At 53.0% G+C, this 57322-nt stretch carries 53 protein-coding genes and 9 pseudogenes (2 of these 62 running past the window's edge); 36 read left to right on the top strand and 26 right to left on the bottom strand.

Annotation, left to right across the window (positions count from 1 at the left end; all coding sequences use genetic code 11):
• The 5 genes and pseudogenes from ACXLHR_RS18685 to repC all read left to right on the top strand — a co-directional run.
• A pseudogene (locus tag ACXLHR_RS18685) lies at positions 1–27 on the top strand (DUF736 family protein) (its annotated part extends 282 nt beyond the left edge of the window); the annotation flags it as partial.
• 159 nt (positions 28–186) lie between these two features.
• Positions 187–475: pseudogene (locus ACXLHR_RS18690) on the top strand (DUF2493 domain-containing protein); the annotation flags it as partial.
• Positions 476–858: 383 nt separating this feature from the next.
• Positions 859–2061 carry a plasmid partitioning protein RepA gene (gene repA, locus ACXLHR_RS18695; RefSeq protein WP_458792979.1) on the top strand — a complete coding sequence of 401 codons (1203 nt, stop codon included), beginning with the start codon at positions 859–861 and terminating at the stop codon, positions 2059–2061.
• Positions 2061–3038, top strand: coding sequence for a plasmid partitioning protein RepB (gene repB / locus ACXLHR_RS18700; RefSeq protein WP_458792980.1), 978 nt, complete (start codon positions 2061–2063; stop codon positions 3036–3038). The genes repA and repB overlap by 1 nt, the downstream gene beginning before the upstream one ends.
• Before the next feature lie 225 nt (positions 3039–3263).
• Positions 3264–4358, top strand: a complete 1095-nt coding sequence (gene repC / locus ACXLHR_RS18705) for a plasmid replication protein RepC (RefSeq protein WP_458792981.1) — start codon at positions 3264–3266, stop codon at positions 4356–4358.
• Between the two features lie 1045 nt (positions 4359–5403).
• Here repC and ACXLHR_RS18710 read toward each other — a convergent pair.
• Both ACXLHR_RS18710 and ACXLHR_RS18715 read right to left on the bottom strand, forming a co-directional pair.
• Positions 5404–5742: a hypothetical protein gene (locus tag ACXLHR_RS18710; RefSeq protein WP_458792982.1), complete on the bottom strand. Its 339-nt coding sequence runs from the start codon at positions 5740–5742 to the stop codon at positions 5404–5406.
• On the bottom strand, positions 5735–6466 hold the full coding sequence (locus tag ACXLHR_RS18715) for an AAA family ATPase (protein WP_458792983.1): 732 nt from the start codon (positions 6464–6466) through the stop codon (positions 5735–5737). The genes ACXLHR_RS18710 and ACXLHR_RS18715 overlap by 8 nt, the downstream gene beginning before the upstream one ends.
• Positions 6467–6993: 527 nt before the next feature.
• Between ACXLHR_RS18715 and ACXLHR_RS18720 the strand changes: the two genes are divergently transcribed.
• From ACXLHR_RS18720 to ACXLHR_RS18740, 5 genes and pseudogenes are all read left to right on the top strand, one after another.
• Positions 6994–7557: a helix-turn-helix domain-containing protein gene (locus tag ACXLHR_RS18720; RefSeq protein ID WP_458792679.1), complete on the top strand. Its 564-nt coding sequence runs from the start codon at positions 6994–6996 to the stop codon at positions 7555–7557.
• Complete coding sequence (locus ACXLHR_RS18725) at positions 7550–9646, top strand: relaxase/mobilization nuclease domain-containing protein (protein ID WP_458792680.1); 2097 nt, start codon at positions 7550–7552, stop codon at positions 9644–9646. The genes ACXLHR_RS18720 and ACXLHR_RS18725 overlap by 8 nt, the downstream gene beginning before the upstream one ends.
• Entirely contained in the window at positions 9646–11550 is a 1905-nt protein-coding gene (locus ACXLHR_RS18730) for a type IV secretory system conjugative DNA transfer family protein (protein ID WP_458792984.1), read from the top strand. The genes ACXLHR_RS18725 and ACXLHR_RS18730 overlap by 1 nt, the downstream gene beginning before the upstream one ends.
• A 137-nt stretch (positions 11551–11687) precedes the next feature.
• Complete coding sequence (locus ACXLHR_RS18735) at positions 11688–12104, top strand: transposase (protein WP_458793066.1); 417 nt, start codon at positions 11688–11690, stop codon at positions 12102–12104.
• Positions 12008–12310: pseudogene (locus ACXLHR_RS18740) on the top strand (integrase core domain-containing protein); the annotation flags it as partial. The gene ACXLHR_RS18735 and the pseudogene ACXLHR_RS18740, both read left to right, overlap by 97 nt.
• Positions 12311–12428: 118 nt before the next feature.
• Here ACXLHR_RS18740 and ACXLHR_RS18745 read toward each other — a convergent pair.
• Genes ACXLHR_RS18745 through ACXLHR_RS18760 form a run of 4 tightly spaced genes read right to left on the bottom strand, consistent with a single transcriptional unit; the run spans position 12429 to position 16146 of the window.
• Positions 12429–13703: a TRAP transporter large permease gene (locus ACXLHR_RS18745; RefSeq protein ID WP_458792985.1), complete on the bottom strand. Its 1275-nt coding sequence runs from the start codon at positions 13701–13703 to the stop codon at positions 12429–12431.
• The gene (locus tag ACXLHR_RS18750) at positions 13700–14206 is read right to left on the bottom strand and encodes a TRAP transporter small permease (RefSeq protein WP_458792986.1); all 507 of its coding nucleotides are present in this window, start codon (positions 14204–14206) and stop codon (positions 13700–13702) included. Before ACXLHR_RS18750 ends, ACXLHR_RS18745 begins: the two co-directional genes overlap by 4 nt.
• Positions 14207–14230: 24 nt before the next feature.
• Positions 14231–15235: a TRAP transporter substrate-binding protein DctP gene (gene dctP / locus ACXLHR_RS18755; RefSeq protein WP_458792987.1), complete on the bottom strand. Its 1005-nt coding sequence runs from the start codon at positions 15233–15235 to the stop codon at positions 14231–14233.
• Entirely contained in the window at positions 15232–16146 is a 915-nt protein-coding gene (locus ACXLHR_RS18760; RefSeq protein WP_458792988.1) for a PfkB family carbohydrate kinase, read from the bottom strand. Before ACXLHR_RS18760 ends, dctP begins: the two co-directional genes overlap by 4 nt.
• A 92-nt stretch (positions 16147–16238) precedes the next feature.
• Here ACXLHR_RS18760 and ACXLHR_RS18765 point away from each other — a divergent pair, with 92 nt between their 5' ends.
• The 3 genes from ACXLHR_RS18765 to ACXLHR_RS18775 all read left to right on the top strand — a co-directional run bounded on the left by ACXLHR_RS18765 (position 16239) and on the right by ACXLHR_RS18775 (position 19423).
• Positions 16239–17246 carry an SIS domain-containing protein gene (locus ACXLHR_RS18765; protein ID WP_458792989.1) on the top strand — a complete coding sequence of 336 codons (1008 nt, stop codon included), beginning with the start codon at positions 16239–16241 and terminating at the stop codon, positions 17244–17246.
• 10 nt (positions 17247–17256) lie between these two features.
• Complete coding sequence (locus ACXLHR_RS18770) at positions 17257–18198, top strand: ornithine cyclodeaminase family protein (RefSeq protein ID WP_458792990.1); 942 nt, start codon at positions 17257–17259, stop codon at positions 18196–18198.
• Between the two features lie 67 nt (positions 18199–18265).
• The gene (locus tag ACXLHR_RS18775) at positions 18266–19423 is read left to right on the top strand and encodes a LacI family DNA-binding transcriptional regulator (protein ID WP_458792991.1); all 1158 of its coding nucleotides are present in this window, start codon (positions 18266–18268) and stop codon (positions 19421–19423) included.
• 253 nt (positions 19424–19676) lie between these two features.
• Here ACXLHR_RS18775 and ACXLHR_RS18780 read toward each other — a convergent pair whose 3' ends face one another.
• Positions 19677–20783 (bottom strand): Hint domain-containing protein, encoded by a 1107-nt coding sequence (locus ACXLHR_RS18780; RefSeq protein ID WP_458792992.1) that lies wholly within the window; start codon positions 20781–20783, stop codon positions 19677–19679.
• Positions 20784–21266: 483 nt separating this feature from the next.
• The gene (locus ACXLHR_RS18785; RefSeq protein WP_458792993.1) at positions 21267–22250 is read right to left on the bottom strand and encodes an NAD(P)H-quinone oxidoreductase; all 984 of its coding nucleotides are present in this window, start codon (positions 22248–22250) and stop codon (positions 21267–21269) included.
• A 181-nt stretch (positions 22251–22431) separates the two neighbouring features.
• Between ACXLHR_RS18785 and ACXLHR_RS18790 the strand changes: the two genes are divergently transcribed.
• The 11 genes and pseudogenes from ACXLHR_RS18790 to ACXLHR_RS18840 all read left to right on the top strand — a co-directional run bounded on the left by ACXLHR_RS18790 (position 22432) and on the right by ACXLHR_RS18840 (position 33099).
• Positions 22432–24420 (top strand): alpha-ketoacid dehydrogenase subunit alpha/beta, encoded by a 1989-nt coding sequence (locus tag ACXLHR_RS18790; RefSeq protein WP_458792994.1) that lies wholly within the window; start codon positions 22432–22434, stop codon positions 24418–24420.
• Positions 24421–24430: 10 nt separating this feature from the next.
• A complete protein-coding gene (locus ACXLHR_RS18795; protein WP_458793067.1) occupies positions 24431–25216 on the top strand; it encodes an SDR family oxidoreductase in 786 nt (261 codons plus the stop codon).
• A 31-nt stretch (positions 25217–25247) separates the two neighbouring features.
• A complete protein-coding gene (locus ACXLHR_RS18800) occupies positions 25248–26225 on the top strand; it encodes an ABC transporter substrate-binding protein (RefSeq protein ID WP_458792995.1) in 978 nt (325 codons plus the stop codon).
• A gap of 63 nt (positions 26226–26288) precedes the next feature.
• Positions 26289–27101, top strand: coding sequence for an ABC transporter permease (locus ACXLHR_RS18805; RefSeq protein WP_458792996.1), 813 nt, complete (start codon positions 26289–26291; stop codon positions 27099–27101).
• On the top strand, positions 27101–27880 hold the full coding sequence (locus tag ACXLHR_RS18810; RefSeq protein ID WP_458792997.1) for an ABC transporter ATP-binding protein: 780 nt from the start codon (positions 27101–27103) through the stop codon (positions 27878–27880). Before ACXLHR_RS18805 ends, ACXLHR_RS18810 begins: the two co-directional genes overlap by 1 nt.
• Before the next feature lie 30 nt (positions 27881–27910).
• Entirely contained in the window at positions 27911–29272 is a 1362-nt protein-coding gene (locus tag ACXLHR_RS18815; protein ID WP_458792998.1) for a Rieske 2Fe-2S domain-containing protein, read from the top strand.
• Positions 29273–29276: 4 nt separating this feature from the next.
• Positions 29277–30047, top strand: a complete 771-nt coding sequence (locus tag ACXLHR_RS18820; RefSeq protein ID WP_458792999.1) for an HpcH/HpaI aldolase family protein — start codon at positions 29277–29279, stop codon at positions 30045–30047.
• An 8-nt stretch (positions 30048–30055) separates the two neighbouring features.
• A complete protein-coding gene (locus ACXLHR_RS18825; protein ID WP_458793000.1) occupies positions 30056–30475 on the top strand; it encodes a nuclear transport factor 2 family protein in 420 nt (139 codons plus the stop codon).
• A 10-nt stretch (positions 30476–30485) separates the two neighbouring features.
• Positions 30486–31448: a PDR/VanB family oxidoreductase gene (locus tag ACXLHR_RS18830; protein ID WP_458793001.1), complete on the top strand. Its 963-nt coding sequence runs from the start codon at positions 30486–30488 to the stop codon at positions 31446–31448.
• Positions 31449–31477: 29 nt separating this feature from the next.
• Entirely contained in the window at positions 31478–32260 is a 783-nt protein-coding gene (locus ACXLHR_RS18835) for an IclR family transcriptional regulator (protein WP_458793002.1), read from the top strand.
• Between the two features lie 128 nt (positions 32261–32388).
• Positions 32389–33099, top strand: a pseudogene (locus ACXLHR_RS18840) (IS6 family transposase).
• Between the two features lie 101 nt (positions 33100–33200).
• Here ACXLHR_RS18840 and ACXLHR_RS18845 read toward each other — a convergent pair.
• Positions 33201–33782 (bottom strand): phospholipase D-like domain-containing protein, encoded by a 582-nt coding sequence (locus ACXLHR_RS18845; protein WP_458793003.1) that lies wholly within the window; start codon positions 33780–33782, stop codon positions 33201–33203.
• Here ACXLHR_RS18845 and ACXLHR_RS18850 point away from each other — a divergent pair.
• Positions 33698–34641: pseudogene (locus ACXLHR_RS18850) on the top strand (IS3 family transposase); the annotation flags it as partial. The gene ACXLHR_RS18845 and the pseudogene ACXLHR_RS18850 overlap by 85 nt on opposite strands.
• A gap of 108 nt (positions 34642–34749) precedes the next feature.
• On the opposite strand, the pseudogene ACXLHR_RS18855 reads toward ACXLHR_RS18850, so the two are convergent.
• The 3 genes and pseudogenes from ACXLHR_RS18855 to ACXLHR_RS18865 all read right to left on the bottom strand — a co-directional run.
• A pseudogene (locus tag ACXLHR_RS18855) lies at positions 34750–35133 on the bottom strand (integrase core domain-containing protein); the annotation flags it as partial.
• 126 nt (positions 35134–35259) lie between these two features.
• On the bottom strand, positions 35260–36198 hold the full coding sequence (locus ACXLHR_RS18860; protein WP_458789636.1) for an IS110 family RNA-guided transposase: 939 nt from the start codon (positions 36196–36198) through the stop codon (positions 35260–35262).
• 203 nt (positions 36199–36401) lie between these two features.
• Positions 36402–37325: pseudogene (locus ACXLHR_RS18865) on the bottom strand (IS3 family transposase); the annotation flags it as partial.
• Positions 37326–37406: 81 nt separating this feature from the next.
• Between ACXLHR_RS18865 and ACXLHR_RS18870 the strand changes: the two are divergent.
• Positions 37407–37605: pseudogene (locus tag ACXLHR_RS18870) on the top strand (IS3 family transposase); the annotation flags it as partial.
• 114 nt (positions 37606–37719) lie between these two features.
• On the opposite strand, the gene ACXLHR_RS18875 reads toward ACXLHR_RS18870, so the two are convergent.
• The 8 genes from ACXLHR_RS18875 to ACXLHR_RS18910 form a co-directional block, all read right to left on the bottom strand.
• Complete coding sequence (locus ACXLHR_RS18875) at positions 37720–38514, bottom strand: HAD-IIA family hydrolase (RefSeq protein WP_458793004.1); 795 nt, start codon at positions 38512–38514, stop codon at positions 37720–37722.
• Positions 38511–39413: an ABC transporter permease gene (locus tag ACXLHR_RS18880; protein WP_458793005.1), complete on the bottom strand. Its 903-nt coding sequence runs from the start codon at positions 39411–39413 to the stop codon at positions 38511–38513. Before ACXLHR_RS18880 ends, ACXLHR_RS18875 begins: the two co-directional genes overlap by 4 nt.
• Positions 39410–40351, bottom strand: a complete 942-nt coding sequence (locus ACXLHR_RS18885; RefSeq protein ID WP_458793068.1) for an ABC transporter permease — start codon at positions 40349–40351, stop codon at positions 39410–39412. Before ACXLHR_RS18885 ends, ACXLHR_RS18880 begins: the two co-directional genes overlap by 4 nt.
• On the bottom strand, positions 40348–41781 hold the full coding sequence (locus tag ACXLHR_RS18890; RefSeq protein ID WP_458793006.1) for an alkaline phosphatase family protein: 1434 nt from the start codon (positions 41779–41781) through the stop codon (positions 40348–40350). Before ACXLHR_RS18890 ends, ACXLHR_RS18885 begins: the two co-directional genes overlap by 4 nt.
• The gene (locus ACXLHR_RS18895; RefSeq protein ID WP_458793007.1) at positions 41781–42515 is read right to left on the bottom strand and encodes a glycerophosphodiester phosphodiesterase; all 735 of its coding nucleotides are present in this window, start codon (positions 42513–42515) and stop codon (positions 41781–41783) included. Before ACXLHR_RS18895 ends, ACXLHR_RS18890 begins: the two co-directional genes overlap by 1 nt.
• A 21-nt stretch (positions 42516–42536) precedes the next feature.
• Positions 42537–43373, bottom strand: coding sequence for an ATP-binding cassette domain-containing protein (locus tag ACXLHR_RS18900; protein ID WP_458793008.1), 837 nt, complete (start codon positions 43371–43373; stop codon positions 42537–42539).
• Complete coding sequence (locus tag ACXLHR_RS18905) at positions 43373–44308, bottom strand: ABC transporter ATP-binding protein (protein ID WP_458793009.1); 936 nt, start codon at positions 44306–44308, stop codon at positions 43373–43375. The genes ACXLHR_RS18900 and ACXLHR_RS18905 overlap by 1 nt, the downstream gene beginning before the upstream one ends.
• A 116-nt stretch (positions 44309–44424) precedes the next feature.
• Positions 44425–46005, bottom strand: a complete 1581-nt coding sequence (locus ACXLHR_RS18910) for an ABC transporter substrate-binding protein (RefSeq protein WP_458793010.1) — start codon at positions 46003–46005, stop codon at positions 44425–44427.
• 131 nt (positions 46006–46136) lie between these two features.
• Here ACXLHR_RS18910 and ACXLHR_RS18915 point away from each other — a divergent pair, with 131 nt between their 5' ends.
• The 10 genes and pseudogenes from ACXLHR_RS18915 to ACXLHR_RS18960 all read left to right on the top strand — a co-directional run bounded on the left by ACXLHR_RS18915 (position 46137) and on the right by ACXLHR_RS18960 (position 52606).
• A complete protein-coding gene (locus ACXLHR_RS18915; RefSeq protein WP_458793069.1) occupies positions 46137–46415 on the top strand; it encodes a thermonuclease family protein in 279 nt (92 codons plus the stop codon).
• Positions 46403–46660, top strand: a pseudogene (locus tag ACXLHR_RS18920) (transposase domain-containing protein); the annotation flags it as partial. The gene ACXLHR_RS18915 and the pseudogene ACXLHR_RS18920, both read left to right, overlap by 13 nt.
• A gap of 201 nt (positions 46661–46861) precedes the next feature.
• Entirely contained in the window at positions 46862–47386 is a 525-nt protein-coding gene (locus ACXLHR_RS18925) for a GNAT family N-acetyltransferase (RefSeq protein WP_458793011.1), read from the top strand.
• A 104-nt stretch (positions 47387–47490) separates the two neighbouring features.
• A complete protein-coding gene (locus ACXLHR_RS18930; RefSeq protein ID WP_458793012.1) occupies positions 47491–47727 on the top strand; it encodes a type II toxin-antitoxin system CcdA family antitoxin in 237 nt (78 codons plus the stop codon).
• Positions 47727–48026 carry a CcdB family protein gene (locus ACXLHR_RS18935; RefSeq protein ID WP_458793013.1) on the top strand — a complete coding sequence of 100 codons (300 nt, stop codon included), beginning with the start codon at positions 47727–47729 and terminating at the stop codon, positions 48024–48026. The genes ACXLHR_RS18930 and ACXLHR_RS18935 overlap by 1 nt, the downstream gene beginning before the upstream one ends.
• A gap of 140 nt (positions 48027–48166) precedes the next feature.
• On the top strand, positions 48167–48769 hold the full coding sequence (locus ACXLHR_RS18940; protein ID WP_458793014.1) for a GntR family transcriptional regulator: 603 nt from the start codon (positions 48167–48169) through the stop codon (positions 48767–48769).
• Positions 48770–48857: 88 nt separating this feature from the next.
• Entirely contained in the window at positions 48858–49448 is a 591-nt protein-coding gene (locus ACXLHR_RS18945) for a biotin transporter BioY (RefSeq protein WP_458793015.1), read from the top strand.
• Positions 49445–49861: a DUF1284 domain-containing protein gene (locus ACXLHR_RS18950; protein WP_458793016.1), complete on the top strand. Its 417-nt coding sequence runs from the start codon at positions 49445–49447 to the stop codon at positions 49859–49861. The genes ACXLHR_RS18945 and ACXLHR_RS18950 overlap by 4 nt, the downstream gene beginning before the upstream one ends.
• 228 nt (positions 49862–50089) lie before the next feature.
• The gene (locus ACXLHR_RS18955) at positions 50090–50467 is read left to right on the top strand and encodes a hypothetical protein (protein WP_458793017.1); all 378 of its coding nucleotides are present in this window, start codon (positions 50090–50092) and stop codon (positions 50465–50467) included.
• A 282-nt stretch (positions 50468–50749) separates the two neighbouring features.
• On the top strand, positions 50750–52606 hold the full coding sequence (locus ACXLHR_RS18960; RefSeq protein WP_458793018.1) for a sensor histidine kinase: 1857 nt from the start codon (positions 50750–50752) through the stop codon (positions 52604–52606).
• Between the two features lie 21 nt (positions 52607–52627).
• Here the strand turns inward: ACXLHR_RS18960 and ACXLHR_RS18965 are convergent, their stop codons facing one another.
• The 6 genes from ACXLHR_RS18965 to ACXLHR_RS18990 all read right to left on the bottom strand — a co-directional run.
• Positions 52628–52936, bottom strand: coding sequence for a hypothetical protein (locus tag ACXLHR_RS18965; RefSeq protein WP_458793019.1), 309 nt, complete (start codon positions 52934–52936; stop codon positions 52628–52630).
• Between the two features lie 71 nt (positions 52937–53007).
• Entirely contained in the window at positions 53008–54618 is a 1611-nt protein-coding gene (locus tag ACXLHR_RS18970) for a GMC family oxidoreductase (RefSeq protein ID WP_458793020.1), read from the bottom strand.
• A gap of 46 nt (positions 54619–54664) precedes the next feature.
• Positions 54665–56206: an FGGY-family carbohydrate kinase gene (locus tag ACXLHR_RS18975; RefSeq protein WP_458793021.1), complete on the bottom strand. Its 1542-nt coding sequence runs from the start codon at positions 56204–56206 to the stop codon at positions 54665–54667.
• Positions 56172–57014: a class I fructose-bisphosphate aldolase gene (locus ACXLHR_RS18980; RefSeq protein WP_458793022.1), complete on the bottom strand. Its 843-nt coding sequence runs from the start codon at positions 57012–57014 to the stop codon at positions 56172–56174. The genes ACXLHR_RS18975 and ACXLHR_RS18980 overlap by 35 nt, the downstream gene beginning before the upstream one ends.
• Entirely contained in the window at positions 57005–57265 is a 261-nt protein-coding gene (locus ACXLHR_RS18985) for a hypothetical protein (protein WP_458793070.1), read from the bottom strand. Before ACXLHR_RS18985 ends, ACXLHR_RS18980 begins: the two co-directional genes overlap by 10 nt.
• Positions 57253–57322: the final stretch of a glycerol-3-phosphate dehydrogenase/oxidase gene (locus ACXLHR_RS18990; protein WP_458793023.1), read on the bottom strand. 1367 nt of this gene lie beyond the right edge of the window; 70 of the gene's 1437 nt are visible here — the last part of the coding sequence; its start codon lies beyond the right edge, outside the window — the gene reads right to left on this strand; its stop codon occupies positions 57253–57255. Before ACXLHR_RS18990 ends, ACXLHR_RS18985 begins: the two co-directional genes overlap by 13 nt.

Raw genomic sequence — 57322 nt, forward strand, 5'->3', positions numbered from 1 at the left:
CAGGATGACATGTCCCTGCAAGCCATCACCAAACGGATACTGGGCCAGCTCCATGGCAACGCCGTTCGGTTTTGGTCTGTGTCAGATCCCGCTTATGCCATCGTCGGCGAAGGTCTGGAGAACATTCTGTCAGCTGGCACAGACCCTCCAGAGCTCAACCTCGCTTCCTGTCTGAAAGTCGGGCCTGTCCTTGACGCCACGCATCAATAATATCCTAACATGATTTTACTGCACGGTGGCACACCAAAGGTGCTGAGATGATTGCAGCACGCTGGACCGATACACGCGGCTTAACACAGGTGATCTCCAAGCCAGACTGGAATAACCACGGCAAGCAGCACCCTTCAAGCGCAACGACAAGATTTTGGAAATTTTACCTCATGGACTGATCGCAACACTTGAGTCGGGTATTACCGAAAATCTCGTCGACAAGGCGCGTAAGCTGGGTATTGGCGTCAAAAGGATTGGGGTATAGTTCAATGAGAGGCGGGCATTAATTCGGCCGCTCATCTCCATCCCATCAAAAAAAGACTGTAAAATTTGGATTGCCGAGCCAACGAAAGCTCTACGATTCGACATGTTGGTCTCATGGCTATCTATTGGGCTTAGGAATACAAACACCACAACATCTTGCAAAACGCTGCGTGAAGCGAAATATTTTATTCATTATCAGACTGTTAACGCCAAAATTCTGCCTTCTACCTTCAAGTTCCGACCGCTCATGACGTAACTTAACGTCAAAAAAAATGTTGCCTGGAGATAAGTTGCGTGTCATGAGTTCAATTGTCGCAAGTTGACGTAAATCACGCCGTTTAGCGACGAAACACAGATGACCCACTAAGAGGTCGTGAGGGCAGCATGAATTCAAACGCAAATATTGCGCAAACCAGCACTATCGCAGCCTCTATTGCGTCAAACGCTGCGCGCCTATCTGAGGCGCTCAACAACCATATGCGCAATAGCTTCCAGCCCGATAGCAGAAAAGCGTTGCGTAAGTTCCATCCTTCCGAAGTTTCGGAACTTACAGGCATCAGCATGTCCAACCTCAGGACACGCCATCAGGAAGGAGATTTCCCTGATGTAGAGACTGATTCCAGAGGCCGTAGACTCTACACCGCGCAAGAGATTGACCAAATTCGCCATGTGATGGCGAAGACAGGTCGAAATGGTGAGAGTTATCTTCCCGGACGTCGCGAAAACGATGCCCTTCAAGTTATTTCCATCGTCAACTTCAAAGGCGGATCAAGCAAAACGACCAGTGCCATCCACTTGGCCCAACGGTACGCCTTGCGGGGCTATAGGGTTCTTGCTATCGACATGGATCCACAAGCCAGCTTGACAACAATGTTCGGCTACCGCCCTGAGATTGAATTTGCTGAGAGCGGCACAGTCTATGACGCGCTCAAATACGAAGACCCGGTTCCGTTGAGCCAAGTCATCCGGAAAACCTATTTTCACAATCTTGACCTCGCTCCGGCGGGCCTCTTGCTGTCCGAGTATGAGACCGAAACGGCCTATGCGCTTCAGCACAAGATTGACCCGCCGTTTACGCAGCGCCTTGCAATCGCCCTCGACGAAGTTGAGGCTGATTATGATCTGGTCATCATCGATTGTCCGCCACAGCTTGGTTTTACAACGATGACCGCTCTGCTGGCTTCAACAGGTCTTTTGATCACTGTCGTTCCCAGCATGTTAGATGTGGCCTCTATGGCCCAATTCCTTGAAATGGCTGGGGAAACGGTTCAAACCCTTGAAGAGGCGGCCGGGCCTATCGACTGGAACTTCCTTAAGTTCTTAATTTCCCGATACGAGCCAACGGACGTGCCTCAATCACAGATGGCTGGTTTTTTGCGGTCTATTCTCCTCGATCAGGTTCTAACCACACCGATGCTCAAATCCACTGCGATTTCCGACGCTGGAATGACGCAGCAAACCATCTATGAGTTGGATCCTTCGCAAGTTGTAAAGAAGACACTAACTCGCATATTAGAGTCTGTTAATGGCGTCGCGGACGAGTTCGAAAAAACAATCCAGCAAGCTTGGAGAAGGGAAACTGACTGATGGCCCGTAGAAACCTATTCCAGCCACCTCCCCCGCCTGATGCGGAGAGCACTGCGGCACCGTCTAGCGAGCATAAGACGCGTTTTCCAAATACTGGTGCAATGAGCGGCGTGAAGTCTACTTTGAAAGATGTTGCAAGCAACGCGGTGCGGGAAATCTCTGTTGATGTCATCGAAGAGAACGGCCCCAAGGACCGCCTCTCGTTCACCGATGCGGATGTCGTAACGCTCGCTGAGAGCATCAAGGCGCACGGCCAGCAAGTACCGATTATGGTGCGTCCCATCGCGGACAAACCCGGACACTACAAAATCGTTTATGGTCGCCGCAGATTGCGGGCCTTGCGATCGCTCGGCATCCCCGCAAAGGCACTTGTCAGATCCCTTTCTGACGAAGAGGCTATTCTCGCCCAGGGGCAAGAGAACACCCAACGTTTGGACCCCAGCTTTATTGAAAAAGCGCTCTTCGCGGCTGAGCTGGCCACAAGTGGCTACGAGCAGGCCATTATTCTTGATGCCCTCGCTGTGGACAAGCCAATGCTATCCCGCATGACCAAAGTTGCACGATCCATTCCAAAGTCAGTCATTGAGCAGATCGGTTCCGCTCATGGCATTGGACGGAGACGTTGGGAGGATCTCGCGGACCAGTCGCGCAACGATAGCGTCAATCTTGAACAGATCACCGCAAAGCTTGAACTTGCTCGCGCCAAGACCTCAGAAGATCGCTTTGTATTAATCAGCGACGCCATAATCCAGACGCTGATCTCTAAAGCGACTGACAAGCCAACCGCCTCCCCTACCCTGTCCATCAAACACCCCGATGGAACGGCTTTGGCTGAGATGAAGGAAACGGCGCGCGCCTTGACATTCAAGCTTTCAAAGTCCGAGGCCCCAGAATTTGCTCAGTGGGTGCGTAACAACGCAGAAGCTGAGCTTACGCGTCTCTATGAGGCGTGGCAGTCAGAGCAAAAACCTGACTGATACGATCGAGTAGTAACACTTAAAAAAGGAGCACGACCAACAGCCAAAAAAGAAAGAGCCCCCCAAGGTATTCCTAGGAGAGCCCAATCTGTTCTTTGCACTTTCAGATTTACCAGCTTTTCCGCGCCAGTCAACAACAACCGATTCGGTTGTCGATGATTTGCGGCCTTTTTTCTGATTTTCAGAGATATTGGTGCCTTTCACATTAGGTTGTCGTGAAAAAACATGGCATTTACAAAAGCAACTGCACCCAACGGGCTGCGGACCAGTGAAATATTGTCCGCGGACAATTCCATTCCAGAGCGTCACATCGTCGTAGCAACACTTCGCAATGCGGCTCCACGCCTAGGCCTAACCGCATCAGTAATCTCGACACTTGATGCAATGCTTTCGTGCCTCGCACCCAAGCGAAATCACCACACAGTGTTTGCATCCAACGCAACACTTACGTTTCGACGCAATGGCATTTCGGACCGGACGATCAGACGTCACGCTGCAACATTGCAGGAAATTGGGTTGCTCATTCGTCGCGACAGTCCAAATCGGAAGCGTTTCACCAAACACAACAGCCACGAGGGCAAAGCTTTACGATTTGGCTTCGACCTATCGCCACTATTTATCCACCTCCATGAAATCGCCGCTATGGCCGCCGAAGTTCTTAGAGAACGTGAACGGATCGACTACCTCCGAGCCAAAATTCGCGCCGCAGCCAATGCAAGCCTAGTGCACAACCCTAACGATGAGATTGCAATAAACACCTTCCGCATCCTTCGTCGTAAATTGTCACTTCAAGACTGTGAACGCATTCTCTCAGAGCTACCAATCGCTGAAGTTGAAGCCGAGGCAACAGATGATCAAGCAGCTATTCTACCAACAACTATGACCGCCAGTGACGGTCAATTTGTCCGGCACCTTCATAAGTCAAATAAAGAACATATTGATAAAGAAAGGATCGATATAAAAAAAGAAACGTCCAGCACAAATTCAGAAAAACCGATCACAGTTCAAGAATTGCTAACGGCATGCCCAGAAGCAAGCCAATTTTCGCTCAGAAGGATCGAGACAATTCATGATGTCATAGCTCACGCTAGAACGCTTGCACCAATGATAGGTATCTCAAACCAAAGCTATGAAGCCGCACACGAGCGGCTTGGCGGTCTAAGGGCTGCAGCAACAGTATGGGCAATTATGCAATTCCATGACAAAATTATAGCGGTCGGCGCATACTTTCACTCAATCACTACAGGCACAAAGAGCGATGGATTTAGTCCCGAAAGATTAGTGCGCCGTCTTGCAGCGACTCATAGTTTTGCGGCGTGAATGGCAAATTGTCCGCGGACAATTTGCTACCAGCGAGATCAAGGAGCTGGCTTTCATGAAAATACTGGCTCCCAGAATCTCGCCGAGTTTAAAGTCCAGCGGTCTTCGTAAGGCTGACCCAAAACCGATCTTGGCAACATACAGCCATTGTTCAAATCATACATAGGGCAAGTTTGTTCCGAAGATCCACGGCCTATTTCGACCTCGCGACAACAGGTCTTCGGATTCAGTGTGAGTGAGACACCGCCGCCATCGTTGTCATCGATGATCTCAATCCAGCCGCCTAAGTCTAGCGTATCATCTTTATGGACATTGAGACTCACAAGCTCCGAACGTAGTACCAGCACGCATATCCAAGCAGCAGAACCGCTCGACATCCCAAGCCGCGCAGGTCGAAGGGCAGGGTGGCCACCATTGCGAGGATGTCATCGCGCAGGATTGTTTTCTCTTGATCTCAGCCTTGATCGTGTCGACGTGACGGCTTTGCGATCGATGAAAAATCTGTGTTGCGTGTAGTTCAATCCCAGACAAACGGCTCCAAATTACGCCGGCCGAGGAGACAAATATCTTGACAAATAACCGCGAGATATCAACCTCAAAGGTGGGAAGAGTCGATGCCTCGTTGAGGGACGCGGCTCACTCGCTGTTCTCGTGAGGCAAGGGTGCGATTGTCTAGTCTGAAGGTTGTTTATGATTACGTTTTGACCACATTGGCTGCGCACGATGAAGAATTCAGATCCTGTTTGGGCATCTAAAAGCTGAGCGGCAACTCTGCGCGCGTGCTAAGCGTCAGATTACGATCGCACGCCGCACCATCCGCGCAAAGAGCGAGGTCGCAATGGAGCAAGCTCTTAGCGGCCCCTTTGTTGCCTTCACAGATGCCTACCAGTCGTTGTTAGACGCTTGCCTTTTCTGGCAGGTCGCTCTGAATACCTGCACAGCTAACTCGCTGCCAAAAAGAAAAAGGCAAGTTTGGCCTGAGTATCTGCAAGTAAGGACAAAACGACACATGCCTTGCGCTTCGCGCAAAACCCTTCGGGCCAGATCAACTTACATCTTTTTTATGTTTTTTCAGATGTTCAGTAAGGAGTTTGCTAATTTCGCGATCATAGGCGTTCATAAAGTCGAGCAAGATTTTTGTCGGGCTTGCCACGTCCATTCCTGCGAGGTGATTGATCCGATCAACCTCACCCGTCACCCTTTCAAACATTTCAGAGTCGCGATTTAGGGAGAAGCGAACCTGCGGATATCGCTTTTTTGACGGTTCTTGCACAACAATTTCGGAATTTGTTGGAGCTGTCTCTTTCGCACCTTCTGGTTTGGGGGCGCCTTGCATTGCGGTGCTTACCTGTCGTGCTGCGCCAGGATCAATTTTTCTAGGCATTGATTATCTCCGTCAAGTTACCTGTAAGTTGGTCAATCAACTCTTTTGAACGCTCAGCCTGCTTGATCGACATACCAAGCGGTTTCATGTGTTTCTTGCCCGACTTATTGTCGAACATCGCCATGAGTTGGTTTGGGGTGACACCAGTTTTCATCCAATCTGCTATCACTGGATTTCGCGGAAGTCCCGCCCTTACGAAAAATGTCTCCGCCAAAGTCTGCAATGCGACAGTGCGTTCGTTGCTGATAAACGAATTCTCTTTGACGTAGAGCAAGCAGAAATTGTTGAAGCCTTCTTGCTCGGCGTTCATGGACTCTAGCCCCGCCAAAAGTAATTCATGGGTCCGGTGCACGCCCCTGATATCTGGATCAGTGAGCATGAACGGAATGAATACCACGTCGCTCGTGATCAGCGCTGCGGTTAAACCTGTCGTGGCGTTGCCGGGTGTATCGGCAATGACAAAATCAACGTCTTTGCATTGCTCTAGGATCGCGTCATGCGCATCCGTCAATTCCATGTCTTTCAGGTCGAGATACCTGACGGAGAGCTGATTGTTTTTTTCAGCAGCGGCCAGGGCCCAGCTTTCCGCCGTACCTTGTTCGTCAAGTTCAAGGATCAAAACCGATTTGCCTTGTTCAAGCAGGCCGGCCGCCAGCGCTGCTGCATGCGTGCTTTTTGTTGCCCCGCCTTTGAGATTGGCAAACGTAATGAGTTTCGTCTCCATCTTTCACCGCCCCTTTCTTTTTTCACTCTCCCCAACCCATTCTAGGATCCAGGACCGTGGATAACGGATTGAACCATAAGGATTAAGGATTGTGACTTATGGCTAGAGGATTCAGGCTAAAGGATCAAGTCTTACGGATTATGGATTGATCCTCAATCCTTATGGCTTTTACCTTCGGGATACAGGATTAATCCTCGTTTTTGATTTGGCCCCTTGTAAGCGCCTGAAGGGGCCTTTGTGGGCCGCAGGTCGCCTCATGGGCCACGGAAGCGCTCAACGCGCTGTAGCCCTCCTCTGGGGCGCTGCGAAGGATATTGAGGGCCGCATGGGCGGCCCATTCTTCAATACCTTACACCCTCAGCTCTGCGATCTTCGGGAAGAAAATTGACAAACACTCCTCTATTCGAGGTGGCCGTTCCTTTTCGACGCTTGCAGCATCGACGTATTGCGAAAGAGGGCACCTCGGAGTACCGTTTGAGTTGCAGGATATGTGTAATGTATACCAAACTTGCATTTTGGAGACATGTTTGAGCGCTTTTGAACGTAATAATCAGATTAAAACCCTCCTTTCGCAGGGCGTTTCCGCTGCGCGGATCGCCGAAGAGGTTGGCGTAGCGCACTCCACGGTTCATCGGATTAAGAACAAATTCGGGCCCAGAAAAGGGAACCGCGCGGCTTACAAGACGGTCAGTGCCAAGCTCACAGACCAAGAATGTGCTGTGCTGGATGGTCTGGTTAAGGCGGGAATTGCGGCTAATCGGTCGGCATTGCTACGGAAAATGACAAGAGCGATAGCTGGTTTTTACGATCCATCGCCTGATGAAGAACAATTTCTGCGCAAGGCGGATCGCGACTTATCGGGTTTGAGTACAAATTTTAACCAATTAACCACCGCGCTAAACACATCGGTCAAGCGTATGGGGCATGCAAGTCCCACCCCAGCCCAGATCGAAAGGGTTAGGGAAGCCAACGACGACGTGAAGCAGATCAGAAAAGTGATCGGCATGATGTTGAATAATATGCAGGTGAAAAGCGCATCGTTGAAAGACAGGATTGCGACGAAACAGGACGAGGACGCCGACGATGAGTAGGCAAAATAGTGCGATTGATCGGTTAATAGGGCGGATTTTTGATCGTGGCCCGGACGAGCAGAAGGGTGGGTCGATTGCCGGACGAAAGGGCAGGGGGGCCCGAGCAAGCGCGTCGAAGGTGTCGACAAGCCGCATGTCGCGTGTTGGCGCAAGGCACGGGCAGGCCATTTTCAAGCTCATCACAAGTGGCGGAACGACCTCGCGGAGCGGATTGAAAGGTCAATTAAACTACATCTGTCGCGACGATAAGGCCGCGCGAATAATTGATCCAAGCGACAATATTCAATCAAGCGCGTTGGTTACAAACAAGCAGTTGGACCGCATCACCAAAGATTGGGAGTTGGATTGGTGGAAAGGTACGCGAAACGGGCAAACGTCCCACATGATCCTTAGCTTTCCGCGTGGTATATCTATTGATGACGTCACAAGTATTACCCGCGACCTGTGCGAAGAAAAATTCAACAGCGGTGATGCCCGTTTTAAGTATCTAGCGGCAGTACACGATGATCAAGAAAACCACCCCCATGCCCATATCGTGGTGAACCGTCGCGCCAGTGATAACAGCCTTTTTCACATGCGGCCAAACACCGAGCATAGCTACGAAGGGTTCCGTGAGGCGATGGCTGCGCACGCCGGGCGAAGAGGTATACACCTTGATCCCACATCGCGATTTGAGCGTGGCATTACCGATAAACAGCCAACCCGTACAGAGCAGCGCGTCGCGCAGAAAGAGGGCCGTGCCCCGCAACAGCGCGCCCGAACTGGAGCGGATTTACAGTTTGCCAAAGATCAGATCAGCCTCGCGAGGGTTGGTTATGAGGCAATGGCGGTTGTGGCTGTGAACGCAGACTGCGCGCGCCTTGAACGCGCATTTACCGAAATAGCGCGCACTCTTGAAACCTACAAAGGAGACTTTGAAATGCCCGAATTAAGTGCGGACGAATTAGAAAAATTTGACCAATATACGTCGTTATTGAACGACTCTCTGCATAAAACTCAGGCATTGCTTGAAACGAAGTCGCCCGCTGAGCGTGTGCCGCTGGAAGTCCGCCTGACCAAAACAATGGCGGCTTTCACAGCTCTGAACCCCAACGCTAACTATGCCAAAACCCTGCACGATGAACCCAAAGCCAATTCCATCTACATGCACGCATTTGCTGGCGATGGTGTGCGATGGGATCACGCGCAGAACAACATCGAGACGCTCTGCAATGAGTATGGTTTGGACGCTAAGGCCGTCGTGGCACGCTTAGAGACAGGGGCTAATAGCCAGTATCTTGAGCATATGTGGATACAGGATGATTTGCGGCGTGTTGCGAAAGCGACCGATCTCAATCTTGAAAACCCATCCGAGCGCCATGAAGCCGTAAGTCACCTTACGAATGCTTATCAAGACATAAGGCAAGACCTTGTTGCGCGACACGTATTGCGACCCGTTCCGGAGCTGGAACCCGACTACTTTGATGGAACCGGTCAGCCCCAGGTCACACAAGCTGAGCGAAACGAGATTGAAGACAGTTTCCGTAGGGTGGACTTCAACTACGGATATGCCGACGATAGTGCTGCGCGCGAAGCAGGCAAACAGTCGGTTCAGGACGCTGGGGAACGCTTCACGGAGTTTGCCAGTCGATCCCACGGCCACACGGTTTTTGTATCGGAATTGTGGGACAAATCTACCGACGTTATGCGACCACCAGTAGGTTACTTGCCAGTTGGCGCGCGTGAGAGAGAGCAGCCCAAGGAGTTGGAACGGGCAGGGGGCGACCTTGCAGCGTGGGAGGATCGTAGCGCTGATGCCTATAGCCTGACTGTCGGTTTCGACGAACACCAAGACATCATTCGGCTACTCAAGCAGACCATGACCGACCAGCAGTACAATCGTTTCCGTGAGGGAGACCTGTCGGCTATAGAACACGTCACCGACAATAAGGTATTTGCGCGTCAGCTCATGGCCGAGGTCGAAGTGAACGATCGCGCGCACGGCTACGAAATGACAGCTGAAGCCGAACTGCGTATGATCGAAAACCGGGAGGTTTTGGCCGCGAACTTTGAGAGCGACCATAACCGCGACCGTGGAAATGAGAGGTAATGACGATGCCGAGACAACTCTCATCAGGAATGTTCTTCGCACTTGGCGGCCTCACCGTGGCCTACATATTCGCAACGCGATGGCTCGACTATCAGCTCTTTGCAACGATCGGATATGACTATCTTGTAACCCACCTGTTTGAACTGCAACGCCTTAATGGAGAGCTCTTCACCCAAGTTTGTATGATATTTCTCGTTATGGCACTCGGCGGCTTTGCGTTTGGAGCCAACTCTGCGTCCGAAGGCTTGACCAAAGAAGGCAAGTCAAGTTGGCAGTCGAAAACCCAAATGCGGCGAAACAAACTCCTGGGGACGCCGGGAACCGGCTTTATCCTCGCAAAAACGTCGTCACCGCGTAAATCCGGGCGCTTCATCACATCTGACAAACACCCAAACTGTCTTATCGTCGCCCCGACAGGCGCAGGTAAGGGTATTGGTTTTGTGTATCCCAATTTGCTGACTTTTGAGGGGTCGACGGTCACGCTCGATATCAAAGGTGAAAACTATGAAACCACCGCGCGATGGAGAGCGGCGATGGGCGATAAGGTGTTCAAGTTTGCACCCGCACAATTCGGCGAATGTTCGCACCGCTACAACCCGCTAGAACGTATTGGAAAGCTGAACGACTACGCGCAAATCAATTTTGAACTCCGTAAAATCGCCAAGCTCTTTCTTCAGGCCGACGGGGCAGGGGAGTGGTTAAATGGTGCAATTCAGCTGTTCGTCGCAATGGGCGGGATCGCTTACGAACGGAACACTTTTACGCTTGGCGGAATTTATAGCGTTTTGGCCGAAGGCGACAAAGATCTACCTACCCACATTGCAGACTTACAAAAGAACGCCAAGCAACCCGCTTTGCAAAAAGAACTTGCTGCACTCGCCAAACTAGAAGCGCGCACACTCTCATCCTACTTGTCCGTCTTGAGCAATGCCGGTTTTGACGAATGGTCGAACTCCCATATTTCCGACATGACCTCTAAAAGCGATTTCAGCTTCGCCGATATTCGCCGAAAGAAAATGTCGATCTATTTTGTCGTAGCAGATGGCGATCTTGGCCCAATGGCTGGTTTGGTTCGGCTATTTTTTAACGAGTTGGTGGCAACGATCCAATCACATAAGCCGGGCAAGGATGAACCTTATCCCGTGATGATCATTCTTGATGAATTTCACCTGCTAGGTAAAATGTCGAAGGTCGCGGATGCAATGACTACCATTCGCGGTTTCAACGGTCGTATCGCGATAATTACGCAAACCATACCCAAGCTGGACGCGATATATTCGTATGAAGAACGGTTATCTATTCAAGGTGGCGCGGGTCTGAAGCTCTACATGACACCATCAGAAGAGATGACCATTGAAGACCTATCTAACGCTTGTGGCATGACGACCAAACGGACGATCACAAAGACGCGGGCTACTGGCCTCGGCGAACGCACATCAATATCCGAAAAAACCGATGAACGGCCTTTATTGCCACCAGACGAAGCGCGCCGGCTACCGGAAGATGTAAGCATTATCATCGTCAAAGGGGCGCAGCCTTTGAAGGTGAAATCAATCCGTCATTTTGAGGACGCTCATTTCAAAGAGATACTTGCCAAACAGGCTCTCTTGAGTTGGGATTTGGTCGACGGTTCCGATCAACGTCGCCGCCTCAATGAACTTGAAAACATCGTAACCAAAGCAAGTAAAATTACGGCGCGGCGCGAGGGGCGTACAGACGTTGATCTAACCTCGATCCGGAAGATGGCGGCAGATCTTATGGCGATAGACGACCAAGCGCGTAAACTGGCTGATACGCAAGAGGTCAAGCCTAAGACGAAAGTGAAGAAGAAGTCGATAAATCCCGCACAGAAGAAACTTGATTTGGGGGAGCAACTCATTCCGCCTAACGACGAAGCTGCGTGACAGGGGCGTTTGCGGTAAGGGCGAAATGAACTGCCCCCAGTTTGCCGGAGGCTCCAAAGTAAGTATGGATGGAGGCTATGGAAAAGAGTAACAGCGACAACAGATTTTCGACTGAGGTGCGCGCACGCGCGTTTCGGATGATTTTGGAACATGAACACGAGTATGCTAATCAATCTGCAGCGATAATGGCCATTGCGCCAAAGATCGGATGTGGCAGAGACACGCTGCGGCGTTGGGTTAAGCAATCGGATATCGATAACGACCGCAAAGATGGGCAGACCTCCGATGAACGCGCCCAGATCAAGGCGATGGAAGGCGAGATCCGAGAACTACGTCAGGCAAACGAGATTGAGATTTTCCGCAAGGCCTCAGAGTATTTTGCGCAGGCGGAGCTCGCCTGCCTGTTTTTGTCATCTACGCCTAATAATTTGGGGTGTTGCGACGACCGGTTGAAACCGCCCAATATTTGTCCATTCGCTATACCGAGCGATTGGCTTTGGCAGGGATCGAGCCCTCCGTCCGCAGCGTCGGTGATTCCTATGACAATGTCTTAGCCGAAACCATCAATGGCCTCTACAAAGCAGAAGTAATCCACCGCCTTGGCCCATGGAAAAGAATGGCTGCAGTCGAGTGGGAAACGCTCAAATGGGTCGACTGGTTTAACTATCGCCGGCTGCTTGACCCAATCGGATACATTCCACCCGTAGAAGCAGAAGAGAGGTACTATGCACAGCTCAACACGTTAAATATGGTCGCATGACATGAAGTAATCAGCCTCCGGCAAGCAAGGGGCGGTTCACATGCCGTGAACCCTTCAGGACCGTTTTGTGTAACAACCCTGTTCCATAAGAAAAACAAAAAACTCAAAATGCTTCGACCTAAAAGAGCAAATTGGGGAGAAATGTGACCAAGGCTGGTACAAATGTCAAAAGAAGTAGGACGGCGATCAGCGCAGCGAGGAACGGCAGAAATTCGCGGGTGAATTCTTCGATGGAGCATTTGGTGATCGAGCAAACGGTATAAAGCACCGTACCTACTGGCGGGGTAATGGATCCGATCGTTGTATTGAACACCAGAACGATACCGAAGTGGACCGGATCAATCCCCAACTTGCGGGTCACTTCGAGCAAGATCGGCACGAGGATTACCATCAGTGCAAGGCCCTCCAGCATCGTTCCTAGAACCAGCAGCATGATGTTGAGGATTAGCAGTACGACATATTTGTTGTCGGAAATCTCAAGCAGCGCCGTCAGTAAGGTCTGCGGCACCTGTTCGAGCGCCAAAACCAATGAAAACACAGAGGCAGCCGCGACGATGAAAAGCACGTTGGCTGTCGTCAAAGCGGATTCCCGCAACAGGTCATATACTTCTGAAACGTGAAATCCGCGATATACGAAGAGACCAATCACGAATGCATAGAGCGCGGCGATGGCCCCCAGTTCCGTTGGGGTGAACCAGCCCCCGCGCAGGCCCACGATCAACAAGACAGGCATCGCGAGCGCCCAGAGCGCGGAGCGCGCGCGCGTGACTATTTGACGGGCCGGCAGCCGGACCTCACGTTCCGGGCGGTAGCCGCGCCGTTTGGCCACGATACGGACCGTCAGCAACAGGGCGGCGGTGATGATAAACGCAGGGATAATGCCGCCGATAAATAGCTTTCCGATAGAGGTTTCGGTGAGCAAGCCATAGACGATCAGCCCGATTGACGGCGGCATTATGGGCGCGATGGCGCCGGATGCTGCGGAAACGACCGAGGCAAATCCATTTGAATAACCGCGCTCTCGCATGATCGGGGCGATGGTTCGGGCGTCAATGGCGGCGTCTGCGTTGGAAGACCCGGACATTGCCCCCAGAAACAGCGAATTCATGACGGCGACTTGTGCCAACCCGCCGTGCCAATGGCCTACAAGCCCATCGGCAAAATCATACAAACGCTTGGCGATGCCGCCACGAGCCATTGCGGCACCAGCGACAATGAAGAATGGCACCGCTAGAAGTGGAAAGCTCTCCAGCGAAGACGACATGCGCTGCGCGACGGTGCTGGCCATCATCGGGTTGAATGAAAAATACACCACGGATGCACCAAGGATCACAAATGCAATTGGCACCCCGACCAGCAGGAACAAGACAAAGGCGATGCCGGATAATATCATTTACAGCGCTCCCGCCATAGAGTCGCGAGATGCAGGATTTGCACCACAATGATGGCGGCCATGGCAGATCCCAAGCCTGCCGAAACGATCCATTTCGGCCAGCCCAATGCAAGAAAGGTTGTGAATCGTGCCGTGGAAACCTGCGCCATGGCAGCCCGCACCACTTCGAATGAGATGCCAATGACCAGCAAGTGACCAAGGGTAATCGCGGCAATGTGTAACTTTGGCGGCAGGCGGGACACAAAGTAGTCGACGCCAAACATCTGCCGGTCCAGAGCCGCTCCGACAATCCCGAAGAAAACGACGCCAGCAAAGCAGACGATGGCCAATTCGTTAGCCTGTTGAAGACCTTCGCGGAACACAGTGCGCGAGATGACATTGGCACTTACAACAACAAGCACGACTCCCAACAGGATCGTCGGGATCACTTCGCCGATAAAGCGGAGCAGGAATATCAGGGCACGGTTGATGGTGATCTCCTCCCGGGTTGGACGCTCCGGCACGTAATTGCACCGGAGCGTTTGGTTTTAGCTCCCCGATGCCGAGGCGCGTATCTGATCATACAAACCGTTAGGCAGGTCATTGAAATACCCGGCCGTGGCAGCACGATATGCATCAAGATCGGGATCGTGGAACGTGACTCCGGCAGCTTCAAACTCTGCACGAATCTCGGCCTCTTGCGCGATGGATTGCTCAGTCAATTGCTGGCCCCCACGACGGAATTCTTCAAGCATGATTGCCCGATCATTCTCTGACAGCGCCTGAAACGCAGTTTCGGAAGTGACCCAGCCGAGGAACAAGTTGAAATGACCGGTGAGTGTGATTTCCTTGACCACTTCATACCAGCGGTTTGCCCGCAACCCTGTCAGCGGGCTTTCGCTTGCGGAGACAACGCCTTGGGACAGTGCGGAATAGGCTTCCGCGGCTTCAACCGTTGTTGCGACCACACCCATAGGTTCGAATGTGTCGAGCCATGTTTTCAGCGGCGGGACGCGCATCTTTACGCCGTCGAGGTCGCTTGGCTGCACATAGGGTTGTGTGCCGATCATGTGGCGCGCGCCGTCGAACCAGTTCAGGGCGAGGACGCGCAGACCGGCGGTTTGTGCCAATTTGTCGTAAAAGTCGGACATCAGTCCGGAATTGGCGAGCCGCTCGGCTTCGACCGCGTCGGCTACGACAAAGGGTCCTTCGACGGCCGCAAGTTCCGGAACGCCGAATTGCGACAGGTTGCTGGCCGATGTGTAGGCAATAGTCGGCTGCCCCTGACTTGCTTGTTCAATGGTATCGGTGGTTGTGCCGAGTTGCGCGCTCGGGAACATCTGGAATGAGACCCGACCGCCTGTCCTTTCCGTGATCCGGTTGCCTGTTTCTTCTGCCAGAATGTTGGACAGTGCTGTCGGGGCGTTCACGGATGCGATCCGGAAGTTAGCCGCGTCCTGAGCAAACGCTTGCGTGGCCGATAGCCCGAGCGGCGCGCCGGCCAGCATCGCCAGTGCCTGTCTGCGACTGAATGCGTTAAGTGTGTGTGTCATGTTTTCTCCTCCATTGATGTCTGGTTTTGCGTGGCGCGTGCCGCCTCCTCTGCGGCGCGGGCGTGAAACTCCCAAATCGAAAGCGCGTGTGACTCGTCGATGTCAATCGGGGCGGGGTGACCAAAGCCCCCATGCTGACCACACGTCTGCGCCGCCATAATTGCGGCGGCCTGCATCAGGGCGGTCGGGTCTTCGTTGCGTAAAAGGCCGGTCAGGACCCGCGCGATGAAGCTGTCGCCAGCGCCAAGTGTATCGACCACATCCACGGGCACCGGCGCGACCGAGACGTGGATGTCCGGTCCGGACAGGATTGCTCCGTCGCCGCCGCGCGTGACAAGGCACCACTGCGCCCCCGCCGTTCGGGCATGTTGACGCAGAGTTACGATTTCGTTGCTTGTAAGATCGCCGCCGGAAAAACTGGCCAGATAGCACATGGGCGCGAAGCGGGCGATATAATCGGGCTGTGCATGGTTCGCAAAATCGTATGACAGTTTTGTACGGGACGCAAAGTCGGGCAGATGCGTTTCGAGGTGGGAAGAGCGTCCGGTGTGGACGGCGTCCGCGTGCGCGATACACGCCAAGTCTGCCGGATTCGGGGCGATGATCGACACGCCTGGGTCTGCGCGCAAAAATTCCCGTTCCCCGTTGTTGTGCCCGATGACGCAGAAAGCGGTGCGCCCTTCGACACGGCGCAGTCGCGTGATATCGACGTCTTCGTGCCGAAGTGCGGCGCGCATGTGACGGCCCGCAGCGTCGTCGGACATGGCGCCGATATAAACCGCGTCTGCCCCTGACCGTCGTGCAAAAACAGCGGCGTTCAACGCATTTCCACCGGGATACATCGTGCCCCGTGCTTCGTAACAGTCCACATCATTGTCGCCAAACGCAACGATACGCGGGGTGGTTGCCATTATCTCGTTCATATGAGAACGTTCTCATGATTCTCACGCCTCTGTCAAGCGATCAGCGGCAAGTCCTAATCCAAGCAAACGGAGACCATCAGATGGTTACGAAATCCTCACCTCATCCCGACGTCGCATCCGCCCTTGCCGCGCTGCAAGGCCGTGAAACAGATCATGTTTTCTTTGTTGCCTGCGGTGGATCGCTGTCGATCATGTATCCCGCCAAGTTCATGCTGGATCAGGCCTCTGCGAGCCTGCCGTCGGACCTGTATAATGCGGCGGAATTCACCCATCGCGCACCGAAACGCCTTACCTCTGATTCGCTGGTGATTTTGTGTTCGATGACCGGAACAACCAAAGAAACGGTCGCGGCAGCAGCGTTCGCGCGCGAAGCTGGAGCACTGACGATTTCCCTGACTGTCGAGCCAGAGAGTCCTTTGGCAAAGGCGAGCGATCATGTCGTTTCTTTTGAGGCGCCATACACAACCGGTATTCCGATCGACGCGAAAAACAGCAACTACGCGCGCATTTACCAGATCGTTCAGGGTCTTGCGGCGCGCTATGACGGTGTTGATCGGATGTCTGCGCTGATGGACAGCCTTAACGCATTGCAGGGCGTGATCGACAATGCCCAGACTGTTTTCGCGCCGCGGTTTGATGAGTATGCACCGCATTTCGCCAAACAGGACGTCGTTTACACCATGGCCAGCGGTGCGAGTTACGGCGCCGCGTATTCCTATGCGATCTGTGTCCTTATGGAGATGCAATGGATCAACAGTCACCCGATCCACGCCAACGAATTCTTTCATGGTGCGTTTGAAGTGCTGGACGAAGAGCGGTGCTATATTTTGATGAAGGGCCTTGACGACACGCGCCCGCTGGAAGAGCGCGCCGAAGAGTTTTTGCTGCGGTTCGGGCGAAAAGAAAATATTTTGGTCGTCGACGCGGCCGAGGTCGATTTTACGGGTGTTGCTGAAGAATTCCGCGGCGCATTCGCGCCACTGATGTTCTTTGATACGCTTTGGAAATTCGCTTACCGTCTTGCCGGTTTGCGTGACCACAAGATGATGGAAGCGCGGCGTTATATGAAAAAGCTCAACGATTATTAGGGAGTATGGTATGAAATTTGCTGATGCCGATACTGTTCACCGCGCGCTTGACTATCCGTTTCTGATTGACGCGCTTTATGCGGCACACCGCGATGCGCCGCCGCAGGCTGAGCATATTGTCAGTGCCGAGCCGGGAGCGGGCGGAAACCAGTTTGTTACGCTTGTTGGGTGGAAAGCGGGAACAGGGATTGCCGTGAAGATGGTCGGCGTGTTCCCCGGCAACCTGTCGATAGACCCGCCACAGGCGTCGGTTCAGGGGTTGGTCGCACTGTTTGATCCCAAGACCGGTGGCCCGCGGATGGTGGCAGATGGCGAGGCCATGACATTCCGCAAGACTGCAGCTGATTCCGGGCTTGGGTCACGCCTCCTTGCCCGGGAAGATTGTGAGACGTTGTTGATCGTTGGCGCGGGCGGGCTGGCACCGCATATGCTGCAAGCCCATGTCGCGGCTCGCCCGTCGATTCGCAAGGTGCGGATCTGGAACCGGACCGCCGAACGGGCCTTCGCTCTGGCCACTACGGACGGATTGCCGCCCCTCGATATCGCGGCAACCGACGATCTTGATGCAGCCGTTGCCGAGGCAGATATCATTTCCTGCGTTACTATGGCGCGGGAGCCACTGATCAAGGGTGCCCTTTTGAAACCGGGGGCGCACCTCGATCTGGTTGGAGCCTATATGCTGGATATGCGCGAAGCCGACGATGATGCAATGCGACGCGGAACTGTCTTTGTGGATTGTCGCGACGGCATGAAAGGCACCGGAGAATTGTCGCGTCCGGTCGCCGCCGGAATCTTGGACTGGGACGACATTCAAGCCGATTTTTACCAACTTTGCAAGGGAACGCACCAGGGGCGAATATCTGAAGACCAAATAACCGTTTGCAAAAACGTCGGGGGCGGGCATCTTGATTTGTTTACCGCTGTGGCGCTGGATCAGCGGCTTACAGGGTGACAAAAAACGAAATGTCTGCGAATGACCTGATTTAAAGGTCTGCCGATGACCCCGAAGCAGGATGCGCATGAAGTCCAACAAAGTAACGATCGTAGATGTCGCCCGCCTCGCCAAAGTCAGCACCGCCACGGCGGGGCGAGTTCTGGGGCGTTATGGGTATGCCGGTGGCGAAACCAAAGAACGGGTTCTGAAAGTAGCACAAGAACTTGGGTATCGCCCGAACGAGCTCGCGCGCGGACTGATTACTGGTCGGACCCGCACGATCGGGGTGATTGCAGGGGATATTTCCAGCCCGTTCTATGCGAGTGTACTTCGGGGTATTTCCGATGTCATAGAGGGGCAGGGGCTTGGGCTGCTTATTACCAACAGCGACGAAACGCTTTCACGAGAAATCTCGGCGGCCAAGCTGCTGAGTGAAAAGCAAATCGACGGCCTGATTGTCGCTCCCTGCGATGTAACATCGGCCAGCCACCTTCATGACGTAGTCGCGGCCGGCATTCCTGTAGTGCTGGTTGACCGTAAGGTCAGAAATTTGAATGTCGATTCCGTGGCTGTTGAAAACGTCGACAGCTCGCGAGACGCGGTCGCCCGCTTGCTTGCAGCAGGTCATCTACGTATCGGAATTGTTGTGGAATATGCGGGGGCGCTCGATCGCCAGATCAGTGACATACTCGCATATCCCGGCAATAAGGACGGACCTGACCCTTCTCCGATGTCGACCGGCAAACTTCGATTACGTGGCTATCTGGAGGCCCACAAGGCTGCTGGCGTGGTCGTCGACCCCGGACTGATCATCTCGGTGACCAAACACTCTGCCCAAGCTGCCTGCGATGCGGTCGTGGACAATTGGGCGCGTAAAGAACGCCCTACGGCGGTGTTTTGCGCGGATGGGCTGATGTCGGCGGGCACCATGCTGGCGATTGCGTCGCTCCACCGTCGTGTGCCTGAAGATCTCTCCATTATCGGATTCGACGATCTGGACTGGATGCGGTTTGTGGGAACGGGCATTGACGCGGTGGCCCAGCCCCGCAAACTCATCGGTCGCGCGGCGGCGCGTTTGCTTTTGGCACGGATCGGAGGAGCAACAGGATATCCCAGAAACATGCTGCTGTCACCGAAGTACCGGCAACGCAATTCGATCAAACTGGTAGGAGAAAACGCTGAAAGCCGTGCGCAAGCCGAAGATAGCAATGCCGGAGGTGTTGGGCCGGGACTGTTGCATTAGTAATTGCTTGTCCTAGAGGGCTTTATGCCGCTCTGTATCCGTTCAGACCTTTGGCGAAGGTGATGGTTGATCTTACTCGTTTACGGCGCTCAAAGACCAAGCGTTAGACGACCCAACCACCGGCACAACTCAGCATTCTAAAGTGCTGAGCTGTGGCTCTTATTTCGTGCTAAAGCTGGGATCTTTGTAGGACAAGCGTTCCGGGTTCGTTGATTGTAACAAATTTAGTGTAAATCAGACCCTGCAAAAAATGTTAGATGGCACGTCTCATGAGGATTGCTTCTTTGAATTTTAGGCTGGTCCGCGCTGCAGGTCCATATCCCTTAAAACCTATTGTTTCCAAATGGGGAAAAAGCGTTAAGATTTCGTTTTGTACGTCCTTTGATAAGGCTCGTGCGCCCATCGCTCCAGGATGAAAGCTCTCACTTGGGGCCCCTTCGGCGAAGATGATTTCATGATTGTCAAAGAGAATGTGGAAATAATCTACAAAGCCACCCTCAACCCGGAATATATCGCGGTCATTGATCAAGGATTTAGCTGTGGTCAATACCTCGCATTCCCCCAAAAAAAGCTCGGCCCGCCAGCCGGTCAACAACATTCTATGTTGCGGCGAAACCATCAGATCACGTTGGTTGCCCAAGACACCCTTGCGGATCATAATAGGCGCCAGCGCACCAACAGCAGGGTGTCGAGCCGAACCAATCCATCGGATTGGCAAAAAACCGTGATCAAGCGTACGCACGAGATCGCCCGCGGATAACGTTTCTATAGGCCTTTCTCCTGATGCTGTTGCGATCAAGGTCCCTTTCGTAAAACAGACAACTACGCTCGTACCCAAATTGAAATCGCCGTTACCATCTTCGATGGATGGCGCTGGATCAATCGTCCCATCTCCATCCAAATCGATATCGGTGTGATGTTCGAACTTTGTGTTGCCGTTTGCGTTTGCGATGCCACTATCTGGCGATACAAAGATGGAGTTCAACGACGGGGCCCCGCTATCACTGGACACCAGAACATTAGCATTAAAACGTATATAATTATCGCCAAGCCCATCAATCGAACTTTGGATATTCGCTGTTTGCCCTGGGTTCTGTGGACCATAAGTGTAAAGGGGAGTCCCAGCTGTGAACGCTGCGGCATCCGTATAAACTGTGATGCCTATGAAACCGCTATTACCGTCGATCTCGCCATTGCCGTTGAGCTTGTCAACTTCAAACACAACAACCGAACCGTCAGGAAAAACTTGTTGCCCGCCACTGACCAATATGAAGCCGGCATTGTCCTGCCCACCGTTGCTGTTGGAGTTAACATTGGCGTTGTTCAGGATGTCTTCGCCAAATGCTATGAAGGTCGTCATTGTAAGTCGCCCTATAGTGATAATCTATGACAAGACTATAGGCGATTTGCAGAGCACGTAAAAGGCATCTGTTTGTTGTCGCCCTGCCTCTAAAACGAAACCTGACGACAAGTCACGTATTCGTGGTTATGGGTCAAGTCGTTGGGTAGCTCGGTCTAACTCAATCGTAACATGCCCGTCCCAAAAACGCCTCTTTCCACTTCTCCATAGGAAAGCAGGGTCAGCAGACCCCTCACTATCCCACTGTATGCCAATTCAATCTTATCGGAAAAATGGCGATAGGATTAGGATTACGAGCCTTTCTTGGTAACATCTGAGCTACGCTAAGTTTGTCTTACACAAATCAGGTAATGATCAGTGGCATGCCGTAGCCTCAAGCTTTTTCAGCTTGGTCAATGCCCCAATTACCCAAATTGAGGTCATTGATACCAAAACTATTCTATTCCGCGGTACCTTCACTACGAATATGAACCGACAGCATAGTTATTCTGACACCGTCAGAACGATGCTTCCGATGTGTTGCCCCCCGTCGATGCGGGAATGGGCATCACGGACCTGAGCCAGCGTAAATGTTGAATCGATAATCGGGATGGCCTTTCGCTCTGCGAGCAACGGCAGAACATTCGTCTTCAGTGCGGCCGCCAACTCGGCCTTCATAGCAACTGGCCGAGCCCGCAGTGTGGAGCCGATCATCGTCAGACGTTTGACCAGAATTGGTCGCAGGTCGAATTTTCCTTTTGAACCGGACATGAACGCGATTTGTGCGATACGTCCGTCAACTGCAACCGCTTCAAAGTTGCGTTGGATATAGTCAGCACCCACCATATCCAGAATCACATCGACTCCCTTGCCGTTTGTCATCTCGAGCGTAGCAGTAACAAAATCTTCTATCTTGTAGTTAACCACTTTGTCCGCGCCGATCTTTACTGCAGCTTCTGCTTTTTCAGCCGACCCGACAGTCGTGATGACATTCGCGCCTAGACATTTCGCGAGTTGAATTGCAGTTGCACCGATCCCCGACGTGCCGCCATGGATGAGTATTGTTTCACCAGCTTTCAAGCGCGCGCGTTCAAATACGTTACTCCATACAGTGAAATACGTCTCCGGAAAAGCGGCGCCTTCAACCATAGTCATGGAGTCGGGCATCGCTAAAGCGTTGGATTCGTCGACGACAGCATATTCGGCATAGGCACCACCCGCGACCAATGCCATCACGCGTTCACCCTCTTTGAACCGCGTAACCTCCGCGCCAACTGTATCAACGACGCCGGCCAATTCCAAACCCAGTATGTCAGTGATGCCTGCGGGTGGCGGATAGTTACCTTGTCGTTGCACGACGTCGGGGCGGTTGACGCCGGCGGCGTGAACCTTGACGCGAATCTCTGTCGCGGAAGGTGTAGGAACGGGGCGATCAACCACATCCAGAACCTCAGGTCCGCCCGCACTGTTTGCTATAACTGCTTTCATTGGTCTCTCCTTTAGTTGGCTGCACGCTTGGAAAAATGTCGTAAAACCAAAATATTACCTTCCCTTACGACACCTCTTGATCGGTGATTTACAGTAAAGTGCGGCAAGTGTTCCAAAATATCTTGCCATAAATATCACTATATGATATATTTGTCAAATAGTGATAAGTAGGAGGCACCAGATGCTCAAAACAAATGACGACACCGATTTTGCTTATGCGGCCTACCGCAACATGTCATTCATTCGTGGAATTGAGCAAATTTGCATGGATTTTAGCGACGGATCACCCCCCCTTGCAATGGGGTCAATTCATCTATGTGCGGGCCAGGAAGCGATTCCTGTAGGCACTGCCGCCGCGCTGCAACCCGAAGACAGAATTTCCGCAACTTACCGTGGTCACGGATGGGCAATTGAATCCGGTGTGCCCGCGTTCGAAGTGCTCAGCGAAATCGCCCACAAGGCAACCGGTGTGAACGGCGGTCGCTCCGGTTCAGCCCTAATGATTGCGCCGGAATATCGTTTTATCGGCGAAAACTCGATTGTAGGCGCGGGCTACCCTATTGCTACTGGCGTCGCCATGGCGCAGAAGCTTCAGAAGACGGGCGGCATCTCGGTCGTAAGCATCGGTGACGGTGCGATGAACCAAGGTGCGGTTCACGAAGCGATGACATTCGCTGCCCTTCGTAAGCTTCCGGTTCTGTTTATTTGTGAAAATAATGGATGGGCCGAAATGACTGCCTCTGCCGAGGTTGCCCCAGTTCCGCGTCAGGCCAGCCGTGCCCGCGCCTATGGCATTCAGTCCGCAACAATCGACGGGAACGACCCGATTGCCGTGCGCGACAGCGTTGCTGTTGCACGGGACTCTATTGTTGCAGGCAATGGTCCTGTCTTTCTTGAGTTCAACACCGTGCGACTTTGGGGTCATTACAACAACGATTTGCAGCATTATCGTTCAAAAGAAGAGTGGAACGCTGCACAGGAAAAAGACCCGATCGTGAGTTTCCGCGAACGTATCATCAAAGATGGTCTGGCTGACGTTGACACTCTTGATCGTATTGACGCCGATTTGAAGGGCGAATTTGAAACATTGAAGAATGAAGTGATTGCCGCACCAAACCCCGATCCGGCAACCGCCTATGAACATATCATCGGCGATGCCCCAAAGGTCGGAATAGAGCCGAGAAAATCCGAAGATACCACTGAAACAACCTACGGTAAGGCTGTCACCGAAGCTCTACGGATCGAACTTGAAAACCGCCCCGAACTGCTGGTTTACGGTGAAGATGTCGGTTTTGGCGGCGGAATTTTTGGTTGCACGCGCAATTTGCAAAAGAACTTTGGCGAAGAGCGAGTGTTTGACACACCGATTTCCGAAAGTGCCATTTTAGGGTCAGCCCTTGGCGCATCAATGATGGGCATGCGGCCTGTTGTCGAAATCATGTGGGCCGACTTTATGTTGGTGGCGTTGGATCAAGTCATCAACCAAATGGCGAATCTGCGGTATTTGACGCGCGGCACCTGCACCGCCCCCTTGGTTATCCGTACACAACACGGAGTAACGCCCGGATCGTGCGCACAACACAGCCAAAGTCTTGAGGCATTGTTATTCCACACCCCCGGTCTGCGGATTGGCCTGCCATCAACTGCGCAAGATGCCCACGACATGTTACGCGCTGCAATTGCCTGTGATGATCCCACCATTATCATAGAATCTCGCGCGTTCTATCAGCGCAAAGAAGAAGTTGATTTCAGCGTCGACGTTCAACCAATTGGAGGATTGCGCACTCGTCGTTCCGGCAAAGATATTGCGTTGGTTAGCTGGAGCACGGGCATGCCAGTCATTGAAGCCGCTGCCGACCTGCTAGCCAAAGACGGCATCAAAGCATCGGTGATCGACCTGCGTTGGTTGTCGCCCCTGCCCGAAGACGAACTGATCAAAGCGATTAAGGAATCCGGCGATACTGCAATGATTGTCCACGAAGCAAACATTACAGGTGGTGTTGGTGCGGAACTCTTATGCCGTCTACGGGACGCGGGAATTGAAAATGTTTCTCGGATTGGAACGCCTGATATGCGGATGCCTGCTTCGCCGGTATTGCAACGAGAGGTGTTGCCGAACGCTGAATCTATCGCTGCAAAAGTACGTGCGCAGCTTGGCAAAAAGGGTTGATGCCATGAGTATGTCGATTAACCTATCCGGTCGTCGTGCCATCGTCTGTGCATCCAGCCGCGGACTTGGACTCGCATGTGCAGAAATGCTCGCCCGTGCCGGTGCGAGTATTGTGTTGAATGGTCGCAATGCAGATCATCTTGAAAAAGCTAGAGTGCGGTTGATCTCAGCAGAGACTGGTGTTGATGTTACGACCGTCACGGGCGATATTACGGACCCTGCGACACAAGAAGAACTGCTCGCTACCTGTCCTGAACCAGATATTCTGGTGAACAATAATGGCGGCCCACCGATTAGCGGTTTTATGGATCTGGACCGCTCCGATATCTTGGACGGTGTGACCGCTAACATGGTAGCCCCCATTGAAATGATTCAGCGGGTTATTGGCGGCATGCAAAAACGACGCTTTGGGCGTATCGTCAACATCACATCGATCACGGTGAAAATGCCGATGTCAGGTCTTGATTTATCAAGCGCATCGCGTGCCGGTTTGACATCCTTTGTCGCAGGTATTGCTCGCGATGTAGCCGCCGACAACGTGACCATTAACCAACTAATGCCCGGCTTTTTCGAAACCGCGCGGTCGCGTGGTGGGTTAGAAAGACGGTCAAAGGCTTCGGGCCGCCAGATTGAAGAACTAGAGGCGGAACGTCTTGCGACAATTCCAGCTGGACGCATGGGCACACCGGATGAATTTGGTCAGGCCTGTGTCTTTTTATGCAGCCCCAATGCGGGCTTCATCACAGGTCAGAATCTGCTGATGGATGGGGGAATGTTCCGTAGCGCATTCGGATAATGACGACGAAATAAAACCAAGGGAGAGACAAATGACTATTTCAAGACGTACATTCGTTCAAACAGGACTTGCGGCAAGTGCGGCACCCCTGATTGGAGCACCGGCAGTATTCGCCCAAGATGCCAATATAAAACTAAGCTACGCGACGCTGAAAACCGGCGTCAGCGTCATCGTTAACGAATATCTGAAGGCCAAACGCCCTGATCTGGACAATGGCCTCGAGATTGACATCACCAACGAATATACTTCCGTTTCCAGCTACTACAGCGATTTCATTTCCGGCACGTTCGAATTGGGTATCGGCGCTTGGGATACCTATTTGCGCATGTATGAACGCGGCGTTCCCTGCAGTCTTGTGACGACAATCACCACCGGGACGATGATCAATATCGTAACGGCCGAAGATGGCCCGTCCTCTATCGAAGAACTGCGGGGGAAATCGATTGCCGGTATTGCTGCTTCGGGTGCATTTAATATGTGCAAATCAGCGCTGCGCAACATCCACGGAATCGAGTTGGGCGAAGATATCACCGTGCAGAACGTGCCGAGCCCGGCACAAGCCATGACGCTGCTGCTTGCGGGCAATGTCGAAGGCGCGCTTTCATGGGAACCGAATGTCTCTGCTGCGATGTCCCGCATGGACGGGCTGCGCTCGATCTTTAATCTGGGCCGCGAATATCAGGACGCGGAAGGCGCAGAAATGCCCTACTTCGGTTTTGCCCTGCGCAACGAAGCCATCGAGCGTGAGGCAGATGCCGCCGCGCGCGTTCATGCCACGTTCGCGCAGTTAATGGATCAGATTAATGCTGACCCAATGGATGCCTTCACCATCGCGGCGCCAGAGCTGAACGTAGAGCCCGAAGTGCTAATGGGCGCGTATGAGTCCGGCCGCTTGGATTTTTCGTCCCATTCGATGTTGGAACCGGCTGGGCGTGACCTCGTTCGCAAAACCCAAGCTTTCGTCGACGCCGAGAACGGTGAAATCGTTGATGGATTTTTCGCCAGCTGAATACAATTTGCCGCTCCCCTTACCGTGAACGGGGGGCGACGCATTTGATTGAAGGATTTATTAATGTCATCACAAGACCCAACTGTTTCGGCCTCAGCCAGGCCGGGCGCTGCAGTCGCCAAGCTACTCAATCAGGATCGCGTTGCCGGTCTTGTCGTGGTGGCACTCATTATCGTCGCGTTACAAATCGCCAGCATGTTTGCACCACATTACATTGCGCCACCGCCCGTGCTGATTGCGGAAAAGCTATGGACGCAGTTGATTCCGCTTTGGGATGAAATCCTGATTACGTTGTTGCGCCTCGCTGTTGCGCTGGTGTTTGCAATGATCTTAGGAACGATCCTCGGGATTGTGATGGGGATGATGCCAAAGTTACGGCCCTATATCCGCTCACTTGTGGTGATCGACACTGGCATTCCAGCCCTGTCATGGATGCTGTTGGCCGTGTTCTGGTTCAGAGAGCCCGAAATCCGTATCTTCTTTATTATGTCGGTTATTCTGGTGCCGTTTTACGCGCTGAACGTCTTTGACGGCATCCGCGCGTTGCCCAAAGAATGGCTTGAAATGTGCGAAAGCTTCCGGCCGAGCCGTTGGCAGGTACTGCGCTATCTGATCGCGCCACATATCGTTGCCTATGTTTTCTCAACTACACGCTCTGTCATTGGCTATGCCACCCGCATGGTGATTTTTGCCGAACTCATCGCATCTGCGGTCGGGATCGGGGCGCAGATGGGACTGGCCCAGGCCAACTTTGATATTGCCTCGGTTTTCGCTTGGACCCTGTTCCTAGTAGTCCTGAACATTTTTTCACAATCCATGGTGGCCCTCGTTGAAAAACGCGTCTTGCGCTACCGTCCAGAAGTCGAGGTGCGCTGATGGCCATGCATACACCCCCACCCGCCAACAACGGTCAGGAACCTGCAATCCTGATCGATAGCGTCAACAAGAGTTTTGGTAATGTTGTCGCAATTGAAAACCTGTCGTTTCATGTCAACAAAGGTGAAATCGTATCCTTCCTAGGCCGGACTGGTGCCGGCAAAAGCACTGCATTGAACCTGATTATGGGCAACCTGACCCCGACCAAAGGGCGGGTCCGTGTGATGGGGATGGACCCCAACAAGGACTTCAAAAAGCTGCGTCGCACGATTTCGGTGGGCTTTCAGACGGACCGCTTGCTGCCTTGGCGCACGACAGTCGAAAACGTCGAACTCGGCCTGCTGATTTTGCATGAAACCAAAAAGGATGCCCGTGAAAAGGCGATGGAATGGCTTGCGCGTGTGAACCTGACCGAGGCGGCAAAGCTGTATCCGTACGAGTTGTCAGGGGGGATGCGGCAACGGGCCAGCCTTGCGCGCGCCCTTGCGATTGACCCCGAGATTTTGCTGTTAGACGAATGTTTCAGCCAGTTGGATCACGTCACCTCGCAAACCCTTCGTGCCGATGTCAGCGACGTTATCCGTAAGTATCACAAAACCTGTCTGTTCATTACTCACCGAATTGATGACGCGATCGAAATGGCGGACCGCATTCTGGTGCTTGGCGCCCCTGCCAAATTATTGCTGGAAGAAGCCCCAACACCGGAAGACCGCACAGATCGTGATAAGTTTTTGATCCTACACGATAAAATTGCAGCCGCGCTAGGCGTGGACTCTTAAACCGAACATATCACTTGAGGAGGACCTAAAATGCTGACGACAGAAAAGAACAATCTACTGACCCAAACCAGTCCCGACCGCCCAATGGGGAAAATGTTCCGGTTTTTCTGGCAACCTGCGCTGCTATCGCGTGAATTACCCGAACCCGATTGCCCGCCGCGCCGCATCACAATTCTGGAAACCGACATGGTCGCGATCCGTGATACTGACGGGCGTGCGCAACTGATCACACCCACCTGCCCGCACCGTGGCGCAAACCTGTTTTTCGGTCGCGTCGAAGACGGTGGCATACGCTGCGCCTATCACGGCTGGAAATTCGACGTGGACGGCAACTGTCTGGACATCCCGACGCTGCCTGATAACGGCCAGCGTGAAAAGATGTGCAAAAAGATCAAGCTCGAAACCTACCCGACCCGCGAAGCTGGCGGTATCATTTGGGTCTACCTCGGTCCTGAAGAGTTGATGCCAGAAATGCCTGATTTTGAATTCACGGCCCTTCCGTCCGATCAGGTTTATGTCTCCAAAAAACTACAGACCACCAACTGGGCACAGGCCTGCGAAGGGGCGCTTGATACCGCGCATTTCTCGTTCCTGCACATGCCCCTGGTGGGAGGTAAAATCGACTTTGGCAAAGATGCGTTTGTCGCCGAATCCTCCGCCGATGAACGTCGCCTTGGCTGGATCCGCAACGACGGTTCGCCACGCTTTTCGATTAACAAGCACGAGACCGGAATTACTATTGGCGGCGCCCGTTATGCGGACGAGGGAGATACATACTGGCGTATCAGCCAGTTCCTGATGCCCAACCACGGCCTTGCTCCCAACGCCTTTCCGGGTGAAAATATGCACGGCCAATGCTGGGTGCCGATTGATGACGTGTCGTGCTGGATTTTCAACTACACATGGAATGCAGATCGTAAACTGACCGACGACGAAGTCGCTCGCTTCCAGAAGGGTGCGTCCATTCACGCAGAAACCGACGAAAACTACGTGCCGGTCCGCAATGAATCCAACGACTTCATGATTGATCGCGACGAGCAGCGCACCAAAACTTACACTGGCGTCAAAGGGGTGTCCGAACAGGATGCTGCGATTCAGACCAGCATGGGGCCAATCGTTGACCGTAGCAAAGAACATCTGAATTCCGCCGATTTAGGTGTTGTTCAATTCCGCCGTTATATCCTTGATGCGGCTATGGCACTGGACAACGAAGGCTTGCTGCCAACGGCACATTCCCACTCCGGTCAGTATCGTCTACGGTCGGGCAGTCATGTGTGCAGCGACAAAATCGCGTTTGATGATGTGATGATTGAACGCTTCGGCAACAAGCTTGCCCTTGCAGAGGGCGGCAAAGCTACCCGGGACGCGCAGCCTGAAAAAGTCGGGGAATAAGGCAATGGCAGAGAAGAGTATGGCGTCATCATTTCGCGAATTCGTCGTCGAAGCGCGACCGGTTTGCGGGATGTTTCAGTGCACTACGTCGTTTCAAATTTCAGAAATCCTGAGCCACACCAGCCTTGATTATATCTGTCTTGAGGCGGAACACGGTGCCACTTCTCTGCCACATATGCACGCGCAAGTGGCAGCAATTGCTAATCGCAAACCCGTGCTTGTGCGGATTGCGTCAGGCGACGTGGCCATCATTAAACCAGTACTGGATCTAGGTGTGACCGGCATCATGATCCCAGATGTGCGAACGGAGTATGAAGCGCGTGAAATAGTGGCGCAAACACGGTTTGCACCTGAAGGAAAACGCGGTATCGGCGGCAGCGTGCGCGCTTCGCGTTACGGAATGGACAAGTCCTATTTCGCCGATGGCCCACCCGAGCCGGTCGTGGTAGTTGCGCAAATCGAAAGTCAGGATGGCCTTGATAACATCGCGGCCATCGCCGCAGTTGACGGGATTGACGCTGTGTTTATCGGTCCGATGGACCTCTCAGCGCAACTCGGTCAACGGGCCAAACCGGACACACCAGACGTGCGCCAAGCCATTGAAGCTGCCCTTGCCAAAGCCAAAGTTGCGGGCGCTGCAACTGGCATTTTTTGCCCCCCGGATAAGGTCAGCCATTGGCGTGGTCACGGTGCCAGCTTCTTCTTAGTCGGTTCCGACATCGGCGCGCTGGTCGGCAATGTCACCGCAATGATGACGACAGCACATAAAGAATAGGAAAAGCCATGACGACTGACACCATTATCGCCGGACAACAGCTTTTGCTGGCGTTTTATCAATCTCTCGACGAAGTGCGTTTTGCCGATGCTGCAGCCGCGTTCGCAAGTGATGGCGAATGGCACCGCAAGGGAGAGGTTCTGACCGGACCAAAGCAAGTTGAGGCCGCATATGATGACCGCGATCCGGACCTGCGCACCCGCCATGTCATCAGTAACGTCGTGCTGGTCAAAACTGAAGCTGGACAGGATTTCAGTGTTTACATTACGCTGTATTCGGGTACGACACCCTCTGGTGATGTGCCAACCGTACCAGGGCCAGCCATGGTCCTGACGTCGAACGGATCGTTGATCCAACAAGACGACCGGTGGCAAATTCAGCAAAAGAAAACTGTTCGCCAATTTGCCATTAGCCACCCCAAGTCGTGAGGTCATAGGTATGTCAGTTACAATTTCTGTCACGGTTGAAGATGTTACCAAAGAAAACGAAGAGGTCGTTCGTATCGTCCTCGCCAATACCACAGGGGCCGATCTACCCGATTACGACTGCGGCGCGCACATCGATATTCATCTGCCCAACGGATTGATTCGGCAGTATTCACTTTGGCCGGCACCCGGGGCTTTCAAAGCCTATCACATCGCCGTGAAACGCGAACCCGCTTCGCGCGGTGGGTCGGCGGCTGTTCATGATCTTTTGAATGTTGGCGATACTCTTTCGATCTCGGTACCGCGCAACAATTTTGCCCTGAAACCCGATGGCGAAAGGGCCATTCTACTGGCCGCCGGTATTGGAATCACACCCATTCTGTCGATGGCCTCTCATCTTGATGCTATCGGTAAGGATTATGAGCTTCATTATTTCACCCGATCCCGCGAAGTTACGGCATTCGCCGATCTGATCGAAAGTTCATCCCTGATGAACAACACTACCCACTATTTCGGTCTTGATGGCCAAGCCGTGCAGAGCACACTTTCGTTGATACTCGATCAATATGAGAAAGGAACCCATGTTTATCTGTGTGGTCCAACGCCGTTCATTGATGCCGTAGCCGCCATCGCTAAACCGAACTGGCCCGATGGTGCTGTCCATCTCGAACATTTCAGTGCGGACGCGCCTGTTCTGGATGAAGGTGGCGATAGCTTTGAAGTGCATCTTGCTAAAAGTAATCTAACCTATGACATCCCGTCAGACAAAACCATTGCGGACGTCCTGATGCAAAACGGTATCGAAATTGAGCTTTCCTGTGAGCAGGGTATATGCGGAACCTGTCTTACTAAGGTACTTGAGGGGACGCCGGAGCATGAAGATATGTATCTTTCTGACGAAGAGCACGCACAGAATGATCAAATGACAATTTGCGTTTCACGATGTAAAGGTCGAAGAATTGTGCTGGACTTATAGTGCAGCAGGTAATCAGAAGTGATGTGTAAATGGGGCTAGAGCTTGAAAAACCGGCGATTTCGGTAAAAGATCGCACGTCAACGAAGCCGCGTGTGCAATCCGTTTCACGAGCAGCATCCATTTTGTTTTGTGTTGCCGAAAGTCGCATCGGACTGAAAGCTTCCGAAATTCGCCAAATCACCGGATTGCCGACCCAAGCTACCTATCACCTTTTGCAATCTCTTGAAGTGATTGGCCTACTTCGCCGTTCAGCCGAAAACAATTACGTGCTTGGGTTGCGCGTCGGGGATCTCATCGATGGTTTCAGAAATCATTTTTCGTGTCCGGCCGCCTTGCGCGAGCTGGTCGAAAAGGTCGCAACAAAAACCGGCGAAACAAGTTATGTGTCCGGCTGGTTCGACGGTGATCTTGTGACCCTTGCTGTGGAAGCGGGATCAAACCCTGTCCATGCTGCTGTGGGTGCCAGATATTTAGGCGGCTATGTCCACGCGCGTGCAGCCGGCAAGTTACTTTTGGCGCTTTCCCCTGAAGCGAACCGCGCGGAGTTCTTTGCAAGTTGTGACTTTGAGTCTTTGACAGAGCATACGCTTCGCTCGGAAGCCGCGCTGCGCACTGAATTTACAGAAATACTGAATCAAGGCTACGCGCTGGATCGTGAGGAATATTCGATTGGCTTAACATGTCTTGCTGTTCCAATACGTCTGGCCGGTGACACATATGCATTGTGTGTTTCCGCGCCAACCCAACGTATGAAAGAGCATTTCAAATTAATTAAAGAACAAATCGAGCACGAAGTAGCAGTACTCCGTTGAAAAACTGCGTTTGTCGTTGCGTTTGATTTGCCGATACCGTTTTTTAATCGGTAGCTGTAGATATTTTCTAGGGCCCGTGGAGGTATTGCCAAGTTGTTGACTGGGTTTGCTAAAGGTATGTGGACTCCATGAATATTCCAATTGATTTGCCACGCCTGAAGGGTTTTCGTTATCCTCGTGAGATTATTGCTTACGCTGTTTGGGCTTACCATCGGTTAGCTCTGAGCACGGCTGATGTTGAAGACCTGTTGGCCGCGCGGGACGTGATTGTCAGCCGAGAAGCAATCCGACTTTGGGTCAACCGCTTTGGTCAACACTTCGAAAATTGCATTCGCCGGGATCGACCACGGCCGGACGACAAGTGGCACATGGATGAAGTCGTGATCACGATCCGTGGCAAGAAACACTGGCTGTGGCGTGCGATCGACGCGGATGGAGACGTCCTCGATATTGCTCGTGCAAACACGCCGCAATTCCAAAGCAGCAAAGCGCTTTTTCCAAAGATTGGTTTCACAGTTTGGCGAGCCGAGGGTGGTCTTAGCTGACAAATTGCGTAGCTATATCAAGCCGGTCAAAACACTGGCCCCGAACGCTGACCATCGCGGGCACAAGGGCCTAATAACGCGATCGAAGTGTCACACCGGCCGACACGTAAGCGAGAGAAGATCTTCGGAAAATTCAAATCCCACCGGCAGACACAGAGGTTTTTGGCCGCACATGACCAGATCAACTTGCTCTTCCGTCCCCGCCGATATCAACTGAACGCAACTTCATACCGCCACGCCCGCTCCGATGCTTTCAGCCTCTGGGCAGATTACACCGCGGAAATGGTGGCATGATCCTGCCTTTGCCAAGCTTCGCAAGCTGATGCCAACAACTTGGCAATACCGTGCAAACTTCTCTGCTGGCGTTTGGTATTGCAAGGTCTTTCGGGGGCGCGTCACAACAGCCACTCAATCGGTAAGAGCCCGATCACGACGATTGCCACCTGTTCGAACCACGTCGCGCCGGGTTCTTCCTGATAGGTCACAACCTGACCATCGGGCAGTGTTTCGTGCCAAATCATCCGGTTTTCCGGCGTGAGTTCTGGTCGATAGCTGAGCAATTCCAAATCGTCAAAGCTGCGCCGTGCTTGTGCGGCCATTATCGGGCTGTCGATGAGGAAACCCATTTCGCAGTTCAAAAATGCGGAACGAGGATCGAAGTTAAACGAACCAACGAATATCCGGGCGTCGTCAATCGCAAAGGTCTTGCTGTGCAGGCTCGCTCCCGAAAGGCCAAGTCTGCCAAGTTCGCTCTGTCCCGTGACTGTTGTTGCGCCAAGCCTCAATTCAAACAGTTCGACACCGGCCTCAAGCAGGTCGCGTCGGTGCTTGGACTTGTCACGGTTTAGTTCCGGTCTCTTTCGAGCAATGTTTGCTATGAAGGAGATAGAGAATGGCAAAGAGATACACAGACGAGTTTCGGCGTGATGCGGTGCGCATGGCGATGAGCAGTGGCCTAACGCGGCCTCAACTTTCATCGGATTTAGGGGTTGGGCTTTCGACGCTGAACAAATGGGTTCAGCAACATCAGCATGACGATCTGATGTCAGGACCGCATGAAGACGTCGAAAAGGAGAACACGCGGCTTCGCAAAGAAGTCCGCCTACTGCGTGAGGAGAGGGAAGTGCTAAAAAAGGCGGCAATCTTCTTTGCAGGCCAAAGCCGGTGAGATTTGCGTTCATCGACGCCTGGAAAGAAGTTTGGTCCGTGGAATTTCTCTGCCGTATCATGCAGGTCACATCGCGTGGGTTCCGTGCTTGGCGGGTGCGTCCGATGAGCCAGAGCCAGCGGGATGATATGGTATTTCTGGCCCATATCCGCGAACAACATCGGTTAAGCCTAGAAAGCTATGGGCGACCCCGCATGACTGAAGAATTGCAGGAGCTAGGGCTGAAGATCGGACACCGGCGCGTAGGGCGTTTGATGCGTGAGAATGGCATCAAGATCATAAGAACCCAGAAATACAAGGCGACGACGGACAGTAACCACACGTTCAACATCGCACCCAATCTGTTGGATCAAGATTTCTCAGCGACTGGCCCCAACCAAAAATGGGCAGGTGACATCAGTTACATATGGACCAGTGAAGGGTGGCTGTATCTCGCCGTCATCCTTGATCTGTATTCTCGCCGTGTCATCGGTTGGGCTGTCAGCAACCGCATGAAGAAGGATCTAGCGATCCGGGCGTTAGATATGGCCGTTGCTTTGCGACAACCGCCGAAAGACTGCATTCACCATACGGATCGCGGGTCGCAATATTGTTCAAACGAGTATCAGCGGCGCCTGAAGCTGCACGGCTTCAAGGTCTCAATGAGCAGCAAAGGTAACTGCTACGACTGTGAGTATGGTATTGCGGCTTGATGGCCTGACCTGTCCGTCGTCAGGGTTTTTGGCACCAAAGGCGGTCTAGACTAAGAGAGAGTTCGGCTCATCTGGTTGGTTGCATTATGCGGCGTGTTGTCTGTGATGCAAGCGTCGCGTTTCGAGCGTCTTACGTTTGATCCTTTCCCGTTGCTGTAGAATGGCTTTGTCGCGTCCGAAGTATACGTCGGCGGGTGTAACGTTGTTCAGGCTCTCGTGGTAACGCTGGTGATTGTAGTGGTCTACGAAGGCTTCGATCTGAGCCTCAAGATCGCCGGGTAGGAAGTAGTTTTCCAGCAGGATGCGGTTCTTCAAGGTCTGATGCCACCGCTCGATCTTGCCCTGCGTTTGAGGATGATAGGGCGCGCCACGGCTGTGCTTCATATCCTTGTCTTTCAACCATTCCGCCAGCTCCCCCGAGACGTAGCTGGAGCCGTTATCACTCAGCAGGCGAGGTTTGTGGGTAATCCCCCCATTTTTAACGGGGTGCGGCTGTAGAACTTACGCGGCCATTTTTAGTTTCTGTGCGGGTGTGATGCCGCCGATGCCCATATTCGGGCGGTCATTGTTGTAAGTCCAGAGTATCCGTCTTGATCAAGCGGTTTTTGGTGTCCATTTGCGATTAGCTTTGACAAGTGCATTTGCGATTTCGATTAGCTTCCGCATTATAGCGACGATTGCGACCTTGGCGGGTTTTCCCACGTCTCGTAGGTGTTCGTATTTTGCTTTGAGGTCTGGGTTCCAGCGCATGGCGACTAATGCGGGCATGTAAAGGGCATCGCGCAAGGGCTTGCGCCCGCTTCCGATGGACGCTTTGCCCTGCCATAATCCAGACTGGCGTGTGATGGGGGCGAGACCAGCCAGGCTGGCCACTTGTTTGCGATCTAGCGTGCCGAGTTCGGGCATCAGGGTCAATATTGCGGCAGCAGAAACAGCGCCGACACCGGGCATGGAACGCAAAATATCATGCGTACGTGCGGTGCTCTCCCGCGCCTGGATCAGCGCTGCTATCTCGGCGTCCAACTCAACGATCTGGCGTTCCACTAGCGTGAGACGCGCTTTGGTTTGGCGTTTCAGGAGAGATAACCCCTGAATTTGAGCACGGTTGCGCAATCTGGTGCGATCCTTGACCAACCCAGCCCGCGCAACATGCAAGTCTTTGAGGTCAATTGCTTCTTTCGGGAGAGGCACTTGTGGTTCAAGATTAAATGCCGCGCCCATAAGCGCCAACATTCGAGCATCGACTGCATCAGTCTTAGCTCTCGTACCATGGGCCTGCGCAAAACGGCGCGCCTGCAAAGGATTTACCTTGACCAATGGTAACACCTTCCCAAGTGTCGCTTCAAAGGCTTTGTGATACGATCCTGTCGGCTCGTAAACGACCCTCGCTACACGGGTCGCCTTGCCCAACCATCTGATAAGAGCACGGAAGCCTGTGATTGAATTATCGAAGCGTTTAGCCATGTCGTCTTCCAATCGAAACACGTCCAGATGGGATTTAGAAATGTCCACGCCAATGTTATGATCTGTCATATTCTCCATATCCTATGCTTGTCATACGTGACTTGTTGCACGCGTATCCGTTCAGGCCTTTGGGGAAGACGGCGGTTGATCAAACTCTGGAGCGGTCCATCATGACCCAGCCATTTACGATCCAACCGCCGCCACTGCCTGTCACAAATGACGTGGCGGGCAGTGGCCCCATTATAAAGCAGGAGCCAAGTTCATTATAAGACAAGCCATTGTGTGGCGAAGTCTTGCGCCTCCTCGATGTTTTCAATGATGTGTTGGTCCAACCATTCATGCCTGACCGTGCGATTGTAGCGCTCGATGTAAGCGTTCTGCTGCGGCTTTCCGGGTTGGATATGCTGGATGCTAATACCTTGTTTTTCAGCCCATTCTAACAGCTTGCCACTGATATATTCTGGGCCATTATTCAACCCGAATAGTTTCTGGTTTTCCACGCCACTCAATGATCCGATTGAGGCTGCGAATGACCCGTTCGGCGGGCAAAGAAAAATCAACTTCAATGCCCAAACCCTCGCGGTTAAAGTCGTCCAGCACGTTCAACAGCCGAAACGCCCGACCGTCCCCGAGGCGATCCGCCATGAAGTCCATCGACCAGGTCACGTTCGGTGCGTCTGGCACTGCCAGCGCATCGGGTTTGTCCCGCTTTAACCGTTTCCGAGGTTTGATCCGCAAGTTCAGTTCCAGTTCGCAGTAGATGCGGTAAACGCGTTTGTGGTTCCACGGATGGCCCTGCACATTGCGTAGATGCAGGAAACATAGCCCAAACCCCCACGTCTTCCGGGCGGTCGTTAGCCCAACCAGCAGATCGGCGACCTCTTCGTTCTCGTCGCTCAAGAGCGGGCTGTAACGATAGCAGGTCTCACTCACGCCAAAGGTGCGGCAGGCCAGCGCAATGCTGACACCGTGTCGCGCCACAGCTTTCTCGGCCAGACCCCGACGCAGGGCTGGCCGGATCACTTTTTTCCAAGGGCTTCCTTCAGTAACTCAGCTTGCATGCTCATCTCGGCATACATCTTCTTGAGACGCCGGTTCTCGTCTTCAAGGGCCTTCATCTGGCTAATCATCGATGCGTCCATCCCGCCATACTTCGACCTCCATTTGTAGAATGACGCGTTGCTCATGCCGTGCTCGCATCCCCTTAGTTTTGGGGAGGATTACCGGGCGAATAACCGCAATTTGGGATGCGACCGCAGAAGGGGGGTGTTGTGGCCAATGTCGGCAAAGGAAATGGCTATGATAATGCGGCGTTTGAGACGTTCTTCAAAACGATCAAAGCAGAGCTAATCTGGCGAGACACATGGGGCACCCGCAGGCAGGCTGAGATAACCATCTTCGAATACCAATCCGCGACGCAGCCACTCAGCACTGGGCTGGAAAAGCCCTGTCGCCTTCGAACGAGAGGTGGCTTAAACGAGCACTTGGGGCGGCACTAAAGCGCGACAGGTCCAAACTGTGCATTCGGCTTTCTCGGTGATGAAAAGTTGAAGCACTTAACATAACCGCGGATAGTTAGGGCGAGTTAAATTAACTTACAAGTGATCGGATGACATAGTCCGCTTGAATTAGGCTCTGGTGGTCAATGGGCACGCCCGTTTCAATCAGAATGCCGCGAATGCCTGCGTTCTGCGCGGCTAAGATGTCAGTCCCAAGCTGATCCCCCAACATTATGGCATTATGAGAGTCTGCCCCGATACGCTCTAGCGAAGTTTTTAAAATATCCCCTGACGGCTTTCCGAGAATTAGGGGCTTAACACTCGTGGCAGAGGCGATTGACGCCAGCAGTGCACCCGTGCCGGGCTCATATCCGTCTGCGGTGGGCCGGATGACGTCGGGATTGGTCCCGATGAGTTCTGCACCAGCCAAGATGTTGAGCGCGGCTTGTGTCATCATCGCGTAATCAAATTTTCGATCCAATGCCACGATGACGGCTGCCGCACCGCTTTCGACTATTTCAAAGCCAGCGCTTTCAATTCGGGCCTTAAAAGAATCTGACCCTATGACATAGACGCCCGTGCCTTTGGGGTATTTTGCACGGGTATAGGTGAGTGCGACCTCACCAGATGTGACAACCTGATCGGCAGTGCAAATGATGCCCAATCGATTGACCTTGGCCGCAAACTCGGTTGGCGATTTTTCGGCGTTGTTCGTGACAAAGCAGTAAGGGATGTTGGCGCGATGCCATGCGGCGAATTGCTCGGCGGCACCTGGAATGATGTTTTCGCCTCGATAAACAACGCCATCCAGATCAGACAGGACTGCCGAGAATTCCAGCTCATCAAGGGACGTTAGCCGAAGTGTTTTCGTTGAAGGTTTTATCACGTTTTATCCTGCAAATTCGGATCGAGTTTATCACGCATCCAGTCCCCCAAAAGGCTGATGGATAGGGTTGTAAGGAAAATAACAACACCAGCAGGAACACCGATCCACCAAGCTGTCGCAAGATAGTTGCGACCTTCACCCAATAGCAAGCCGAGGCTTGTCGCCGGCGGTTGAACGCCAAGGCCAAGAAAGGAAAGGGACGTCTCTAGCAGAATAATCTCAGGGAAATTCAAGGTGACCTGAACCATAATGATACCCAACATATTTGGAACCACATGACGCCAGTAGACTCGCACAGGATGCACCCCCAGCGTGCGAATGGCGTAGGCATAACCCTGTCCGTTTGTTGACAACACAAGTCCACGTACAATTCGCGCGTAACCGTCCCATCCAAAAAGGCCGATCAAAACCACCAGAAGAATGAAGTTATTGCCAAAGAATGCGAGTACGGCGAGCGCAACGATCAAGAAGGGGATGGAGGCTTGGAAATCAACCATCACCATAATAATGTCATCCACCCAGCCTCGAAAATGCGCGGCAATGATACCGAGTACGGTCCCGACTGTTGCTCCGATGACAGTTCCCATGATTGCAATCAGGATACTGGTCCGCATTGCATAAATTACGCGACTCAGTACGTCTCGCCCTAGGTTGTCAGTCCCGAGCCAGAACTCTGGCAATCCATCCATGAAAGCGGGCGGCGTAAGGCGTTTGAGCAGGCTTTGCTCAGCATAGGCGAAGGGCGCAATAACGTCTGCACAAAGAGCCAGAACGAGCACAAGAAGAAGCCACCCGACACACAATCCGATTATTACAGGAGGCCGAGTTTTCCATATACGGGTCAAAAAATCACGGCGGCGTGGCTTGTTTGCACCTTTATAAACGTCAGCGGAATTCATGCCGTAGCCTTTCGTTTATTATGGATTTCGATGCGTGGGTCGAGCCAGCCATAGGTGAGGTCAACAATGAGGTTAACTGTGACCATGGTTAAAGCAATCAGAAGGATGACACCTTGAACAACCGCTAGGTCGCGTTGGTTGACGGCATTCACTAGAAGCAATCCGACCCCAGGCCATGCAAAGACGGTTTCAATGGTCACGGCCCCACCTATAAGACCGCCGATCCGCATTCCGACGACAGTGACCACTGGGATTGCGGCATTGGGCAGGGCATGTTTCAAAACGCGCTTGTCGGGCGGAATACCTTTGGCTGTCGCCGTCCGCATGAAGGGCATGTGTAAAATGTCCAACATTGAAGAACGTGTAAATCGAGCAATCGTTGCTGCACTTGCTGTTCCAAGAGTTACCGCTGGCATCAACAGGTGCCAGAAACTGCCTGTGCCAGAGCTGGGCAGCCAACGCAGTGTCATTGAGAACAGCAGAATCAACAGTATGCCCAGGAAAAAATTCGGGATGCTATGCCCGAGAATAGTTGCTGACATGGTGATGCGGTCAACCCAAGTGCCGCGACGCAAGGCTGCAACCACGCCAGATGGAATCCCGACAGCGAGTGTTATCAACAATGCGGCAGCACCCAATTGCAAGGTGACGGGGATGCGTTCGGAAATAACTTCAATAGCGGGCCGTCCATCCCGAAAGGAGACACCCAGATCACCGCGAGCCATAGCACCCAAATAGGACAAGTATTGTTCGAGATAAGAACGATCAAGGCCCCAGCGCTCGCGGAATGCTTCTATTGCGGCGGGCGATGCGTCATCAGCCATCATCAGTTCGGCAGGGTCACCTGAGGCGCGTAAGACTATGAATACGAATGTCACGGCGAGCAGAAGTGTGAAAGCGCCGCGGGCCAATTTGGTCAGTATGAAGTGCAGGTTCATTGTACCCACGCTCCAGTCCCTGCCGTCCAGCCACAATCGACGATCGTTTTTCCATCAATTACCCACTGCCGCAGATATTGTTCATGCCCGTGAAGTGATGCGCTTAGCACTTGCGTTTCAACCGCTGGTATCGTTCCAAAGCGCGCATCATCCCCCACCAGGGCCTCTCGCAGTGGTCGCCCCGTTGTACCATCAATTGACAGGCCCATTGTGATCAGTATCGTTGGTATAATATCGGGGAGCCAACACGGTGTAGCCGACGCAAACTCTGATCGATACGCAGGGCCTTGCGCTGCTAGCACTGTAGACAATTCGCCTTTATTAAGCCCGCCATGCATTCCGCCACCCACTGGGATACCGCCAGCGAAAATACAACTGTCAGGCTGCGGGCTACAGCCTTCGGATGAATTCGTGGACCGAAGCGTAAACCCGACATCCGGTCCGCGTTGGTGATCGTTACGCACCGCCTCCCACGTAAATGCCCCCTCAATTGCGGTCCCATCCGTTGCGGTGGCGAAAACCAGACCACAGAAATCCTGTTGCACAAGCCAATCGACAACTTCGGTTTTCTTGGTGTCGGACGGGTCATCCAGATAGATGCCGCTAAATGCCCCAACAGTTGATTTACCAAAACGGTCGGGGATGATCTTTGGATTTTTCAATTGTTGAGAGCCAGTAATTTGCCCGTGGTCGGACATCACAACGATATTCTCGGGGCCGTTACCTGCGCGCCACCACGCGATAATTCGTCCAAAATTTTCGTCGCACGCTTTTTGCGCAGCCACACTTTCAGAGGATGTGATGCCAAACATATGTGACGTAATGTCTGGATCACTCATCCAAAACACACACATGTCGGGTGAGAATTGGGGATAAATCACCTCAAGTAAAGCATCCGTTGAATAGGTAATCCGTTCCACGTTCGGCGTTCCGGGGTGTGGGATGTCGCGCATCTTTTGGGCGATAAGATCGTGGAGGTCCACACTTGAAACCGGTGGGCCATGTACGGTGAACACGGGCTGGCTCAGCGCATGGGCACTGGAGTTCATCATGCGCGATGCGCCCTTTGATGCCGTACTAACGACTGCCATTGTAAGGCCATTCTCCGCCATGCGTTGGCCCATCGTTTTGCGGTCCAAGAGTTGACCCGCGTTGGCCGCAGTTTCAAGTTGGTCCCAATCGGCAGTCTTAAATGGCGCATCGGGCTGGAGCGGATGATAGAACTGGTTGGCAACAAGCCCATGGTCCGACGGTGGGCAACCTGTCATGACCGAGGTAACCGCGACCCGTGTTTCGCTGGGAAACACTGATCGTGAATTGAGGAAATCAGCCCCTTCAGCCATAAATCGCGAAAGATTGGGCATTAGATCAGAGGTTGCCCGATCACGGCGCAACCCATCAAATGCAACTATAAGTGTGGACCCGCGCATTATTTGAATTCCTCTAGGATTAATTTGGTTTGGGGCACATCGTTAACAAGAATACCATCAATCTGAGCGGCTGATAAAAGCCGAAGGCTCATCTCATTTATTTCGCCAGTGCGCCTGCCAGTCGTTCCTGCGCCCGTAGTCACCCAAACCTCGCAACCCAATGACTTGATGTCTTGGACGCGACGGGGGGTTACATCACTTTCCCAAAGGCGGATGATCGTGGCTCCTCGGTTGCAAAACGAGGGGCCATCATCCGCGCTGGGTATAAAGCCAAGAACGTTTACGCTCTGCTTATCTTCAAAAAACGCCACGGCTTCGGTGCTATGGCAACCTATGGTGACAAGATGTCTATGGTGCGTTGAGACTCGTTCGTTGATGTTATTCCACACGAGATCAAGCGCCCTTGGACTTTCATCTTTGAGGTCGAGAACAACGGCCCTTCCAGCCTTTGCGTTATCCAGAACACCGGTAAGCAATCCGAGGCCCGCTTGTCCGCCTGTTAAGCTTTGTAGTTCCGGAAGGGTCAGCACATCGACACGTTCAGGTCGGTTGAACAGGCGTTCTAGCGTCGGGTCGTGGGCACAAATACCAGTCTCGTCAGTTAGAAAGCGGACGTCGGCCTCTACTGCGTGAGCACCGGTCGCATATGCCTTCGACCAACTCTTAGGCGTGTTTTCGGGATGGTTTGCGCTGTCGCCACGGTGAGCGATGATCTTCATCAGTTCATGTTGCATGTTCGGTTTCAACGGACGCCCCTACGAGGCGCCGATGCTTTCTATTTCGTGATGTTTTGATTGGCGTGGTCTATCGGCTGGAATTGAGCTCAGTAATCTGCGCGAATATTCATGTCTTGGCCTGTCAAACAGCGTCTTGGTATCACCGATCTCCATCAACTGCCCCTGATACATCACACCCATTCTGTGACTGATATGACGAACCACAGACAGGTCGTGCGAAATGAACAGCATTGTCAGCTGCAGCCTGTCACGCAGGTCGAGCAACAGATTGATAATCTGTGCCTGAACGGAAACGTCGAGGGCACTTACTGCTTCGTCGCAGACCAGTAACCGAGGCCGAAGGATCAACGCCCGCGCAATCACGGCACGCTGCAATTGCCCGCCAGAAAGCTGATGGGGCAACCTGTTGCCCATTGTGCCAAGTCCAACAAGTTCGAGCGTGTCTTGTGTGCGGCGGTCAGCATCTTCGCGGCTCAGAGTTTCATGTGTCGTCATGGCCTCACGGACCTGGGCGTGAATTGTCCAGCGCGGATCGACGACCGCTGCGGGGTTCTGGAATACGACTTGAACTTGCTTTCGTTGCTGTCGCCAGAGGGCTGACCCGACTGGGGCATAGGGCTCGCCCCAAAAATTAACCTTGCCGCTATGAGGGGCTTCGACGCCGGCTACCATACGGCCAAGCGTGGACTTACCGCTACCGCTTTCTCCGACAATCCCGAGAGTCTCGCCAGCATGTAAATGAAAGCTCACGCCGTCCACAGCCTTGTTCATCGTAGGCTTGCGAAACAGACGAGAGCCGTCAGGGTAGGCCTGAATCAGATCGGCCACAACAACCCCGTTTGATGGATCAGGCATCATCGCGCGGCCTCTATTTTCTTAGAGGGTATCAAATGGCAAGCCGCTGATGTGCCTTGTGTTTGTTGCAAGGCCGGTGTCGTCTTGCAAATGTCTTGCGCAAGCGAACAACGTGGCGCAAATGAACATCCTTCAGGGCGGTCTGAGGGAGATGGTACTGTTCCTTGAATGACGTCGAGCGGCGTACCAGGCTCGCGGCTGAACCCGATCCGACTGCTCATTAAGGCTCGCGTGTAGGGGTGCGCGGGGTTGTCGAATAAATCTGACGTCGCCCCTGTTTCCACAATGCGCCCCGAATACATGACAGCCACCCGATCTGCGATTTCGGCCACGACACCAAGGTCGTGCGTCACAAAAATGACGGCAAGTTCAAGTTCGCTCTGGAGGTCTTCGATCAAACGCAGAATTTGCGCTTGAATGGTGACATCGAGTGCCGTCGTGGGCTCGTCAGCTATAAGAAGTTTTGGTTTGCTCGCAAGTGCCATAGCAATCATGACGCGCTGACACATACCGCCAGAAAGCTGATGAGGATAAAGCGTCTTGTTGCGCTTGACGGATGGAATGCCGACTTGATCAAGCAATTGCTCCATTCTGTGTTCGGCGGCTTGGCCGCGCAATGCAGTGTGCTGGTAAATTCCTTCAACGATCTGTTGTCCGACCCGCTGGATCGGGTTCAGAGCTGCCATAGGATTCTGAAAAATCATTGTCACATCTTTACCGCGAAGCTGGTTCAGGGTCGTTTCTGATGCGCAAAGGGTCTGTGTCCCGAAGAGCTCGATAGAGCCACTTGGTTGCAATCCGTCGTCGAGCAATCCGAGGATAGCCATGCAGGTGAGGCTTTTGCCGCAGCCACTCTCACCGACGAGACAAAGGGTTTCACCCGGCGTCACGGAAAAACTGACGTCTTCAACAAGATCAGCCTTGGTCGAGCGCACTCTGAGATTACGGACTTCGAGTACTGGTTTAACAAGTTGTGGAGATATCGATCTCAGAAAGGGAATGCGGGAGGCCGCAGAACTGCCACCTCCCGCCACTACTTGATTGACGACCACTACTCGACCTCAACGTTCAGGTTATAGGGGCGAAGGTCCATGTAGTAGAATGTGTATGGTTCCCATTCCACGTTTGTGGCGACGCCATAGGTTTCCAGTGGTTGGTAAAGAATTGTGCCCGGCGCATCGTCTTTCCAGATTTCCAACATTTCCCAAGCGGCTTCCTGACGCACCGGTTGTTCTACAGTGCTTTGCAGGATTGCGCCAAGTTCGTTGAACCGATCAAGATTTTCAGTACCAACCCAAGTGTTCTCACGCTGTGGGCTGCCGAACGGGCCCCAAAGGTTCCAAAGGCCACCAACGGGATCTGGGTAACGCGTGGAATTGGACCATGTCCGGATTTGCAATTCCAAGGGGTCTGTTGCCGAGAATGTCTCCACAACATCAAGCTCGACATTCAGGCCAATCTCTTTCCACATCTCAATGATAACCTGTGCAGCAGGCATCGCGTTGAGGTAGTAGTTCGGCTGGGTCGAATACTTGATCAGTTCACCGTTATAATCGGATTCCGCGATCAATACGCGCGCCCGCTCGGGATCGTACTCCAGACCGACGTGGTCAGGATTATACATGTCACCGAATTCGGGATATTGGTGACCATTGGGAACAACGGCCTGACCGCCCCAAAGCGCTTCGTTTAGAAGGGGCCGGTTGATCCCGAGGTTCATGGCTTGACGGATGCGAACATCATCTAAAACAGGATCAGTGACATTGTAGCGCAGCACATGCGAGTTCGCGAGAACAACCGAGCGGGTTTCGATCCCGTCATAGCTGTTGATCTGATCGATTTGGTCAGGTGCGACATTTGTAATGATGTCAAATTCGCCAGACACGAGGCCCGCAACACGGGTCGACGGTTCTGGAATCTCGCGGAACGTCACTGTTTCGACGGAAGGGGTGCCATCGAAGTAGTCATCAAATGCCACCAGACGAATGGATTCATCTGCTCGATACTCGCTGAGCATATAGGGGCCAGTTCCCACGGGGAACATCGGAACACCGCCGTTTTCGGCGGCTTTGGCAGCCCAGTCATCTTCGTTGATGATCCAAGAGGCCCAAGACGCCAGGCGCTGTTCCAAGAGAGGATCAGGGGCCTTGGTTACAAAACGAACTGTCAGCGGATCAACAACCTGTACTTCGTCCAAGACCGAGAAATAGGCAGGCCCCTCTGGAAGAACTGCATTCTCGCCACTCAGACGATCAGGCGAAAAGGTAAAGGCAATATCGTCAGCCGTCATAACTGCGCCGTTGTGGAACATGACACCGTCGCGAAGTTTGACTTCGAGTGTCAGGTCGTCAATTCGCGCCCAACTCTCGGCCAATCCAGGGATAAGTGATGCGCCACCTCCGCCTTCTTCGGACAGAAAATCGCGGCGGATCAATGTGTCGAAAATGCTATAATTTACTCGTGTTCCGACATTGGAAAGCTCTTTGCCTGGCTCAAGCGTGGCCGGCAAATCCGCAACGCCGATAACCAAATCAGCGCGATTTTGCGCGAGTGCGGCTGTCGCAATTGTAGCAATTGCTGTGGCCCCCAAGAGGCCGACAAGTGTTTTGCGAGAATGTAGAAAATATGACATTGGAAACCCTAGTTTGATCATTCGCTGAGGATTTAGCAGCTTTATATGACAACCACGTGATGGTTTGATGTCAGTTTGTTGGCCCCGTTCAAATTCGACTGTTTGGCATGGATGCTCCGGAAACGAGCCAGATGTGTAAGTTACTCGGAGGAGGTGAATGGGTCTGTGGGCGCTCTGCTACTCGCTTGTTGCGAGACCTCACTGATAATGGTGGTTTAAGTTGCACGCCGCATTCAAGACACCCCTATGGCCGGATTGTGTCGTCCTATTCAGTTAATGGCATGGATCTGGGATTTGCATTGATCGATGCGGGCCTGGCATGGGCTTTTGTCGAATATTCCAATATGTTCGTAGAGCAGGAGAAAATTGCCCGATCCGCCGGTTTGGGGGGTATTGCAGCCTGTTCCTGACCGACGGACGTTTAGCAATAGACAACAATTCCGCCGAGCGCGCGCTGCGCCCAATTGGAATAGGCCGCAAGAAATTGCTCTTCGCAGGGGCCGACACAGGCGTTGAAACTCTGTCACGCGCCATGACCATCATCGAAACCGCCAAGCTCAACGGCCCTGATCCTCAGGCCTATCTCGCTGACATACTGAACCGCATCCACGATCATAAGATCAACAGGCTTGATGAAATGCTGCCGTCGAGTTAGGTGCCGCTGATCTCCGTAACCGACAGTCAAGCCGCATTAGCTGTGGTAGCAATGAAGCGGTTACGGGCTTTCCTATTGACTCTCGACTTGCTGATGGCATTTTCGAATGCTGAATTGCGTCGTTGTTGACCAGCCATAGTGTAAAACAATACGACTCGTGGTGCGCTTTCATACTCCGACCATACTTTTGGATACATGTTCATGAAACTCGATACTGAACGGCTTCGCCTCGAACCCTTTGCGCCCGAGCACGCGTCGGGATTGCACGCTATGGACAGCGACTCTGAGGTGATGCGTTACATTGGGGCGACTAAAACATTGGTCGAAACAAATGAGGGCATCATTCGAGTAGCAGAGCGCTGGGAGCGGCTCGGCTATGGATGGTGGGCGATCATCGAGAAGGGTACCGGTGACCTTGTTGGAGCTGCTTGTGTACAAGACGCAGGGCATGTTGAGGGCGCACCGCTAGAAATCGGTTGGCGCTTAATAGCTTCGGCTCAAGGCAAAGGTTATGCAGCCGAAGCTGGCGAGGCGGCGATGAATTTTGCGTTTCACCATCTCAACGTAGATCTTGTGATTGCGGTCGCCGATCAAGACAACATCGCCTCACACAAAGTCATGAAGCGGCTTGGCATGACCTACCAAGGGATCCAAGTGCATTATGATCTGCCTCTGATAACCTATGTCAAACACAGAAGTTCGATAGATGACATTAAAGCACACTGACATCTAAAAACTCTTGGAACATGCTTAAGGCAGAGTAAGGATGTTGTTGATTGATTTGCGGCTATCATGTGCATATATTATGCGCATGATAGCGAGGTGAGTCGATGCAAGCACAACCCATTCCCAAAAAGCCGACCAACCTGTCCTTGGATCAAGGCCTTTTGTCTGAAGCCAGAACTTTTGGCGTGAACCTCTCACAGGCTGCGGAGGCGGGTTTGCGACGCGCTATTAGGGATGCAAAAGCCACTGCATGGAAGCGTGAAAACGCCCAAGCACTTGAGACATCCAATGCTTGGGTGGAAAGCTACGGTTTACCCTTAGAAAAATACCGGTCCTTTTGATGGCGCGTTTTGATGTGTATGCCAGCCCGGACGGTGGAAGTTATTTGCTTGACGTGCAGGCCGACCTGCTGGACAGCCTGAATACGCGTGTGGTTGTGCCATTGATACCGGTCAGTACAGCTCCGTCTCCAGCTAAGCGCCTTAATCCAGTGTTCGATATCCAGAACGAACTCCATGTGATGGTCACACAATTTTTGTCTGCGGTGCCTGTATCTATTCTGAAAACACCCATTGCCAGCCTTGCGATGCATGACGCGGACATCACAGGGGCTCTCGATCTGTTGACCACGGGCGTTTGAGTGCCCGGTTCGATTAATGGCAAAAACGCTGGTTTGTGAACGGCGTGCATTTATTGTGATCGTCAGCGCTGTATTCGAACCACCCCTTTTTTTAAAACAACGGCCTGTTCCAGTGAACCGGTTCAGGTTAGATCGTGATTATGTCTGATTTATCTATAAAACCTGCAGCTATTGCTGACGTCCTCGCAGAAGAAATCATTAGGGGCGAAATTGCTCAGGGTGCTCGACTTGCGCAGGATCATATCGCCGAACGATTCAAGTGCAGTCACGTCCCTGCTCGCGAGGCGCTTCAGCGCCTTGTGCAGATGGAACTTGCCACCTTCATCCCCAAGCGCGGTGTCCGAGCGTTTTCTTTGACTGACGCAGATCAAGACGACATTCAGGAAATGAGACTTGCACTGGAGCCGCTAGCTTTGACGAAAGCGGTTGCCAACATTACGCCAGCGGCTCTGCAGGAGATGGAGATTTTTCGGCTTGCTTGCGACGATGCCAACGACCCTATTTCTTGGGAGAAAGCAAACCGGCAGTTTCACTTGGAAATCCTGAAGCCCTGCGGACGGCCTCTTTTACTGGGACGCATCAAACAACTTCAGCGTCTTTCCGCACAGAGATTTCACGCCAGATGGCGTGAAACATGGCAGAGCACCTCGGACAAAGACCATGTGGCTATCCTTCAGGCCATGGAACGTCGCGAAGAAAAAACAGCATCTACGATCTTAAGGCGGCACCTCTCCCGAGGATGATTGCAGAAGGCCCTTGCAAACTATCTATAATTTAAATACTTTTTTATTCCTGCTTATTATTTAATAGATACTTTAAGGAAGCACCTAAATGATCTCATCCACAACTGCAGTCGACGGCAACAATCTCAGAGCACTCGATGTGCAGAACTTTACACTATCGTGGAAAATAGCTGCGGTCTTTTTTGGCACCCTTTTCCTCACATTGTCGTCCTATATCGAAGTGCCGATGATCCCAGTTCCGATCACGATGCAAACCTTTGCGGTCATGCTTGTCGGTGCCTTATACGGATGGCGTCTGGGTGGAATCACAATCGTGGCTTGGTTGATGGAGGGAGCCCTTGGGCTGCCGGTTCTGGCGGGGGGCGCTGCTGGAGCACAACATTTCTTAGGCGCAACCGGCGGCTATCTTTTTGCCTTCCCAGTCGCGGGAATGGCTGTCGGGTGGTTAACGGAACGTGGCTGGAACGGGCAGCGCGTTTGGCTTTCGTTTCTTGCTATGCTGATCGGTAACGCGATCTGTCTGGTTCTTGGGGCCGTATGGCTTGCAGTGCTGATCGGTGCGGAACAAGCAATTATGGCGGGTGTCGTTCCCTTTATCATCGGTGGAATTGTAAAGTCTGGTCTCGGCGCGATGACGCTTAAACTGTTGACGCGCGACACCAAAAATAACACCGAATGACAGTACGCCTACGTGCTCACCATCTTCTTTGCATTCTTACTTACATTGGCAAAGGGTATAGCCCCGTCTTCACAGACAACATGACTGTGATTGCGGGGCGAATTTCAGCAGGTGAGATTATCGAAATCGTAGACGGGCCGGATGAAATCTGTGCTCCGCGTCTGGCGGAAGCTAATGCGCATTGTAGCGATGACAGTGTTTACAATCGAGACCTTCAAGCTGCGAAGGATGTGGGCAAGATACTGCAAGTGCCGGTGCATACCGGCGCAGAGCTTTCTTTAGACAAAGGATCTTTGAGGCTACTTCGGTCGGCGTTCTCACAAAATCAGGTTCGATCCGCCTGTAACGATTGCCAATGGGGAGAACTTTGCACTCATATTTCTTTAAACGGCTATGAAGGGACAATCGTTTAATCCTACTTGCGATTGCAGTGCTTGAGTGGTGGCCAAACGTGCCTGTTTCAAAAGCGCTCGTTTTTGGCACAAAATGGCTAACGCCTAAGTTTGGCAGGCAAGGCTCCTAGACGTTTCACGTTTAGAAGTTCTGGGTTTAGTTTTTTTATAAGACCGCATGATGCGTGAAGTGGTCCTGCTTTTTAGGACAGGTTTGCGACTTGGCTAAGATGCATCTGGTTTGTGTTCATGCCGCTTTTCGTATGTGCGCTTGTCAATGGCGGTGTTAAGACGCCCAGAATTGCAGAACTCGATCCAATTTTCGATGATGCGTTTTGTTTGGAAGCCGTCAGTGATTTTTTGGAGATAGACGGCCTCCTGCTTGAGTCAAACCACCCGAGAACTGGTTACCATTATATGACTAAGGGCATAGATCGCTCTGCCGATGGTGAAGCCCGTGACAGCAGCGATCACACCGCTAGTTTCAAACGCTTCTTCCATCAGATTAAACGCCAAAGCCGAAATAAGGACTCCGATACCAAAGGCCATGATCGATGCGCTCACGACATTTGGGAGACGCACGAAATTACCGATGGCAGCCCCAAAAAGGAGCGCACCACCGGCTGACAAACCACATATGGCAGCTTGGGTCGGGAAGGGTTAGAAACTTTTTGTCGTCATGTGGCATATCCTTTTCTCAATTGAGAATTGCGGCGCGTGAAAAACGCCATGATATGCCGCCCCTCAGGCGCCATCACCAACTTTTAGTTATATCTCACAGTTTTTGGGAGGGTGAAACATCTACGATATGCTGACGATGCTACAGATTACGTGACAAAGCCGTTCGACACTAACGATCTGACATCACGCTTGGGTCTGGCGGCGAGTTTGCTATAGTAATTTCAACCAGTGGCAGAAATTTTTCGTAGAAAAGAGATCATATTGGACGACTCATCAATCATACATGCGTTCAAGCATATGCAAGTTCCCCTGATGATCGTTGGGCCAGACGGGGCAATTCTCCAGTGTAACAGCGCGAGCCACCGTCTATTTGGATATGAGGGCAACGAGTTGGTGGAACGGCCAGTCTTCGAGGTATTGTCGATCGCTTCCGTAGAAGAACTGCATGCCCAGATCGAACCGTCCAAAGTTGACGCCATCATTAAGGACGTGATGGGACGGAGTAAAACCGGAATTCCTATCCCGCTCGTGGTTCAGGTAACGGCATGGAACGATGCCAACCGTGGCCTTCAGCACGCTCTTGCCCTACGTGACGTTACCGACGAGATCGAGGCAGCCCGTTTTGCCAAGGCCGAACTGGCCCGCGTCAACAATGCGGTCAAAGGTGCTCGGATCGGCGTCTTTGAATATAACCCCGTGGCAAATACCGTGATCGTCTCGGATATCTGGCGAGACCTGCTTGAATTGGAGCCTTCGGATGAGGTGGATGTTCAGGTGGAGTGGCGGGGGCGCGTGCATCCAGACGACCTTGAAACGGCACTTAAGCCCGTCCAAATGTGCATTGAAGATATATGTGATCGCGCAACAGCCGAACATCGTTGCCGCGCAAAGGACGGGTCTCACTGGCGTTGGATGCATGTCGATTTATCGGTGTCTAAACGAGACAAGGCTGGTCGCGTGACCCGAGTAATCGGTGCTATGACCGATATCACAGAGAGTAAGGTAACGGAAGAAAAACTCAGAATAAGTGCCGAACAATTCAGATCAACCTTTAACTCTAAGACCATCGGCAAGGCGATCATCGGCCTTGATGGGAACTTGAAGCTTGTAAACTCTGCCCTCTGTGACCTTCTTGGCTATTCAGAAGGGGAACTTCTCAAAACAACTTTTCAGGTGTTGACGCATCCCGATGATCTGGACGCAGTTCTTCTAAAGATTGATTCGCTTATGGACGGCAGCATCTCATCCTACCAGCTTGAGAAGCGCTTGATTCGAGCAAATGGAGCGATCGTATGGGGATTAGCGAGCATTGATATAGTGCGGGATGCAGAAGGTCACCCAGACCATTTCATATTGCAGGTATCCGACATGACCGAGCAACGTCGTGTGAGCGATCTACGAAACAAGTTCGTGTCCACCGTCAGCCATGAACTGCGGACGCCACTGACGTCGGTTCTCGGTTCACTGACGCTTCTGTCGTCGATGGAAGACGAACCCTTTTCCGATGCGGCGCAACGGTTGCTGTTCATCGCGCAGGAGAATGGCAAACGCCTTCATGCGCTGGTCAATGACATTCTGGATTTTGAAAAATTCTCGGCTCAGCAGATGCAATTCAAATTATCCCGACACAAGATCATTAGATTGATCGATGAAGCTGTTCTGGCTAATTTGGTCTCCGCGGATAGATATGAGGTCCGGTTCCAGATACATTGCTCGGATCGATCACTTACCGGCTTTGTCGATCCGAAACGCTTTCAGCAGGTGATGACGAACCTTTTAACGAATGCGGCAAAGTTTGCTGACAAGGGTAGCACAATCGACGTAACCGTCGAAAAGCAGTCGGAGGTAATCCGTGTGAAGGTTACCAACGAAGGCGTCGGCATCTCGCAGGCCTTCCGCAACCAAGTTTTCAAGCCCTTTGCCCAGGAGGTTACTTCGTCGACAGGTGCCAAGGGCGGAACCGGCCTTGGACTGAATATCACGAAACAGATTGTGGAGCAGACAGGCGGAACCATCGGTTTCGATAGCGATCAGGGCGGGAAAACGACCTTCTGGTTTACCGTTCCTATTAATGAGCCGGGCTGACGCTCAGCTTATAATTCTTGCTCACCATCTTTTGCCTCGCGTCCCGAGCAGTTGAACCGAGGCATTGGCCAAAAAATCCCGTTCCACAACAAGCTGTCCGATCTTCGAATGCAGCTTCTCGATATCAGCGGTGCTGCGTGCATCAGGATCGCGCCCCCGCCGTACAAACGCCGACGCCATGTTCTCGATCGCTGCACGCTTCCACGAACTGATCTGGGTCGCATGGACGCCATACTTCTTCGACAACTCCGCAAGAGTCATCTCCTCGCGGATCGCCTCAAGCGCAACTTTCGTTTTGAATTCTGGCGCGGGGTTCTTTATCTTCGTCATTTTGGATCGTCTTTCTCTTTAGTCAACCCACCTTAACAACTGGTCCGAAATTCTGCTGCCACCTCTGTAAGCTATTGTAGCCTAATCAAATCCGCTGCTTTTTCTGCAATCATCACAACGGGCGATGCGGTATTGCCTGACACGATCTTTGGCATAATGGATGCATCCACGATGCGCAGCCCTTTCATACCGCGCACCTTCAGAGTGCCATCGACAACTGCATTCTCGTCGTTGCCCATTTTGCATGTCCCCACAGGGTGAAAGATTGTCGTGGCGATATCGCCAATGGCGCGCACGATATCCTCATCCCGAGCACAGGTCGGCCCCGGCAGAATTTCGTCCGGGTGATACGGCTGCAAAGCCTTCGCGGACATGATCTGACGCGCTTGTTTGACGGATTCCACGGCGACGCGTCGATCATTCACGGTCGAAAGATAATTCAACCGGATATCAGGCTGCACGTCCGTGTCACTCGACCAAATATGGCACGTCCCAATGCTCTCGGGTCGTAGGTTGCAAACAGACACAGTGATAGCCGGAAACGGATGCAAAGGATCACCGAGCTTGTCCGTTGACAGAGGCTGTACGTGGTACTCTAGATCAGGTGTGTCCATGGACGGATTGGATTTTGTAAAAATTCCGAACTGGCTGGGGGCCATGGCCATCGGACCCGACCGCGTCATTCCGTATTGCGCTGCGATTTTGGCCTTCCCAAACAGACTGTTGGCCATGGTGTTCAGCGTTTTGGTGTTCTGAACCTTAAACACTGTGCGGATTTGCAAATGGTCTTGCAGGTTTTCGCCCACAGCGTTGCTTTCGTGGTTCACGTCTATCCCGCAGCTGGCGAGCACTTCAGGCCGTCCAATTCCTGACAGCTCAAGTATTTTCGGCGAATTGATACTGCCCGCCGCCAACAGCACTTCTGCCTTGGCCATTGCGCGAAACGTCTGTCCTTTGCGGCGAAACTGCACCCCCCGCACATGACGGCCATCCAGGATGAGCCGGTCCGTATGCGCACCCGTCAACACCCTCAGGTTTGGTCGCTTCATCGCAGGGCGTAAGAACCCTTTGGATGTGTTCCAACGCATACCATTCTTCTGGTTTACCTCGAAAAAGCCGGACCCCTCGTTATTGCCATCGTTAAAATCAGCGCGTGGCATGATGCCAAACTCTTTTGCGCCCTCTTGCACGGCCTTCAGGATATCCCACTTCAACCGCTGCTTGGAGACCTTCCAAGCGCCGCCGCCGCGGTGCATTTCGCTGTCGCCGCCATGGTGATCTTCGGACTTCAGGAAATAAGGCAGAACATCGTCCCACCCCCATCCCGTGTTGCCCAGTTGCCGCCAATGGTCGTAATCCGCCGCCTGCCCGCGCATGTAGATCATACCGTTGACCGAGGTGCAGCCACCGAGAACCTTGCCACGTGGGTACGACAAGCTGCGCCCGTTCAATCCAGCCTCGGGTGCGGTTTTCATCATCCAGTCTGTGCGCGGATTGCCGATGCAATATAGGTAGCCGACCGGAATTTGGACCCAGTGGTAATTGTCCGACCCTCCAGCCTCAAGCAATAGAACCCGCGTTTTCGGGTCCTCGGTCAAACGGTTCGCCAGAACGCAACCCGCAGTGCCGGCCCCGACAATCACATAATCATATTCGCCATCAAGTTGTGATTGCTCTGTCATCTTATTTCCCGTTCGATCTGCCTGATGGCTAAACGCGCCACCGACGTCAGGTTGCGCGATTTGCATGCTGCTTTGCCCAGAAGTCTTTCATTGATTCTGTCAACGCATGATAGGTCTCATAGCGGTCAGCATAATGCGCTTTCATCGCCTGCGCAGGTTCAAACACCTGTTTGATCCGCGTCATGCGGGCGAGGCCCTCTTCGTAGTCTGCGACATGACCGGTTGCCACAGCAACGCCAATCGCCGCCCCCAAGGCGCCTGTTTCACGGGCTTCTGCAACGCTGATAGGCACACCAAGGCTGTCGGCAAACATCTGCGGCCAGTGGGGGCTACGGGACCCGCCGCCGGACATAACCGCGTGATCAAAGCTTACGCCTGCTGCGCGCAAAACGTCGATGTGACGGCTGTGTTCGAACATCACGCCCTCGAACAAAGCCCGAAGCATATGCCCCTCACCGTGCCATCCCGCCAATCCGAAGAAACTCGCGCGATAGTCAGCGCCCTGACCTGAGCCGTAAAGAAACGGGTGAAAGAACGGGTCATCCAGTGACGGACTGACGCCTCCAACCTTGGCATTACAATATCCAAACGGATCGTCGTGATGCCCGCCACGTTCCACAAGTTCGCGCACGTACCATTCAAGGTTCGCCGCCGAGGTCGCGCTGGATTCGATATTCAGGAACCGCTGATCGCCGAACCCACAGACCATGAACACGTTGTCATCCACCACCGGAGCCTTTGAAAACACCTGATTAATGCCCCACGTTCCTGTGATGATCGACGACTCGCCTGCGCCGACGACGCCAGAACCCAGCGCACTGGATACCACGTCGAAATACCCGCCGATCACCGGCGTTCCGACCGCCAACCCCGTGATTTGTGCTGCCTGAGGTGTGATCTCACCTGCGATTTCAGCGGGTCCGATCAGTCGCGGCAACAGATCGCGAGCATCTTCCAGACCGTAGAGAGCCAGCAACCCGTCATCATAAATACATTGCGGCATTTTGGTCAGACCACAGCCCGACATATCCGACACCTCGCTGACCCGTTCACCGGTCAGTTGATAGGTCAGGAAATCCTTGCAGAGAAGCACCGTGCCCGCGCGTTCATAAACATCGGGCCGGTGGCGCTTGATCCACGACAGCAAAACCGGCGTCTGTGAAGGCCACGGCTTTTGAAGACACAGCGCGTGGAGCGCATCGCCATTCGACGCCGCCAACTCATCCGCAAGGTCCGCCGCCCGTGTATCCAGCGACTGGATACCAACCAGCGGAGCGCCCTGACGGTCCAACAGATAAAGCCCGTTGCCGTGTCCCGCACAGCCAACACCGACAATCTGCGACGCCTTGATGCCAGCCTGCGAAATACAGGCAGATATCGCCTGTCCGGCATTGCGCCACAACTCGTTCAGGTCCCGCTCCACATGCCCCGGAGCGGGCGTTGAAGATTGCCCGTCCAGCGCATGCATAGCGACCTGACGGCCATCAAGGTCAAAGAGGACCGCTTTGATGACCGTGTTGCCGGCGTCCAGCCCCAGCAGATATTTATGCCGCTCAGCCACGGTTATAGATGTCCCAAGCTTCTTCACCACTCGTGCGGTCATGGATCAACGACATCAACGCCGCGACTACTGCTTTGGGGTTGTCATGCTGATAGATGTTGCGTCCGTAGACCATCCCGTGCGCGCCTTGCGCCATGATCGCTGCGGATTTGTTCAGCACCGCCTTGAGGTCTTCTTTGCCGCCCCCACGCACCAGAACCGGCACGCGCGCCGCCTCGATAACGCGGTGATAATCGTTCGGGTCATCCGTCGGATCGGCCTTGATGATGTCTGCGCCCATTTCCGAGGCAAGCCGCGTCAAAGTCACTATCTTCTCAACGTCACCGTCCACCTGATAGCCGCCGCGCACGTCATTGGGCAACATGACCAGTGGTTCGATCATCAACGGCATGCCGTATTTGCTGCATGCAGCCCTCACCCGGCTGATATTTTCGACGCATTGGCGGAACAACTCCGGCTCTCCTGGCAGCATGAACAGGTTGACCACGACACAGGCTGCATCCATTTCAAGCGCGCCGATGATCGGCTCGTCCGCGTTTTGCAACATGGACCACATCACATCGTGGCGTTGGTCATTGTAGGGATTGCCCATGTCGATACGCATCACCAGTGCTGGCTTGTCCTTTTCGGGACGCGTTTGCAGCAGGTCGGCTTGCCCGTAGGCGCATTGGATCGCGTCCGGTCTCGCATCAATCAACGCATCCATGACAGATGCCATATCCTCAAGGCCGACAAGAAAGCTTGGCTCGTTGCAGACACCGTGATCGACGGCCACATCCAGACAGCCTCCATTGGTAAACATCCGGTTCATTCGGGCTTTGGTACTCAGGCGCATTGTTCTCTCCGTGTTTCGTTGCGTTTTTCCAGAATGTCGGGGCTCACCCCGTGAAATTCTGAAAGGTTTAGGTTTAGGGTTTCGAATTGTTGGGAAATTTCGTCTGGCGTCAGGTCATGTGCCTTTTGCAAACGGTCGGCAATTTTAGCGATTACGTCGGACGAAACCTTACCGGAAATCGCCAGCGACGTGCGGCGCAGGACAATATCGGACAGGGTTTCAACGAACTCATTCGCTATCAGCCAGTCGATTTCCGCTGTGCTATAGTGGTTGCCCGTGCCGAGCGGCGCGTCTTCGTGCGATTGGCA

The organism is Yoonia sp. MH D7, from assembly GCF_054439475.1.

Excerpts from the sequence above, each read along its gene's own strand:
- repA (WP_458792979.1), top strand. The coding sequence starts at position 859 with ATGAATTCAAACGCAAATATTGCGCAAACCAGCACTATCGCAGCCTCT.
- repB (WP_458792980.1), top strand. The coding sequence starts at position 2,061 with ATGGCCCGTAGAAACCTATTCCAGCCACCTCCCCCGCCTGATGCGGAG.
- repC (WP_458792981.1), top strand. The coding sequence starts at position 3,264 with ATGGCATTTACAAAAGCAACTGCACCCAACGGGCTGCGGACCAGTGAA.
- ACXLHR_RS18710 (WP_458792982.1), bottom strand. The coding sequence starts at position 5,742 with ATGCCTAGAAAAATTGATCCTGGCGCAGCACGACAGGTAAGCACCGCA.
- ACXLHR_RS18715 (WP_458792983.1), bottom strand. The coding sequence starts at position 6,466 with ATGGAGACGAAACTCATTACGTTTGCCAATCTCAAAGGCGGGGCAACA.
- ACXLHR_RS18725 (WP_458792680.1), top strand. The coding sequence starts at position 7,550 with ATGAGTAGGCAAAATAGTGCGATTGATCGGTTAATAGGGCGGATTTTT.
- ACXLHR_RS18730 (WP_458792984.1), top strand. The coding sequence starts at position 9,646 with ATGACGATGCCGAGACAACTCTCATCAGGAATGTTCTTCGCACTTGGC.
- ACXLHR_RS18735 (WP_458793066.1), top strand. The coding sequence starts at position 11,688 with ATGATTTTGGAACATGAACACGAGTATGCTAATCAATCTGCAGCGATA.
- ACXLHR_RS18745 (WP_458792985.1), bottom strand. The coding sequence starts at position 13,703 with ATGATATTATCCGGCATCGCCTTTGTCTTGTTCCTGCTGGTCGGGGTG.
- dctP (WP_458792987.1), bottom strand. The coding sequence starts at position 15,235 with ATGACACACACACTTAACGCATTCAGTCGCAGACAGGCACTGGCGATG.
- ACXLHR_RS18760 (WP_458792988.1), bottom strand. The coding sequence starts at position 16,146 with ATGGCAACCACCCCGCGTATCGTTGCGTTTGGCGACAATGATGTGGAC.
- ACXLHR_RS18765 (WP_458792989.1), top strand. The coding sequence starts at position 16,239 with ATGGTTACGAAATCCTCACCTCATCCCGACGTCGCATCCGCCCTTGCC.
- ACXLHR_RS18770 (WP_458792990.1), top strand. The coding sequence starts at position 17,257 with ATGAAATTTGCTGATGCCGATACTGTTCACCGCGCGCTTGACTATCCG.
- ACXLHR_RS18775 (WP_458792991.1), top strand. The coding sequence starts at position 18,266 with ATGAAGTCCAACAAAGTAACGATCGTAGATGTCGCCCGCCTCGCCAAA.
- ACXLHR_RS18780 (WP_458792992.1), bottom strand. The coding sequence starts at position 20,783 with ATGACGACCTTCATAGCATTTGGCGAAGACATCCTGAACAACGCCAAT.
- ACXLHR_RS18785 (WP_458792993.1), bottom strand. The coding sequence starts at position 22,250 with ATGAAAGCAGTTATAGCAAACAGTGCGGGCGGACCTGAGGTTCTGGAT.
- ACXLHR_RS18790 (WP_458792994.1), top strand. The coding sequence starts at position 22,432 with ATGCTCAAAACAAATGACGACACCGATTTTGCTTATGCGGCCTACCGC.
- ACXLHR_RS18795 (WP_458793067.1), top strand. The coding sequence starts at position 24,431 with ATGTCGATTAACCTATCCGGTCGTCGTGCCATCGTCTGTGCATCCAGC.
- ACXLHR_RS18800 (WP_458792995.1), top strand. The coding sequence starts at position 25,248 with ATGACTATTTCAAGACGTACATTCGTTCAAACAGGACTTGCGGCAAGT.
- ACXLHR_RS18805 (WP_458792996.1), top strand. The coding sequence starts at position 26,289 with ATGTCATCACAAGACCCAACTGTTTCGGCCTCAGCCAGGCCGGGCGCT.
- ACXLHR_RS18810 (WP_458792997.1), top strand. The coding sequence starts at position 27,101 with ATGGCCATGCATACACCCCCACCCGCCAACAACGGTCAGGAACCTGCA.
- ACXLHR_RS18815 (WP_458792998.1), top strand. The coding sequence starts at position 27,911 with ATGCTGACGACAGAAAAGAACAATCTACTGACCCAAACCAGTCCCGAC.
- ACXLHR_RS18820 (WP_458792999.1), top strand. The coding sequence starts at position 29,277 with ATGGCAGAGAAGAGTATGGCGTCATCATTTCGCGAATTCGTCGTCGAA.
- ACXLHR_RS18825 (WP_458793000.1), top strand. The coding sequence starts at position 30,056 with ATGACGACTGACACCATTATCGCCGGACAACAGCTTTTGCTGGCGTTT.
- ACXLHR_RS18830 (WP_458793001.1), top strand. The coding sequence starts at position 30,486 with ATGTCAGTTACAATTTCTGTCACGGTTGAAGATGTTACCAAAGAAAAC.
- ACXLHR_RS18835 (WP_458793002.1), top strand. The coding sequence starts at position 31,478 with ATGGGGCTAGAGCTTGAAAAACCGGCGATTTCGGTAAAAGATCGCACG.
- ACXLHR_RS18845 (WP_458793003.1), bottom strand. The coding sequence starts at position 33,782 with ATGAAAGTTGAGGCCGCGTTAGGCCACTGCTCATCGCCATGCGCACCG.
- ACXLHR_RS18860 (WP_458789636.1), bottom strand. The coding sequence starts at position 36,198 with ATGACAGATCATAACATTGGCGTGGACATTTCTAAATCCCATCTGGAC.
- ACXLHR_RS18880 (WP_458793005.1), bottom strand. The coding sequence starts at position 39,413 with ATGAATTCCGCTGACGTTTATAAAGGTGCAAACAAGCCACGCCGCCGT.
- ACXLHR_RS18885 (WP_458793068.1), bottom strand. The coding sequence starts at position 40,351 with ATGAACCTGCACTTCATACTGACCAAATTGGCCCGCGGCGCTTTCACA.
- ACXLHR_RS18890 (WP_458793006.1), bottom strand. The coding sequence starts at position 41,781 with ATGCGCGGGTCCACACTTATAGTTGCATTTGATGGGTTGCGCCGTGAT.
- ACXLHR_RS18895 (WP_458793007.1), bottom strand. The coding sequence starts at position 42,515 with ATGCAACATGAACTGATGAAGATCATCGCTCACCGTGGCGACAGCGCA.
- ACXLHR_RS18900 (WP_458793008.1), bottom strand. The coding sequence starts at position 43,373 with ATGCCTGATCCATCAAACGGGGTTGTTGTGGCCGATCTGATTCAGGCC.
- ACXLHR_RS18910 (WP_458793010.1), bottom strand. The coding sequence starts at position 46,005 with ATGTCATATTTTCTACATTCTCGCAAAACACTTGTCGGCCTCTTGGGG.
- ACXLHR_RS18915 (WP_458793069.1), top strand. The coding sequence starts at position 46,137 with ATGTGTAAGTTACTCGGAGGAGGTGAATGGGTCTGTGGGCGCTCTGCT.
- ACXLHR_RS18925 (WP_458793011.1), top strand. The coding sequence starts at position 46,862 with ATGAAACTCGATACTGAACGGCTTCGCCTCGAACCCTTTGCGCCCGAG.
- ACXLHR_RS18930 (WP_458793012.1), top strand. The coding sequence starts at position 47,491 with ATGCAAGCACAACCCATTCCCAAAAAGCCGACCAACCTGTCCTTGGAT.
- ACXLHR_RS18935 (WP_458793013.1), top strand. The coding sequence starts at position 47,727 with ATGGCGCGTTTTGATGTGTATGCCAGCCCGGACGGTGGAAGTTATTTG.
- ACXLHR_RS18940 (WP_458793014.1), top strand. The coding sequence starts at position 48,167 with ATGTCTGATTTATCTATAAAACCTGCAGCTATTGCTGACGTCCTCGCA.
- ACXLHR_RS18945 (WP_458793015.1), top strand. The coding sequence starts at position 48,858 with ATGATCTCATCCACAACTGCAGTCGACGGCAACAATCTCAGAGCACTC.
- ACXLHR_RS18950 (WP_458793016.1), top strand. The coding sequence starts at position 49,445 with ATGACAGTACGCCTACGTGCTCACCATCTTCTTTGCATTCTTACTTAC.
- ACXLHR_RS18955 (WP_458793017.1), top strand. The coding sequence starts at position 50,090 with ATGCCGCTTTTCGTATGTGCGCTTGTCAATGGCGGTGTTAAGACGCCC.
- ACXLHR_RS18965 (WP_458793019.1), bottom strand. The coding sequence starts at position 52,936 with ATGACGAAGATAAAGAACCCCGCGCCAGAATTCAAAACGAAAGTTGCG.
- ACXLHR_RS18970 (WP_458793020.1), bottom strand. The coding sequence starts at position 54,618 with ATGACAGAGCAATCACAACTTGATGGCGAATATGATTATGTGATTGTC.
- ACXLHR_RS18980 (WP_458793022.1), bottom strand. The coding sequence starts at position 57,014 with ATGCGCCTGAGTACCAAAGCCCGAATGAACCGGATGTTTACCAATGGA.